46 protein-coding genes and 2 tRNA genes (2 of these 48 running past the window's edge) are annotated in these 57671 nt (G+C 72.0%); 20 read left to right on the plus strand and 28 right to left on the minus strand.

The annotated features are described in order from the left end of the window. The 5 genes from IE177_RS16260 to trxA all read left to right on the plus strand — a co-directional run. Positions 1 to 1436 carry the 3' portion of a protein kinase family protein gene (locus IE177_RS16260; RefSeq protein ID WP_190016047.1) on the plus strand. 271 nt of this gene lie to the left of the window's left edge, so 1436 of the gene's 1707 nt are visible here — the last part of the coding sequence; its start codon lies beyond the left edge, outside the window; the stop codon is at positions 1434 to 1436. A gap of 21 nt (positions 1437 to 1457) precedes the next feature. After that, entirely contained in the window at positions 1458 to 2183 is a 726-nt protein-coding gene (sigM, locus tag IE177_RS16265; protein ID WP_190016048.1) for an RNA polymerase sigma factor SigM, read from the plus strand. Beyond that, entirely contained in the window at positions 2180 to 3115 is a 936-nt protein-coding gene (locus IE177_RS16270) for an anti-sigma factor family protein (RefSeq protein ID WP_190016049.1), read from the plus strand. Before sigM ends, IE177_RS16270 begins: the two co-directional genes overlap by 4 nt. Positions 3116 to 3270: 155 nt before the next feature. Next, positions 3271 to 4242: a thioredoxin-disulfide reductase gene (trxB, locus tag IE177_RS16275; protein ID WP_190016050.1), complete on the plus strand. Its 972-nt coding sequence runs from the start codon at positions 3271 to 3273 to the stop codon at positions 4240 to 4242. Between the two features lie 50 nt (positions 4243 to 4292). Further along, positions 4293 to 4628: a thioredoxin gene (trxA, locus tag IE177_RS16280; RefSeq protein WP_190016051.1), complete on the plus strand. Its 336-nt coding sequence runs from the start codon at positions 4293 to 4295 to the stop codon at positions 4626 to 4628. 113 nt (positions 4629 to 4741) lie between these two features. Here the strand turns inward: trxA and IE177_RS16285 are convergent, their stop codons facing one another. The 9 genes from IE177_RS16285 to rpmH all read right to left on the minus strand — a co-directional run bounded on the left by IE177_RS16285 (position 4742) and on the right by rpmH (position 11572). Next, complete coding sequence (locus tag IE177_RS16285) at positions 4742 to 5359, minus strand: GNAT family N-acetyltransferase (RefSeq protein WP_190016052.1); 618 nt, start codon at positions 5357 to 5359, stop codon at positions 4742 to 4744. A 181-nt stretch (positions 5360 to 5540) separates the two neighbouring features. Then, entirely contained in the window at positions 5541 to 6638 is a 1098-nt protein-coding gene (locus IE177_RS16290; protein ID WP_190016053.1) for a ParB/RepB/Spo0J family partition protein, read from the minus strand. After that, positions 6635 to 7708 (minus strand): ParA family protein, encoded by a 1074-nt coding sequence (locus tag IE177_RS16295; protein WP_190016223.1) that lies wholly within the window; start codon positions 7706 to 7708, stop codon positions 6635 to 6637. The genes IE177_RS16290 and IE177_RS16295 overlap by 4 nt, the downstream gene beginning before the upstream one ends. A 331-nt stretch (positions 7709 to 8039) precedes the next feature. Next, a complete protein-coding gene (gene rsmG / locus IE177_RS16300; protein ID WP_190016054.1) occupies positions 8040 to 8756 on the minus strand; it encodes a 16S rRNA (guanine(527)-N(7))-methyltransferase RsmG in 717 nt (238 codons plus the stop codon). Between the two features lie 117 nt (positions 8757 to 8873). Next, a complete protein-coding gene (locus tag IE177_RS16305) occupies positions 8874 to 9386 on the minus strand; it encodes a Jag family protein (RefSeq protein WP_190016055.1) in 513 nt (170 codons plus the stop codon). Positions 9387 to 9401: 15 nt separating this feature from the next. Beyond that, positions 9402 to 10676 (minus strand): membrane protein insertase YidC, encoded by a 1275-nt coding sequence (gene yidC / locus IE177_RS16310; protein ID WP_190016056.1) that lies wholly within the window; start codon positions 10674 to 10676, stop codon positions 9402 to 9404. Positions 10677 to 10679: 3 nt separating this feature from the next. Then, positions 10680 to 11045: a membrane protein insertion efficiency factor YidD gene (gene yidD / locus IE177_RS16315; protein WP_190016057.1), complete on the minus strand. Its 366-nt coding sequence runs from the start codon at positions 11043 to 11045 to the stop codon at positions 10680 to 10682. After that, complete coding sequence (rnpA, locus tag IE177_RS16320; protein ID WP_190016058.1) at positions 11042 to 11413, minus strand: ribonuclease P protein component; 372 nt, start codon at positions 11411 to 11413, stop codon at positions 11042 to 11044. The genes yidD and rnpA overlap by 4 nt, the downstream gene beginning before the upstream one ends. Before the next feature lie 21 nt (positions 11414 to 11434). Then, positions 11435 to 11572, minus strand: a complete 138-nt coding sequence (gene rpmH, locus IE177_RS16325; RefSeq protein WP_003956500.1) for a 50S ribosomal protein L34 — start codon at positions 11570 to 11572, stop codon at positions 11435 to 11437. A 374-nt stretch (positions 11573 to 11946) separates the two neighbouring features. Between rpmH and dnaA the strand changes: the two genes are divergently transcribed. The 11 genes from dnaA to IE177_RS16380 all read left to right on the plus strand — a co-directional run bounded on the left by dnaA (position 11947) and on the right by IE177_RS16380 (position 26286). Beyond that, entirely contained in the window at positions 11947 to 13914 is a 1968-nt protein-coding gene (dnaA, locus tag IE177_RS16330; RefSeq protein WP_190016059.1) for a chromosomal replication initiator protein DnaA, read from the plus strand. A 1070-nt stretch (positions 13915 to 14984) separates the two neighbouring features. Then, positions 14985 to 16115, plus strand: coding sequence for a DNA polymerase III subunit beta (gene dnaN, locus IE177_RS16335; RefSeq protein ID WP_190016060.1), 1131 nt, complete (start codon positions 14985 to 14987; stop codon positions 16113 to 16115). 204 nt (positions 16116 to 16319) lie between these two features. Continuing rightward, positions 16320 to 17195, plus strand: a complete 876-nt coding sequence (gene gnd, locus IE177_RS16340) for a phosphogluconate dehydrogenase (NAD(+)-dependent, decarboxylating) (protein WP_190016061.1) — start codon at positions 16320 to 16322, stop codon at positions 17193 to 17195. A gap of 64 nt (positions 17196 to 17259) precedes the next feature. Then, positions 17260 to 18381 carry a DNA replication/repair protein RecF gene (recF, locus tag IE177_RS16345; protein ID WP_190016062.1) on the plus strand — a complete coding sequence of 374 codons (1122 nt, stop codon included), beginning with the start codon at positions 17260 to 17262 and terminating at the stop codon, positions 18379 to 18381. Further along, entirely contained in the window at positions 18378 to 18917 is a 540-nt protein-coding gene (locus tag IE177_RS16350) for a DciA family protein (RefSeq protein ID WP_190016063.1), read from the plus strand. Before recF ends, IE177_RS16350 begins: the two co-directional genes overlap by 4 nt. 373 nt (positions 18918 to 19290) lie before the next feature. Next, positions 19291 to 21372: a DNA topoisomerase (ATP-hydrolyzing) subunit B gene (gene gyrB, locus IE177_RS16355; protein WP_190016064.1), complete on the plus strand. Its 2082-nt coding sequence runs from the start codon at positions 19291 to 19293 to the stop codon at positions 21370 to 21372. Positions 21373 to 21414: 42 nt separating this feature from the next. Next, the gene (gene gyrA / locus IE177_RS16360) at positions 21415 to 24024 is read left to right on the plus strand and encodes a DNA gyrase subunit A (protein ID WP_190016065.1); all 2610 of its coding nucleotides are present in this window, start codon (positions 21415 to 21417) and stop codon (positions 24022 to 24024) included. A 19-nt stretch (positions 24025 to 24043) separates the two neighbouring features. Continuing rightward, on the plus strand, positions 24044 to 24760 hold the full coding sequence (locus tag IE177_RS16365; RefSeq protein ID WP_190016066.1) for a DUF3566 domain-containing protein: 717 nt from the start codon (positions 24044 to 24046) through the stop codon (positions 24758 to 24760). A 112-nt stretch (positions 24761 to 24872) separates the two neighbouring features. Continuing rightward, positions 24873 to 24949 (plus strand) — tRNA-Ile (locus tag IE177_RS16370). A gap of 113 nt (positions 24950 to 25062) precedes the next feature. Further along, positions 25063 to 25860 carry a maleylpyruvate isomerase N-terminal domain-containing protein gene (locus tag IE177_RS16375; protein ID WP_190016067.1) on the plus strand — a complete coding sequence of 266 codons (798 nt, stop codon included), beginning with the start codon at positions 25063 to 25065 and terminating at the stop codon, positions 25858 to 25860. 72 nt (positions 25861 to 25932) lie between these two features. Beyond that, complete coding sequence (locus IE177_RS16380; protein ID WP_190016068.1) at positions 25933 to 26286, plus strand: VOC family protein; 354 nt, start codon at positions 25933 to 25935, stop codon at positions 26284 to 26286. Between the two features lie 130 nt (positions 26287 to 26416). Here IE177_RS16380 and IE177_RS16385 read toward each other — a convergent pair whose 3' ends face one another. Continuing rightward, positions 26417 to 30523, minus strand: coding sequence for a WD40 repeat domain-containing protein (locus IE177_RS16385; RefSeq protein WP_190016069.1), 4107 nt, complete (start codon positions 30521 to 30523; stop codon positions 26417 to 26419). A gap of 454 nt (positions 30524 to 30977) precedes the next feature. On the opposite strand from IE177_RS16385, the gene IE177_RS16390 reads away from it, so the two are divergent. Then, positions 30978 to 31175, plus strand: a complete 198-nt coding sequence (locus tag IE177_RS16390) for a ferredoxin (RefSeq protein ID WP_190016070.1) — start codon at positions 30978 to 30980, stop codon at positions 31173 to 31175. Between the two features lie 28 nt (positions 31176 to 31203). On the opposite strand, the gene IE177_RS16395 is transcribed toward IE177_RS16390, so the two are convergent. Both IE177_RS16395 and IE177_RS16400 read right to left on the minus strand, forming a co-directional pair. Continuing rightward, positions 31204 to 31974: a glycosyltransferase family 2 protein gene (locus tag IE177_RS16395; protein ID WP_229816067.1), complete on the minus strand. Its 771-nt coding sequence runs from the start codon at positions 31972 to 31974 to the stop codon at positions 31204 to 31206. A 158-nt stretch (positions 31975 to 32132) separates the two neighbouring features. Further along, complete coding sequence (locus IE177_RS16400; RefSeq protein ID WP_190016071.1) at positions 32133 to 32504, minus strand: DUF6344 domain-containing protein; 372 nt, start codon at positions 32502 to 32504, stop codon at positions 32133 to 32135. 347 nt (positions 32505 to 32851) lie between these two features. Here IE177_RS16400 and IE177_RS34815 point away from each other — a divergent pair, with 347 nt between their 5' ends. Together IE177_RS34815 and IE177_RS16410 are read left to right on the plus strand one after the other, a co-directional pair. Continuing rightward, positions 32852 to 32980: a DLW-39 family protein gene (locus IE177_RS34815; RefSeq protein WP_003999697.1), complete on the plus strand. Its 129-nt coding sequence runs from the start codon at positions 32852 to 32854 to the stop codon at positions 32978 to 32980. 331 nt (positions 32981 to 33311) lie between these two features. Continuing rightward, complete coding sequence (locus IE177_RS16410; RefSeq protein ID WP_190016073.1) at positions 33312 to 34634, plus strand: hypothetical protein; 1323 nt, start codon at positions 33312 to 33314, stop codon at positions 34632 to 34634. On the opposite strand, the gene IE177_RS16415 is transcribed toward IE177_RS16410, so the two are convergent. Both IE177_RS16415 and IE177_RS16420 read right to left on the minus strand, forming a co-directional pair. Continuing rightward, the gene (locus tag IE177_RS16415) at positions 34598 to 36037 is read right to left on the minus strand and encodes a serine/threonine-protein kinase (RefSeq protein WP_190016074.1); all 1440 of its coding nucleotides are present in this window, start codon (positions 36035 to 36037) and stop codon (positions 34598 to 34600) included. The two genes, IE177_RS16410 and IE177_RS16415, sit on opposite strands and share 37 nt — an antisense overlap. A gap of 156 nt (positions 36038 to 36193) precedes the next feature. Beyond that, on the minus strand, positions 36194 to 36742 hold the full coding sequence (locus IE177_RS16420) for a helix-turn-helix domain-containing protein (RefSeq protein ID WP_190016075.1): 549 nt from the start codon (positions 36740 to 36742) through the stop codon (positions 36194 to 36196). 182 nt (positions 36743 to 36924) lie between these two features. Here IE177_RS16420 and IE177_RS16425 point away from each other — a divergent pair. Continuing rightward, positions 36925 to 36997, plus strand: a tRNA-Ala gene (locus IE177_RS16425). A 92-nt stretch (positions 36998 to 37089) separates the two neighbouring features. Here the strand turns inward: IE177_RS16425 and gntA are convergent. From gntA to sbnB, 14 genes are all read right to left on the minus strand, one after another. Continuing rightward, positions 37090 to 38211, minus strand: coding sequence for a guanitoxin biosynthesis heme-dependent pre-guanitoxin N-hydroxylase GntA (gene gntA, locus IE177_RS16430; RefSeq protein WP_190016076.1), 1122 nt, complete (start codon positions 38209 to 38211; stop codon positions 37090 to 37092). Further along, positions 38201 to 38989 (minus strand): enoyl-ACP reductase FabI, encoded by a 789-nt coding sequence (fabI, locus tag IE177_RS16435; protein WP_190016225.1) that lies wholly within the window; start codon positions 38987 to 38989, stop codon positions 38201 to 38203. Before fabI ends, gntA begins: the two co-directional genes overlap by 11 nt. 106 nt (positions 38990 to 39095) lie before the next feature. Then, positions 39096 to 40457, minus strand: a complete 1362-nt coding sequence (locus IE177_RS16440) for a condensation domain-containing protein (protein WP_190016077.1) — start codon at positions 40455 to 40457, stop codon at positions 39096 to 39098. Next, positions 40447 to 41718 (minus strand): beta-ketoacyl-ACP synthase II, encoded by a 1272-nt coding sequence (gene fabF, locus IE177_RS16445; RefSeq protein WP_190016078.1) that lies wholly within the window; start codon positions 41716 to 41718, stop codon positions 40447 to 40449. The genes IE177_RS16440 and fabF overlap by 11 nt, the downstream gene beginning before the upstream one ends. 11 nt (positions 41719 to 41729) lie before the next feature. Further along, complete coding sequence (locus IE177_RS16450; RefSeq protein ID WP_190016079.1) at positions 41730 to 43466, minus strand: thiamine pyrophosphate-binding protein; 1737 nt, start codon at positions 43464 to 43466, stop codon at positions 41730 to 41732. Beyond that, positions 43463 to 46123, minus strand: coding sequence for an aldehyde dehydrogenase family protein (locus IE177_RS16455; RefSeq protein WP_190016080.1), 2661 nt, complete (start codon positions 46121 to 46123; stop codon positions 43463 to 43465). The genes IE177_RS16450 and IE177_RS16455 overlap by 4 nt, the downstream gene beginning before the upstream one ends. A gap of 66 nt (positions 46124 to 46189) precedes the next feature. Then, positions 46190 to 47467, minus strand: coding sequence for an ATP-grasp domain-containing protein (locus IE177_RS16460; RefSeq protein WP_190016081.1), 1278 nt, complete (start codon positions 47465 to 47467; stop codon positions 46190 to 46192). Next, complete coding sequence (locus IE177_RS16465) at positions 47464 to 48678, minus strand: MFS transporter (RefSeq protein WP_190016082.1); 1215 nt, start codon at positions 48676 to 48678, stop codon at positions 47464 to 47466. The genes IE177_RS16460 and IE177_RS16465 overlap by 4 nt, the downstream gene beginning before the upstream one ends. Positions 48679 to 48686: 8 nt before the next feature. Further along, positions 48687 to 49697 (minus strand): AurF N-oxygenase family protein, encoded by a 1011-nt coding sequence (locus IE177_RS16470; protein WP_190016083.1) that lies wholly within the window; start codon positions 49695 to 49697, stop codon positions 48687 to 48689. Further along, positions 49697 to 50956, minus strand: a complete 1260-nt coding sequence (locus IE177_RS16475) for an ATP-grasp domain-containing protein (RefSeq protein WP_190016084.1) — start codon at positions 50954 to 50956, stop codon at positions 49697 to 49699. The genes IE177_RS16470 and IE177_RS16475 overlap by 1 nt, the downstream gene beginning before the upstream one ends. Positions 50957 to 50988: 32 nt before the next feature. Next, the gene (locus IE177_RS16480; protein WP_190016085.1) at positions 50989 to 55911 is read right to left on the minus strand and encodes a non-ribosomal peptide synthetase; all 4923 of its coding nucleotides are present in this window, start codon (positions 55909 to 55911) and stop codon (positions 50989 to 50991) included. 128 nt (positions 55912 to 56039) lie between these two features. Further along, positions 56040 to 56804, minus strand: a complete 765-nt coding sequence (locus IE177_RS16485; RefSeq protein WP_190016086.1) for a thioesterase II family protein — start codon at positions 56802 to 56804, stop codon at positions 56040 to 56042. Continuing rightward, complete coding sequence (locus tag IE177_RS16490) at positions 56801 to 57010, minus strand: MbtH family protein (protein ID WP_190016087.1); 210 nt, start codon at positions 57008 to 57010, stop codon at positions 56801 to 56803. Before IE177_RS16490 ends, IE177_RS16485 begins: the two co-directional genes overlap by 4 nt. Positions 57011 to 57012: 2 nt before the next feature. Beyond that, positions 57013 to 57671, minus strand: partial view of a 2,3-diaminopropionate biosynthesis protein SbnB gene (gene sbnB / locus IE177_RS16495; protein WP_190016226.1) — the 3' portion only. The gene runs 337 nt beyond the window's last position; 659 of the gene's 996 nt are visible here — the last part of the coding sequence; its start codon lies off the right edge, out of view; its stop codon occupies positions 57013 to 57015.

Raw genomic sequence — 57671 nt, forward strand, 5'->3', positions numbered from 1 at the left:
TCGACGAGAAACTCCGGCGTGCCGTCGGCGTTCACATCCTGCCCGCGGACCATGCGCGGGCCCGCTCCGTGCTGGCTGCGGCCCGTTCCTCCGCGCTGCTCGGCGACCCCCGGTTCGTCCAGGTCCTCGACGCCGTCGAGGAGAACGACCTCGTGTACGTCGTGCACGAGTGGCTGCCCGACGCCACCGAGCTGACCACGCTCCTCACGACCGGCCCCCTGGAACCGCACGACGCCTACCAGATGGCCAGTCAGATCGCCTCCGCCATGGCCGCCGCGCACCGCGAGGGCCTGGCCCATCTCCGGCTGAACCCGAACGCCGTCCTGCGCACCTCCACCGGGCAGTGGCGGATCCGTGGCCTCGCCGTGAACGCCGCGCTGCGCGGCATCAGCTCCGACACCCCGCAGCGCACCGACACCGAGGCGATCGGCGCCCTGCTGTACGCGGCGCTGACCCAGCGGTGGCCGTACGAGGACGACGCGTACGGCCTGTCGGGCCTGCCCAAGGACATCGGGCTCATCGCACCGGACCAGGTGCGGGCCGGTGTCCACCGCGGCCTGTCGGAACTGGCCATGCGGGCCCTGGTCAACGACGGAGCCACCGCGTCCCGGCACGAGGCCCCGTGCACCACGCCGGAAGAGCTGGTGAAGGTGATCGGCGAGATGCCGCGCATCCGCCCGCCGGAGCCCGCGTTCACGGCCCCGCCCGAGTACCAGCGCACGACCTACCAGCAGGGCACGTACGGCCGGCCCGCACCGCATCCCGGTGCCACCCAGCCGGTGACGGCCCCACCGCCTCCCCTGCAGAGCCGCACCGGCAAGGCCCTGAAGTGGGCGGTGTCGGCTCTCCTCATCGCCGCCCTGGGCCTGGGCAGCTGGCAGTTGGCGGACGCGTTGATGGACCGGGGCGACAAGTCCAACGACACCAACAGGACACAGACGCAGCAGGGCGGCGACAAGGGCCCGAAGGCGCCGACGGCCGGCAAGCCCGTCGCCATCGAGGGCGCCCGGGACTTCGACCCGTTCAGCACCGACCAGTCCGAGAAGCCCGCCGACATAGACAAGGCGTACGACAAGGACCCGTCCAGCTACTGGCAGACGGACTTCTACCTCGGGCCGAAGTTCGGAAACCTGAAGTCGGGTGTCGGCGTCATCCTCGACCTCGGCAAGGTCCAGCAGGTGGGCAAGGTGAAGATCGTCTTCAAGGGGGAGACCTCGGTCGAACTCCGTGCCGCCGGCCCGGGAACGACGTCGGAGCCGACGTCGTTCGACGCCTTCGGCAAGGTCGCCTCGGGTTCGGGCACGTCTGTGACGCTCCAGCCCGGCAAGCAGCTCAAGACCCAGTACCTGCTGGTGTGGCTGACCCAGCTGCCTCCGGCCCCCGACGAACCGGGCCACTGGCGGGGCAGGGTGGCAGACATCAAGGTGACCAGCTAAGTTCCCCCCGTGGAGGGGCACATGGCAGAGGGCGCCGTATTCGACGGGGTGAGCGACCGCGATCTGCTCGCTCGCCATGTGGCCGGCGACCCCGATGCCTTCGGGGAGATCGTGCGGCGGCACCGGGACCGGCTGTGGGCCGTCGCGCTGCGGACGCTGGGCGACCGCGAGGAGGCCGCTGACGCCGTCCAGGACGCCCTCGTGTCCGCCTTCCGGGCCGCCCACACGTTCCGGGGCCAGTCGGCCGTCACGACGTGGCTGCACCGGATCACGGTGAACGCCTGCCTCGACCGGGCGCGCAAGACGGCCTCGCGCAAGACCTCACCCGTCGACGACACGGAGCGCCTGGAGCAGCTGCTGGAGCCGCACGAGTCGGCATCGGCGCCCGCTGAGCGCAACGACGTGCACCGGCAGCTCCTCGAAGCACTCGGCACCCTTCCGTACGAGCAGCGGGCCGCTCTGGTGCTCGTCGACATGCAGGGCTACCCCGTGGCGGAAGCCGCCCGGATACTCGACGTGCCGACGGGGACGGTGAAGAGCCGCTGCGCCCGGGGCAGGGCGAGGCTGCTGCCCCTGCTCACCCATCTCCGGCCCGACGGTGCCGGAGGCGAAAAAGACTCCGGCTCCGGACGGAACCGCGCGACGGGGACATCCGTCCCACCGGCAACGGGGTCTGCAGAGGAAAGCACCGATGACACCGGACCCAGTGATTCAGCCGTAGTGAAGGGCGGAGGTGGGCGAGCGTGACTTCCACGACAGACACGGCCGGGCACCCGGACGTCGCGGAGATCTCCGACCTCACCGAAGGCCTTCTCCCGCCGGACCGCAGCACGGACATACGGCGCCACCTGGACGCGTGCGAGCTGTGCGCCGACGTCCACGCCTCTCTGGAGGAGATCCGGGAACTGCTGGGATCCGCTCCGCAGGCGCAGCGCATGCCGGACGACGTGGCCGAACGGATCGACGCCGCCCTCACTGCCGAGGCGATACTCGGCACCTTTGCGCCGGACTCAGCGGACGCACCCCTCTCAGGTCCGGACGCCTCGGTCCACGAGAGCGATGACGCTCCTGTTTCACGTGAAACATCGGCCCCGTCTGTCCGTCCGTCCGGCCGGACGGACGCAGCGACCGGTCCGGGACGCAAGGGCCGTGAGCGGGGCAGGCGCCGGAGGCGAGTGGTTCTGGGCGCCGTTCTCACCGCGGCAGTCCTGGGGGCCGGATCCCTGGCCCTGCAGGCACTCAGTGACCACTCCTCCCACCCCACCGCCCAGGGACATCCGACTCCGTCCGCCGCCGCCTTCTCCGGCGACAGCGTCCAGAGCCAGGTGAAGGATCTCCTCGCCGCCAAGAAGGTCACGCGCAACGGCGCCGACAGCCAGCGGCCCTCGGGAGAGGTCGGGACCGAGCGGACCTCCCCGGGAGCGACCGAGAGCGCCAACACCCTCATCCAGACCGAGCCTCCCGTCCCCGACTGTGTCCGGCAGGCGCTTCACCGCGGCGGCACCGTTCTGGGCGCCAGGACGGGGACATACGAGGGGAAGGCCGCTTATCTCGTGGTGGTGCCGGACGCCAAGGACAGTGAGCGGGTCATGGCCTACGTCGTAGACGCGGCCTGTGTCCGTGAGCAGCACGCGGCCGCCGGCAAGGTCCTCCTGAAGCAGTCCCTCGCCCGTCCCTGAGTCCGCTGGGGGCGGTTCCTCAGTCCTTCCACGGGGAAGCGTGTGCCAGGGCACACCGGGAATGCGCGCCCCGTAGGATCCGTTGGGTGGTGTGAGAGTCCCGAAAGGGGCTCCCACCGGTCGACTGACGCAGACCAGAGACGAGGAATCAAGCCGTGAGCGACGTCCGTAACGTGATCATCATCGGCTCCGGGCCCGCAGGCTACACGGCGGCGCTCTACACCGCGCGCGCCTCGCTGAAGCCCCTGGTGTTCGAAGGCGCTGTCACCGCCGGCGGGGCGCTGATGAACACCACCGAGGTCGAGAACTTCCCGGGCTTCCGCGACGGCATCATGGGCCCCGACCTGATGGACAACATGCGCGCCCAGGCCGAGCGGTTCGGCGCCGAGCTGGTTCCGGACGACATCGTCTCCGTCGACCTGACCGGTGAGATCAAGACGGTCACCGACACCACGGGCACGGTCCACCAGGCGAAGGCCGTCATCGTCACCACCGGGTCCCAGCACCGCAAGCTGGGGCTGCCGAACGAGGACGCCCTGTCCGGTCGAGGCGTCTCCTGGTGCGCCACCTGTGACGGCTTCTTCTTCAGGGACCAGGACATCGCCGTGATCGGCGGCGGTGACACCGCGATGGAGGAGGCCACCTTCCTCTCGCGGTTCGCCAAGTCCGTGACGATCGTCCACCGCCGTGACACGCTCCGCGCCTCCAAGGCCATGCAGGAGCGCGCCTTCGCCGACCCGAAGATCAAGTTCGTGTGGGACAGCGAGGTCGCCGAGATCCAGGGCGAGCAGAAGCTCTCCGGTCTGAAGCTGCGCAACATCAAGACCGGCGAGCTGTCCGACCTGCCGGTGACCGGTCTGTTCATCGCGATCGGTCACGACCCCCGCACCGAACTGTTCAAGGGCCAGCTGGACCTGGATGAGGAGGGCTACCTGAAGGTCGCCGCCCCGTCCACCCGCACCAACGTCACCGGTGTCTTCGGCGCCGGTGACGTGGTCGACCACACCTACCGCCAGGCGATCACCGCGGCCGGCACCGGGTGCTCCGCCGCTCTGGACGCCGAGCGCTTCCTCGCCGCCCTCGCGGACGAGGACAAGGCGGAGCCCGAGAAGACCGCCGCCGTCTGACCTTCCCCCCTTCCCTCGCCCCAGCGCACGATCAAGCTAAGGAGCCCGCAGTGGCCGGCACCCTGAAGAATGTGACCGACGACTCCTTCGACCAGGACGTCCTCAAGAGCGACAAGCCCGTCCTGGTGGACTTCTGGGCCGCCTGGTGCGGTCCGTGCCGTCAGATCGCCCCGTCCCTGGAGGCGATCGCCGCCGAGTACGGCGACAAGATCGAGATCGTCAAGCTCAACATCGACGAGAACCCGGGTACGGCCGCCAAGTACGGCGTCATGTCCATCCCCACCCTGAACGTCTACCAGGGTGGTGAGGTCGCCAAGACCATCGTCGGCGCCAAGCCCAAGGCCGCCATCGTCCGCGACCTGGAAGAGTTCATCGTCGGCAAGTAGGACGAAGAGCGGTGCCGTCCGCGGTCGGCGGTACATGTTTCACGTGAAACACGAATGGGCCAGCCCCTCGGGGCTGGCCCATTCGCATGACGCGTCCGGCTGCTGCCCGACCGTTACAGCGGTCTCAGCGCCGGCTCCTTCTGTACCGCCCCCAGTAGCCGGTCGAGCGCCATCTCCACGTCTTCCTTCCAGGAGAGCGTCGACCGTAGCTCCAGCCGCAGCCGGGGATGCGCCGGGTGCTGCCGAACCGTCTTGAAGCCCACGGCCAGAAGATGGTCGGCGGGCAGCAGACAGGCGGGCTCCTTCCAGCGAGCGTCCCCGATGGCCTCGATCGCCTTGAAGCCCCGGCGCAGCAGATCCTTGGCCACCGTCTGCACCAGCACCCTGCCCAGCCCCTGCCCCTGATAGCCAGGCACGACGGTGGCAGTCATCAGCTGTACGGCGTCCGGCGAGACCGGGCTCGTGGAGAAGGCCGCCGAGCGGGGGACATAGGCCGGCGGAGCATAGAGCACGAAGCCCACCGGCACGTCATCGACGTAGGCCACGCGGCCGCACGATCCCCAGTCCAGCAGGACCGCGGAGATCCAGGACTCCTTCTCCACCGCGGTCGTGCCCGCTTTCACGGCCGCTTCGCCCCTGACCGGGTCCAGCTCCCAGAAGACGCACGAGCGACAGGGCTGGGGGAGGTCCTGAAGGTTGTCCAGCGTGAGCGGCACGAGCCGACGCCCCATGAAGGCTGATCCTCGCTTCTTTCGGCCGCCGCATCCCCGGCGACTGCTGTGGCCATACCCATGCGCATCGTATCCACGATGCGATTCACTCGATACCGCAGCAAAGCAAAGAGCGGGCCGTGTTCCGGTACACACCGGACACGGCCCGCTCGTCGGCACAATCGGGCGGCGAAGCCGAGAGTCAGTCGCTCTGCTCGGTCTCGCCGTCCTGGGAGCTCCTCTGGAGGGCCAGCCTCTCTCCGGGGGCGAGCGTGCCGAGGATCCGCTCGAGGTCGTCCGGGGAGGCGAACTCCACGGTGATCTTGCCCTTCTTCTGACCCAGCTCGACCTTCACGCGCGTCTCGAAACGGTCCGAGAGACGGGTGGCCAACTCGCTCAGTGCCGGGGAAGGCACGGAACCGGCGCGAGGCCCCTTGGAGCGTGAGGCCCGCTGAGGCCGTGAGCCCATCAGCGTGACGATCTCTTCCACCGACCGCACCGACAGTCCTTCGGCCACGATGCGATGCGCCAGCCGATCCTGCTCCTCCGAGTCTTCGACGGACAGCAGCGCCCGGGCATGACCGGCCGAGAGCACCCCGGCAGCCACCCGCTTCTGAACTGTCGGAGAGAGCTTGAGCAGCCGCAGGGTGTTGGAGACCTGCGGGCGGGACCGCCCGATCCGGTCGGCCAACTGGTCATGCGTGCAGTTGAAGTCCTTCAACAGCTGGTCGTAGGCCGCGGCCTCTTCGATCGGGTTCAGCTGCGCGCGGTGCAGGTTCTCCAGCAGGGCGTCCAGGAGGAGCTTCTCGTCCTCCGTGGCCCGCACGATGGCCGGGATGGCCTCAAGGCCGGCCTCACGGCAGGCCCGCCAGCGCCGCTCGCCCATGATCAGCTCATAACGGGCGGGTCCCAGCTGCCGCACGACGACGGGCTGCAGGAGACCGACCTCCTTGATGGAGGTCACCAGCTCCTGAAGAGCGTCCTCGTCGAAGACATCACGCGGCTGACGCGGGTTCGGCGTGATGGCGTCGAGCGGGATCTCGGCGAAGTGGGCGCCCAACGGGGGCGCGGGTGTCTCCGCAACCGGGCTCGCCGTGGTCTCCTCGGTTTCATGTGAGACAGACGGCAGGGTGGCCACCTTCGCGGCGGCCACACCACGATCGGCCGACAGTACCGGCGCAGCCGCGGAAGACGCGGATACCGACCCCCCCATCACAGCCGGAGGTGACGTCTTCTCGGTCGGGGCAGCGGGGATCAGCGCGCCGAGTCCACGGCCCAGCCCCCTCCGTCGCTCACTCACTGGATCCCTTCCACCATGCTCGGGTCGTTCTGGGCGCCGATGTGGGCCTGGCTCGCGTCGTAGCTGATGCCAACGCCCTTCAGCGCGATTTCTCGGGCCGCCTCGAGATACGAGAGTGCCCCACTCGAACCAGGATCGTAAGTCAGCACCGTCTGCCCATAGCTCGGTGCCTCGGAGATGCGGACCGAGCGCGGGATGCTCGTCCGCAGCACCTCGTCACCGAAGTGGGTGCGCACCTCCTCCGCGACCTGCGAGGCGAGACGCGTCCGGCCGTCGTACATGGTGAGCAGGATCGTCGACACATGCAGTGTGGGGTTGAGATGTCCACGCACCAGATCGACGTTGCGCAACAGCTGACCCAGGCCCTCGAGCGCGTAGTACTCGCACTGGATCGGGATCAGGACCTCCTGACCCGCGACCAGTGCGTTGACCGTCAAGAGGCCGAGGGAGGGCGGGCAGTCGATGAGGATGTAGTCCAACGGCTGCTCATACGCCTGGATGGCACGCTGAAGCCGGCTCTCCCGCGCCACGAGGGACACCAACTCGATCTCCGCACCGGCCAGATCGATGGTCGCGGGAGCGCAGAAGAGACCCTCGACATCCGGGACCGGCTGGACGACCTCTGCGAGAGGCTTGCTCTCCACGAGCACGTCGTAGATGGATGGCACTTCGGCGTGATGGTCGATCCCAAGCGCCGTGGATGCGTTTCCCTGAGGGTCGAGGTCGATCACCAGGACCCGGCCACCGTGCAGGGCCAGCGAAGCGGCAAGGTTGACGGTGGTCGTCGTCTTGCCGACGCCGCCCTTCTGGTTGGCGACCACGATGACGCGTGTCTGCTCCGGTCGCGGCAGGCCTTCACCGGCCCGGCCCAGAGCTTCCACCGCCAATTGGGCGGCGCGACCGATGGGAGTGTCGTCCATCGGGGGCGGTGTTTCACGTGAAACATCCGCCCCCATCGACTCGGTACGGGGACCGGGGACCGGATCGGTCATCGGTCCCGCGATGTTGGCGTCGGACCGCAAGGATTCACTCTCCTCGACATCAGGCTCGCAATGAACAGAGCCTCCCATGTCTTCGGGGTCGTGAACCAGTGAGGCCTGGCCTTCTGTGGAGAAATCCACCTCTGTGGACAACTCCGTCCCCCCGGGAAGGGGCGGGACACCCGGGGAATCCCCTCCGAGCGAACCGAGAGGTTTCCTGTCACGAGGTTCGGCCGCGGCGCGGCCGCGACTGATGATGCCGTGCAGCAGTGAGCGACGTTTCACGTGAAACACGATGCACAGCGGTCGCGGCCGAACTCGCGCGACACTCCGTTCTGCGCAGGTTTGGCAGCTTGTGTGGAGTACGTCCGACGGTCAGCCACGTACGCCCGACCGTCAGCCACCCCGTCAGCCACCCCCGTCAGCGACGCCTGCGCACCCGGCCCGTTCGCGCCGCCTTCGCTCGCTTCGCCGCGAACCGCACACCACCCGGGCTCTCCCCGACCTCGACCCTGACGACGGTGGACAGCGGGTCCACAACGCCTTCTCCCACGTGCAGGATGGAGGTCTCCACCGCACCGAGCTTGCTGAGCGCGGTCGCCGCGGCCTTCAGCTCCTCCTCGGCCGTGTCGCCCTTGAGCGCGAGCATCTCGCCGTAGGGGCGGAGCAGGGGGATGCCCCAGGTGGCCAGACGGTCGAGCGGAGCCACGGCCCGGGCGGTCACCACATGGACCGGCGGGAGCTTGCCCAGGACTTCCTCGGCACGACCGCGCACCACGGTGACATGGTCCAGGCCGAGCAGCTCGACGACCTCGGTGAGGAAGTTGGTGCGCCGCAGCAGCGGCTCCAGCAGGGTGATGTTCAGGTCGTCCCGGACCAGGGCCAGCGGGATACCCGGGAGACCGGCTCCGGACCCCACGTCGCAGACCGTCACTCCCTCGGGTACCGCCTCGGAGAGCACCGCGCAGTTGAGCAGATGCCGCTCCCACAGGCGGGGGACTTCCCGCGGCCCGATCAGGCCACGCTGCACGCCCGTCTCGGCGAGCAGCTCCGCGTAGCGGACCGCATCGGCGAAGCGCTCGCCGAACACTTCCCGCGCCTGCTCGGGTGCGGGGGGAAGCTCCGCTGCCTCCGTCACGGGGACCGTCCTTCCGTACAGCGCCGGCGCTTCACGCACCGGCCACCAGAACTACCAGGCTGACAAAGTTCGGCCCCGTCTGCTCAACAGACGGGGCCGGTGGAACGTGAATGCCGATCAGGCGGGCAGCACGACGACGAAGCGCTGCGGCTCCTCGCCCTCGGACTCGCTGTTCAGCCCCGCCGCCTTGACGGCGTCGTGCACGACCTTCCGCTCGAACGGCGTCATCGGCTTGAGCTTCACGGGCTCACCCGAGCTCTTCGCCTCGGCGGCGGCCTTGGCGCCCAGCTCGGACAGCTCGGCGCGCTTCTTGGCCCGGTATCCCGCGATGTCCAGCATCAGCCGGCTGCGGTCCCCGGTCTCCCGGTGCACGGCCAGGCGCGTCAGCTCCTGCAGCGCCTCCAGGACCTCACCATCACGGCCGACCAGCTTCTGCAGGTCACGGCTGCCGGTGTCGCTGATGATCGACACGGAGGCGCGGTCGGCCTCGACGTCCATGTCGATGTCGCCGTCGAGGTCGGCGATGTCCAGCAGACCCTCCAGGTAGTCCGCCGCGATCTCACCCTCCTGCTCCAGGCGGGTGAGGGTGTCTGCACCCTCGGCAGCGGCGGAGGTGGTGCCTTCCGTCACGGGATGGGCTCCTTCTTACTTCTTGGACGGGGACTTGGGCCGCTGCGGGCCACCCTTGCGCTGGCCGGACTGGGCCTTGCTGCGGGTGCCGGAGCCGGGCTTCTGGGGCTGCTGGGCAGCGGCGGGCTTGGCGTCCTCCGGCGTGTCGGACTTCTCCAGCGAAGGGGAGTCGCCCGCCTGCTTGGGCCCGCCGGTCTGACGCTGGGCCTTGGACTGACGCTTGGGCTGCTGGCGTCGGGCGGCGGTCGTGGTGGCCGTCGCGCCGGTCGTGCCGTCCTCGGTCTGAGCCGCGGCCTGGGTCACGCTCTTGACCACGGTGCCGTCGCTCTGGGCGGCGAGGCCGGCCTTGTTCAGGGCGTTGATGAACTTCCGCTCGAACTCGTTGCGGTCGCGGCCCTTGGTGACGATCGCCTTGACGATCGTCTTCTCGCTCCGGCGGCGGACCTTGCCGTGGTGCGTGACGTGCTTGGTCAGACGCTCCAGGTAGGCGGCCTGGGCCTTGGAGCCCGGGGTCGGGTTGTTGTGGATGACGTACATCTGCTGGCCCATGGTCCACACGTTGGTGGTGAGCCAGTAGACGAGGACACCGACCGGGAAGTTGATGCCGAAGACGGCGAACATGATGGGGAAGACGTACATCAGCATCTTCTGCTGCTGCATGAACGGCGTCTTCACCGTCGTGTCGACGTTCTTCGTCATCAGCTGGCGCTGCGTGTAGAACTGCGACGCCGACATCAGGACGATCATGACCACGGTCACGACACGGACATCGGTGACCGAGGCGCCCAGCGAGTGGATCGTGTCGGCGCTGTCCTTGAACTTCGCGGCGAGCGGGGCCCCGAAGATGTGCGCCTTACGGGCGCTCTCCAGCAGCGACTCGTTGATGACGCCGATGGTCTCGCCCGACGCGATGCCGTTGAGCACGTGGTACAGGGCGAAGAAGAACGGGGACTGCGCCAGGATGGGAAGGCACGAGGAGAGCGGGTTGGTGCCCGACTCCTTGTACAGCTTCATCATCTCTTCGGACTGACGCTGTTTGTCGTTCTTGTAGCGCTCCTGGATCTTCTTCATCTCGGGCTGGAGCGTCTGCATGGCCCGGGTCGCCTTGATCTGCTTCACGAAGAGCGGGATCAGGCAGATACGGATCAGGATCACGAGGGACACGATGGACAGGCCCCAGGCCCACCCCGTGTCCGGGCCGAAGATGGCGCCGTACACCGTGTGGAACTGGACGATGACCCATGAAACGGGTGTCGTGATGAAGCTGAAGAGGCTGGCAATCGTGTCCACTAATCATGCTCCTTGGGCATGGGACGAGGTCTCTGCGGCCGGGCTCGGAGGAAGCTCGGGGGCGAGCTTCTCTTCGGTGGCCGGTTCGGCGGCGGAGGGCCCGCCCCTGCGTGCACGCCAGGCGTCGCGCAGCATTTCGTGCCACCGCGGGCGCTTGCGCGGCGGAACATGGTCCACGCCACCCAGCGACCACGGATTGCACCGGAGGATGCGCCAGGCGGTGAGTGCCGTTCCCTTGATCGCACCGTGCCGGTCGATGGCCGTGTAGCCGTAGTGGGAGCACGACGGGTAGTACTTGCACACCGGCCCCAGCAGTGGACTGATCGTCCACTGGTACAGCTTGATCAGGGCCAGCAGTGGGTACTTCATCGCGCGCCCCCTCCCAGTAGCCGCTCGACGGCGGCGTCCAGGTCTCGGGCCAGCTGTGCGTGGTCTGCGTCGCCCGCTCCGGGCAGCGCTCGTACGACTACCAGGCTACCGGGGGGAAAACGGTCGACTCGGTCACGCATCAGATGACGCAGTCTGCGCTTCACTTTGTTGCGCACGACCGCGCCACCCACGGCCTTGCTCACGACGAAACCCGCACGCGTCGGGGGAGCGCTCTCCCCAGGCGCGTGCGGGTCCGTGGCACCGCTACGAAGGTGGACGACGAGGGTCGGGCGGCCTGCCCGGCGACCTCGTCGCACCGCGGTCGCGAAGTCCTCGCGCCGCCTCAGCCGGTTCTCGGTGGGCAGCACGACGTCATGACCTGATCGGGATCAGGCGGACAGACGGGCGCGACCCTTGCTACGGCGGGACGCGAGAATCGCGCGGCCGGCACGGGTGCGCATACGCAGCCGGAAGCCGTGGGTCTTCGCGCGACGACGGTTGTTCGGCTGGAAGGTGCGCTTGCTCACTCGGGGGCTCCAGAAGAAATCGGTAGTGGCGGGGTGCCGTCCTGGCTGTCACCGTGCGCCCACGAGTAGCTCGCGTCACGCCCGAGTGCACCGCTTCCCGATCACCTGAAGTGATCTGTGCCCATCGGAGGCAGGCGGCAGCAGCCATCGACAACTCGACCTGGTTACGGTACGCGGGGCTGCGCCATTCGGTCAAACCGGCGGGCGTCGGGGGACACTGTCCACAGGCTGGGGACAACAACTTGAACCGTACCCGCCGCGCTGACTACCGTGGCTGGACTCCGATTCGTTCCCTTATCCCCGCCCGACCTGATTTTCATCCCGACCCGTCCCGTGAACCACACGTTCGGGGGACCTGTGAGAGAGCGTGCCCTGTGGCTGACGTACCTGCCGATCTTGCCGCAGTGTGGCCACGAGTACTGGAGCAGCTCCTCGGGGAGGGTCGCGGACAGGGCGTCGAGGTGAAGGACGAGCACTGGATCCGCCGCTGCCAGCCGCTGGCGCTGGTCGCGGACACCGCGCTGCTGGCCGTGCCGAACGAATTCGCGAAGGGCGTTCTCGAGGGCCGCCTCGCGCCCATCGTCAGCGAGACCCTGAGCCGTGAGTGCGGCCGCCCCATCCGCATCGCGATCACCGTGGACGACTCGGCGGGCGAGCCCCCGGCCCCGGCGGCGCCCCCCGCGCAGCAGGCGCCCAAGTCGCGTTACGAGGAGCCGGAACTGCCCTCCGGACCGTACGAGGGCTACGGCCGCCATCGCGCCGCCGACCAGATCCCGGGCACCGAACCGCAGCAGCGGTCCGACCAGCTGCCCACGGCCCGCCCCGCGTACCCCGCCGAGTACCAGCGCCCCGAACCCGGCGCCTGGCCGCGCCCCGCGCAGGACGAGTACGGCTGGCAGCAGCCGCGGCTCGGCTTCCCGGAACGCGACCCGTACGCCTCGCCGTCGTCGCAGGACTCCTACGGCTCCGGCCCGGACTCGTACGGGTCCCAGGACTACCGCCAGCAGGCCGCGGACCGGCCGCCGTACGAGCAGCAGCGCGGCGACTACGACGGGGCGCGGGCGGACTACGAGCCTTCCCGTCCGGACTACGAGCCCCCCCGCCCGGACTACGACGCCGGACGCTCCGAGTACGGGCAGGCCCGCGGCGACTACGACCAGCGCGACACCCGCCGCCGTGGCCTGCCCGAGCAGCCGGCGGGCGGCGGCCCGGCGCACCGCGGGGGCCACGGGCGCCCGGACGGCTCCACGGGCGGCGGGCCGGGCGCGCCGGCCGCACAGCCGGCCCCGGCGAGCGGTCCCGGCGAGCCGACGGCGCGGCTGAACCCGAAGTACCTCTTCGACACGTTCGTCATCGGCGCCTCCAACCGCTTCGCGCACGCCGCCGCGGTCGCCGTCGCCGAGGCACCCGCGAAGGCGTACAACCCCCTGTTCATCTACGGCGAGTCGGGGCTCGGCAAGACGCACCTGCTGCACGCGATCGGGCACTACGCGCGCAGCCTCTACCCGGGCACGCGCGTGCGGTACGTCAGCTCGGAGGAGTTCACCAACGAGTTCATCAACTCCATCCGCGACGGCAAGGGCGACAGCTTCCGCAAGCGCTACCGCGAGATGGACATCCTGCTGGTCGACGACATCCAGTTCCTCGCGGACAAGGAGTCGACGCAGGAGGAGTTCTTCCACACCTTCAACACCCTGCACAACGCGAACAAGCAGATCGTGCTGTCCTCGGACCGGCCGCCCAAGCAGTTGGTGACGCTGGAGGACCGGCTGCGGAACCGTTTCGAGTGGGGTCTGATCACCGACGTCCAGCCGCCCGAGCTGGAGACGCGCATCGCGATCCTGCGCAAGAAGGCGGTACAGGAGCAGCTCAACGCCCCGCCGGAGGTACTGGAGTTCATCGCCTCCCGCATCTCGCGCAACATCCGCGAGCTGGAGGGCGCGCTGATCCGGGTGACCGCGTTCGCCTCGCTGAACCGGCAGCCGGTGGACCTGGGCCTGACCGAGATCGTCCTGAAGGACCTGATCCCCGGCGGTGAGGACAGCGCGCCGGAGATCACCGCCCCGGCCATCATGGCGGCCACGGCCGACTACTTCGGGCTGACGGTGGAGGACCTGTGCGGCACCTCGCGCGGGCGCGCGCTGGTCACCGCCCGGCAGATCGCGATGTACCTGTGCCGTGAGCTGACCGACCTGTCCCTGCCGAAGATCGGGGCGCAGTTCGGCGGCCGTGACCACACGACCGTCATGCACGCCGACCGCAAGATCCGCGCGCTGATGGCCGAGCGGCGGTCCATCTACAACCAGGTGACGGAACTGACGAACCGCATCAAGAACGGCTGACGCCGGCCGTACGACGCCGTCGAGGGCGCCCCGGGGACCTCTGCCCCGGGGCGCCCTCTTCGCGTCGCCGCGGGGCGCCCTCATCGCGTCGCCCCGGGGCGCCCTCATCGCGTCGCCCCGGGGCGCCCTCATCGCGTCGCCCCGGGGCGTGCCGGGGCACCGGGCCACGGCGGTCCCCGGCCCGTGCGAAGGCGTCCGGCAGCGTCCACACAGCCCTCGTGGAGGGTCCGACACAGCCCGGTGGAGGCTCCCCACAGCCCTGTGGAGGGTCCGGCGCGGCCCGTGGCGTGTTTCCCGATCGGCACCGAGTGTTCGATTACCTGCCGGGTTACGGCCTCTCTCCACAGATTCGGTGACTTTCTTCCCTCCACATCCTGGGGACCGCCCAGTTGTCCCAAGGCGTGTCCACAGGGAGCCCGTGCGCGCGGTGTCCGTCCAGGTCAGCCGCCTGTGGAATCGTGGACGGAGGATCTCCACAGACTGTGGACGAAGAAGAGATCCACAGGCTGTGCACGAAGTTGTCCACCGGCGGCCCACAGGCTGAGGGCGGTTGTCCCCAATGATCGGCGGCTTCTCCACATGGCTGTCCACTGTTCGGCAACCCGAGGCCCCCGATCACCGTGTCGAGTGAAAGGCGTCACACGAAGCTGCCGGATTGGGGTGTGGGAAACGTGGGTAAACCTGGGGACACAGCTGGGGAGAACTGCCCGCGGGCTGTGGGCGAGGTGTGCAGAACTTTCCGTTCTCCACAGAGGACCCGGGTTGTCCACCGCTTCCGCCCACAGGGCCGGTGGATAAAATTCGTGCGCTGAGCTGGGCAAACGTGGTTATCCACGGTATCCACAGGCCCTACTACTACTCCCGACTAGAGAGAGTTCGGCAATCGTTTGGAAGCGGGACCTGTGCACAACTCGTCCGCTCGAGCCCGGCTGCCCCTCCGGGCGACTTGACCCCGACAGGCACCTACTGTCAGTGCCGTGCGTCAGACTGGTCCCCGGTGCTCCGCCCTTCGCAGTGGGCGGTGACATCGAGTCGGAGGACTCAGTAGCAACAGCAGGAGGCGGCTTACGGTGAAGATCCGGGTGGAACGCGACGTACTCGCGGAGGCAGTGGCCTGGGCGGCACGCAGCCTCCCGGCCCGTCCGCCGGCGCCTGTCCTCGCCGGCCTCCTGCTGAAGGCCGAGGACGGCCAGCTGAGCCTGTCTAGCTTCGACTACGAGGTCTCCGCCCGGGTGAGCGTCGACGCGGAGGTCGACGAGGAGGGCACCGTCCTCGTCTCCGGGCGCCTGCTCGCCGACATCTCCCGCGCCCTGCCCAACCGGCCGGTGGAGATTTCCACAGACGGTGTACGGGCGACCGTGGTCTGCGGTTCCTCGCGGTTCACACTCCACACCCTGCCTGTGGAGGAGTACCCGGCACTGCCGCAGATGCCGAACGCGACCGGCACCGTCCCCGGCGAGGTCTTCGCCGCCGCCGTGTCCCAGGTGGCCATCGCCGCCGGCCGTGACGACACCCTCCCGGTGCTCACCGGTGTGCGCATCGAGATCGAGGGCGACACGGTCACCCTGGCCTCCACCGACCGCTACCGCTTCGCCGTCCGCGAGTTCCTGTGGAAGCCGGAGAACCCGGACGCCTCCGCGGTCGCCCTGGTGCCCGCGAAGACGCTGCTCGACACCGCCAAGTCGCTGGGCGCCGGGGACAGCGTGACCCTGGCCCTGGCGGGCTCCGGTGCGGGCGAGGGGCTGATCGGTTTCGAGGGCGCGGGCCGTCGCACGACGACGCGGCTGCTCGAGGGCGATCTGCCGAAGTACCGGACGCTGTTCCCGACGGAGTTCAACTCCGTCGCCGTGATCGAGACGGCTCCGTTCGTGGAGGCCGTCAAGCGTGTGGCGCTGGTCGCCGAGCGGAACACCCCGGTGCGGCTGAGCTTCGAGCAGGGCGTGCTGATCCTGGAGGCCGGTTCCAGCGACGACGCACAGGCTGTGGAGCGGGTGGACGCCCAGCTGGAGGGCGACGACATCTCGATCGCCTTCAACCCGACGTTCCTGCTGGACGGCCTGAGCGCGATCGACTCCCCCGTGGCCCAGCTGTCGTTCACCACGTCCACGAAGCCGGCGCTGCTCAGCGGCAAGCCCGCGGTCGACGCGGAGGCGGACGAGGCGTACAAGTACCTGATCATGCCGGTGCGGCTGAGCGGCTGAGCCGCCGACGTCGTCCACAGCTGTGCACAGTGCCGGGGGCCTTCGCGGCACCCGGCACCGTGACCGCCGCGGGCGCCGGAACCACAGGTCAGAGGGCGCCACGCATGAGCGCGTATGCCCACAACTGTGCGTGACTGGGCGGGTTTAGGCTCGGCTCGGCACCTCGGTGCCTGTCACGCCACAGCGACCTAAGGAACACAACTGATGGAGCTCGGTCTCGTCGGCCTCGGCAAGATGGGCGGCAACATGCGCGAGCGGATCCGCCGCGCCGGCCACACCGTCATCGGGTACGACCGCAACGCGGACCTCGCCGACGTCCACAGCCTGGAAGAGCTTGTGGGCAAGCTCAGCGGGCCGCGCGTGGTCTGGGTGATGGTCCCGGCCGGCGAGCCCACCCAGTCGACCATCGACCGGCTCGCCGAGCTGCTGGAGCCCGGTGACGTGGTCGTGGACGGCGGCAACTCGCGCTGGACCGACGACGAGAAGCACGCCGCGGAGCTGGCCGCCAAGGGCATAGGCTTCGTGGACTGCGGTGTCTCCGGTGGCGTCTGGGGCCTGGAGAACGGGTACGCGCTGATGTACGGCGGCGACGCGGAGAACGTCGCCAAGGTGCAGCCGGTCTTCGACGCGCTCAAGCCGGAGGGCGACTTCGGCTCGGTGCACGCCGGCAAGGCCGGGGCGGGCCACTTCGCGAAGATGGTCCACAACGGCATCGAGTACGCGATGATGCAGGCCTACGCCGAGGGCTGGGAACTGCTGGAGAAGGTCGACTCCGTGGAGAACGTCCGCGAGGTCTTCCGCTCCTGGCAGGAGGGCACCGTCATCCGTTCCTGGCTGCTGGACCTCGCGGTCAACGCCCTCGACGAGGACCAGCACCTCGACGGCCTGCGCGGTTTCGCGCAGGACTCCGGTGAGGGACGCTGGACGGTGGAGGCCGCGATCGACAACGCGGTGCCGCTGCCCGCGATCACCGCGTCGCTGTTCGCGCGGTTCGCCTCCCGCCAGGAGGACTCGCCGCAGATGAAGATGATCGCCGCGCTGCGCAACCAGTTCGGCGGCCACGCCGTGGAGAAGAAGTAGGCCGCCGGGGGGCCTGAGAGCCACCGGCGGTCCTGAGAGAGGCAAGGAGGTCGGCGGGACGACCATGCACGTCACGCATCTTTCGCTGGCCGACTTCCGCTCGTACGCCCGGGCCGAGGTTCCCCTCGACCCGGGCGTCACCGCCTTCGTCGGCCCCAACGGCCAGGGCAAGACCAACCTGGTCGAGGCGGTGGGCTACCTGGCGACCCTCGGCAGCCACCGGGTGGCCTCCGACGCGCCCCTGGTCCGCATGGGCGCTCCGCGGGCGATCGTGCGGGCGCAGGTCCGGCAGGGCGAGCGACAGCAGCTGGTGGAGCTGGAGCTGAACCCCGGCAAGGCCAACCGCGCCCGGATCAACCGGTCCTCGCAGGTCAGGCCGAGGGACGTGCTGGGGATCGTGCGGACCGTACTTTTCGCGCCCGAGGACCTCGCGCTGGTCAAGGGGGACCCCGGTGAGCGGCGGCGGTTCCTGGACGAGCTGATCACCGCGCGGTCGCCCCGCATGGCCGGGGTGCGCGCGGACTACGAGCGGGTGCTCAAGCAGCGCAACACGCTGCTGAAGTCGGCCGCCCTCGCGCGCCGGCACGGCGGACGGTCCATGGACCTGTCGACACTCGACGTCTGGGACCAGCACCTCGCACGCGCGGGCGCCGAACTGCTGGCCCAGCGGCTCGACCTCATAGCCGCGCTCCAGCCGCTCGCCGACAAGGCGTACGAGCGACTGGCGCCCGGCGGAGGACCCGTCGCGCTGGAGTACAAGCCGTCCGCGCCCGGCGAGGCGCACACCCGCGAGGACCTCTGCGCCCAGCTGACGGCGGCGCTCGCCGAGGCGCGCAAGCAGGAGATCGAGCGGGGCGTCACCCTGGTGGGACCGCACCGGGACGATCTCCTCCTCAGGCTCGGGCAGCTGCCCGCCAAGGGCTACGCCTCGCACGGCGAGTCCTGGTCCTACGCCCTCGCGCTGCGCCTGGCCTCGTACGACCTGCTGCGTGCCGAGGGCAACGAGCCGGTGCTGGTCCTGGACGACGTCTTCGCCGAGCTGGACGCCCGCCGCCGTGAGCGGCTGGCCGAGCTGGTGGCGCCCGGCGAACAGGTGCTGGTCACGGCCGCCGTGGACGACGACGTGCCGCACGTGCTGGCCGGTGCCCGGTACGCGGTGGCCGGGGGGACGGTGGAGCGCGTATGAGCGCCGGCGAGCCCACCCCGGACAAGAAGGCGGCGGAGCCCTCCGGTGTCGACCTCGCGCGTGTGGCGTTGCGCGCGGCGAGGGAGCAGGCACGCGCGCGCGGGGACGCGGCGAGGCAGCGGAAGCAGGCGCGGCGCGGCGGCGGTCTGCGCTCCGGCGCGCGTGCCGACGGCCGTGACCCGATGGCGCTGGGTGCCGCGATCAACCGGCTGCTCACCGAGCGCGGCTGGGAGACACCCGCGGCGGTGGGCGGGGTGATGGGGCGCTGGCCGCAGATCGTCGGTGAGGACCTGGCCAAGCACTGCGTGCCCCAGCGGTACGACGAGGACGAGCGGGTGCTGACGGTGCAGTGTGACTCGACGGCCTGGGCGACCCAGCTGCGGGTGCTCGCGCCGGCGCTGGTGGCGCGGCTGAACGAGGATCTCGGGCACGGCACCGTACGGATGATCAAGGTGCTCAATCCCGGCGGTCCGGCCCGCCGTTACGGCCCGTTGCGGGCTCCGGGGAGCACCGGACCCGGCGACACCTACGGGTGACGTACCTCACGTCGTGAGGCCTGCGGGGCGTCCCGCCGTACCTGCGTGCACAGGTGTGAATCACCTCCGGACCGCCACCGGACCGCCATCTGACCCGCCAGTAGCCAAGCGTTGACGGCGCAAAGCGCTGAGTGCCGCTGTGAGCCGCTTAGAGCCCCCATCCGTATATCGGGACCCGGACGAGACCGGTTGAGAGCGGCACATGGGGACTCAGGTACCGGCAAACCCCCATCGATGTCAGCGCTACCGGTAGACTGGAAGACAATCCCGCCCCAACGTGGGGACCGCCCGGGAAAAGCTGAGCAAAGCTGATCAAGGCTTACCAACGCAACATGCCGCAGCCGCTCCGGCAACCTGCCGACGAGCCCGGCTCGTGCTGTGCCAGAAAGGGCGCTTCGTGGCCGATTCCGGCAACCCCAACGAGAACATCCCGTCCAACGACGCCGGCGTGAGCGGCGAGGCCACGGAATCCGCCGCGGTCTCCGCCTCCTACGACGCCAGTGCCATCACCGTGCTCGAAGGGCTGGACGCGGTCCGCAAGCGGCCCGGCATGTACATCGGCTCCACGGGCGAGCGCGGTCTGCACCACCTGGTGTACGAGGTCGTCGACAACTCGGTCGACGAGGCGCTGGCCGGTCACGCCGACACCATCGACGTGACGATCCTCGCCGACGGCGGTGTGCGTGTCGTCGACAACGGCCGTGGCATCCCGGTGGGCATCGTGCCCTCCGAGGGCAAGCCGGCCGTCGAGGTCGTGCTGACCGTGCTGCACGCCGGCGGCAAGTTCGGCGGTGGCGGGTACGCCGTCTCCGGCGGTCTGCACGGTGTCGGTGTGTCCGTCGTGAACGCCCTGTCGATGAAGGTCTCGGTCGAGGTCAGGACGGACGGCCACCGCTGGACGCAGGACTACAAGATGGGTGTGCCGACGGCCCCGCTGGCCAAGCACGAGGCCATCGAGGCGACCGGTACGTCGGTCACGTTCTGGGCCGACCCGGACATCTTCGAGACCACCGAGTACTCCTTCGAGACGCTGTCGCGGCGCTTCCAGGAGATGGCGTTCCTCAACAAGGGCCTGACGATCAGGCTCACCGACGAGCGCGAGTCGGCCAAGGCCGTCACCGGTGCGGACGAGGCCGGTGCGGACGAGAAGGCCGAGGTCAAGACCGTCACGTACCACTACGAGGGCGGCATCGTCGACTTCGTGAAGTACCTCAACTCCCGCAAGGGTGAGGTCGTCCACCCCACGGTGATCGACCTGGAGGCCGAGGACAGGGACAAGAGCCTGTCCCTCGAGGTCGCCATGCAGTGGAACAGCGGATACAGCGAGGGCGTGTACTCCTTCGCGAACATCATCCACACCCACGAGGGCGGCACCCACGAGGAGGGCTTCCGGGCCGCGCTGACCTCGTTGATCAACAAGTACGCGCGCGACAAGAAGCTGCTGCGCGAGAAGGACGACAACCTCACCGGTGACGACATCCGCGAGGGCCTGACGGCGATCATCTCCGTCAAGCTGAGCGAGCCGCAGTTCGAGGGCCAGACGAAGACCAAGCTGGGCAACACGGAGGCCAAGACCTTCGTGCAGAAGGCGGTCTACGAGCACCTCAACGACTGGCTGGACCGCAACCCGGTCGAGGCCGCGGACATCGTCCGCAAGGGCATCCAGGCGGCCACCGCGCGCGTGGCGGCCCGCAAGGCGCGCGACCTGACGCGCCGCAAGGGCCTGCTGGAGTCGGCGTCCCTGCCGGGCAAGCTGTCGGACTGCCAGTCCAACGACCCCACCAAGTGCGAGATCTTCATCGTCGAGGGTGACTCCGCCGGCGGCTCGGCCAAGTCCGGCCGCAACCCGCAGTACCAGGCGATCCTCCCGATCCGCGGCAAGATCCTGAACGTGGAGAAGGCCAGGATCGACAAGATCCTGCAGAACCAGGAGATCCAGGCGCTGATCTCCGCCTTCGGCACGGGTGTGCACGAGGACTTCGACATCGAGAGGCTCCGCTACCACAAGATCATCCTGATGGCGGACGCCGACGTCGACGGCCAGCACATCAGCACCCTGCTGCTGACCTTCCTGTTCCGCTTCATGCGGCCGCTGGTCGAGGCCGGGCACGTGTACCTGTCCCGCCCGCCGCTGTACAAGATCAAGTGGGGTCGGGACGACGTGGAGTACGCGTACTCGGACCGCGAGCGCGACGCGCTGATCGAGATGGGCCGCCAGCGCGGCAAGCGCGTGCGCGAGGACTCGATCCAGCGCTTCAAGGGCCTCGGCGAGATGAACGCCGAGGAGCTGCGCGTGACCACCATGGACCAGGAGCACCGGGTCCTCGGCCAGGTCACCCTGGACGACGCCGCCCAGGCCGACGACCTGTTCTCGGTGCTGATGGGCGAGGACGTCGAGGCCCGCCGCGCGTTCATCCAGCGCAACGCCAAGGACGTCCGCTTCCTCGACATCTGAGTCGGTCTCAGCTGACCGCACCAGAAAGGATCTTCACCAGCAATGGCCGACGACACCCCGAATCTGCCTTCTGGCCCCGTCACCCCGGAAGAGGGCGGCGAACTCGCCATGCGTGTCGAGCCCGTCGGGCTCGAGACGGAGATGCAGCGCTCGTACCTGGACTACGCGATGTCCGTCATCGTGTCCCGTGCGCTGCCCGACGTCCGCGACGGGCTCAAGCCCGTCCACCGCCGTGTGCTGTACGCGATGTACGACGGCGGCTACCGCCCCGAGCGCGGCTTCTACAAGTGCGCCCGTGTCGTCGGCGACGTCATGGGCAACTACCACCCGCACGGCGACTCCTCGATCTACGACGCCCTGGTGCGCCTCGCCCAGCCGTGGTCGATGCGGATGCCGCTGGTGGACTCCAACGGCAACTTCGGTTCCCCGGGCAACGACCCGGCGGCGGCCATGCGCTACACCGAGTGCAAGATGGCGCCGCTGTCGATGGAGATGGTCCGCGACATCGACGAGGAGACCGTCGACTTCGCGGACAACTACGACGGCCGCTCCCAGGAGCCGACCGTCCTGCCGGCCCGCTTCCCGAACCTGCTGATCAACGGCTCGGCCGGTATCGCGGTCGGCATGGCCACCAACATCCCGCCGCACAACCTGCGCGAGGTCGCGGCCGGTGCCCAGTGGTACCTGGAGAACCCCGACGTCTCGCACGAGGAGCTGCTGGACGCGCTCATCGAGCGCATCAAGGGCCCCGACTTCCCGACCGGCGCGCTCGTCGTGGGCCGCAAGGGCATCGAGGAGGCCTACCGCACCGGCCGCGGCTCGATCACGATGCGCGCGGTGGTCGAGGTCGAGGAGATCCAGGGCCGCCAGTGCCTGGTGGTCACCGAGCTGCCGTACCAGGTGAACCCGGACAACCTGGCGCAGAAGATTGCCGACCTGGTGAAGGACGGCAAGATCGGCGGCATCGCCGACGTCCGTGACGAGACCTCGTCGCGTACGGGTCAGCGGCTCGTCATCGTCCTGAAGCGGGACGCGGTCGCCAAGGTCGTCCTGAACAACCTGTACAAGCACACGGACCTGCAGACCAACTTCGGCGCCAACATGCTGGCGCTGGTCGACGGCGTGCCCCGCACGCTGTCCCTGGACGCGTTCATCCGGCACTGGGTGACGCACCAGATCGAGGTCATCGTCCGCCGCACGCGTTTCCGGCTGCGCAAGGCCGAGGAGCGGGCCCACATCCTGCGCGGCCTGCTGAAGGCGCTGGACGCCATCGACGAGGTCATCGCGCTGATCCGGCGCAGTGAGACCGTCGAGGTCGCGCGCGGCGGCCTGATGGACCTCCTGGAGATCGACGAGATCCAGGCCAACGCCATCCTCGAGATGCAGCTGCGCCGGCTGGCCGCCCTGGAGCGCCAGAAGATCGTCCAGGAGCACGACGAGCTGCAGGCGAAGATCAACGAGTACAACGCGATCCTCGCCTCGCCGGTCCGCCAGCGCGGGATCGTCAGCGAGGAGCTGGCCGCGATCGTCGAGAAGTACGGCGACGACCGCAAGACCAAGCTGATCCCGTACGAGGGCGACATGTCCATCGAGGACCTGATCGCCGAGGAGGACATCGTCGTCACCGTCACGCGCGGCGGCTATGTCAAGCGGACGAAGACGGACGACTACCGGGCGCAGAAGCGCGGCGGAAAGGGGGTGCGGGGCACGAAGCTGAAGGAGGACGACATCGTCGACCACTTCTTCGTCTCCACCACCCACCACTGGCTGCTGTTCTTCACCAACAAGGGCCGGGTGTACCGGGCGAAGGCGTACGAGCTGCCCGAGGCCGGCCGGGACGCGCGCGGCCAGCACGTGGCGAACCTGCTCGCCTTCCAGCCGGACGAGGCGATCGCCGAGATCCTCGCGATCCGCGACTACGAGGCGGCGCCCTACCTGGTCCTGGCCACGAAGTCCGGGCTGGTCAAGAAGACGTCGCTGAAGGATTACGATTCGCCCCGCGCAGGCGGTGTCATCGCGATCAATCTGCGTGAGCGCGAGGACGGTTCCGACGACGAACTGATCGGTGCGGAACTCGTCTCGGCCGACGACGATCTGCTGCTGGTCAGCAAGAAGGCGCAGTCGATCAGGTTCACCGCATCGGACGACACCTTGCGACCGATGGGCCGTGCCACCTCGGGCGTCAAGGGCATGAGTTTCCGCGAGGGGGACGAGCTTCTCTCGATGAATGTCGTCCGACCCGGTACGTTCGTGTTCACCGCGACGGACGGCGGGTACGCGAAGCGGACCGCTGTCGACGAGTACCGCGTCCAGGGCCGCGGCGGCCTCGGCATCAAGGCCGCCAAGATCGTGGAGGACCGCGGCACGCTCGTCGGCGCGCTGATTGTCGAGGAGAACGACGAGATCCTCGCGATCACCCTCTCCGGCGGTGTGATTCGTACGCGAGTCAACGAGGTCAGGGAGACGGGCCGTGACACCATGGGCGTCCAACTGATCAACCTGGGCAAGCGCGATGCCGTGGTCGGTATCGCACGTAACGCCGAGGCGGGGCGCGAGGCGGAGGAGGTCGGCGGCGACGAGCCCGTCGACGAGGCCGCCGAGGTCGCCGCGACCACCGGCACGGACGAGGGTGAGGCGCCCTCGGCCGAGTAGGCACGAGGAGTGAGTCATCGTGAGCGGAGCCACGGGCGCCGGATCGGCCGGTACCCCTACGGGTACGGACAGGGACGGCGGCGGCCGTGGCTCCGCCGCGCGTGCGGGGAGTGCGAACGACCCGCACACGACCAACCTGAAGCCGGTGAAGGCTTCCGTGGCGGACTCGTCCGGCACGCAGGGATCCCAGGGGGCGACTGTGACGGACCGAGGCGCGGCCGGTGAGGCGCAGTCGTCGTCTCCGCTCCCCGGGGAGCGGCGCTCGGAGCAGCCCACCGGGCCGTACCACCCGCCGCAGGCCTATCCGGCGCAGGCGCCCGCCGACGCCGTACGCCGGCCGCGTACGGGCGCGCGCACCGCGCCGCGCACCCGCAAGGCCCGGCTGCGGGTCGCCAAGGCCGACCCGTGGTCGGTGATGAAGGTGAGCTTCCTGCTCTCCATCGCGCTCGGCATCTGCACGATCGTCGCCTCCGCGGTGCTGTGGATGGTCATGGACGCGATGGGCGTCTTCTCGACGGTCGGCGGCACGATCTCGGAGGCGACCGGCTCCAACGAGGGGAACGGCTTCGATCTGCAGGCGTTCCTGTCGCTCCCCCACGTGCTCACGTTCACGACGATCATCGCGGTCATCGACGTGGTCCTCGCCACGGCGCTCGCGACGCTCGGCGCGTTCATCTACAACCTCTCGGCGGGCTTCGTCGGCGGCATCGAGCTGACCCTGGCGGAGGACGAGTGACCGCCTGCGGACCTCGGGCGTGACGGGCCCCCGACAACCGATTTTGGGACTCACGTGGTCGTGCGCTAATCTTCAGGAGTCAGCGCGCGGGACACACACCGCAGAGCGCGGCGGGGCTATAGCTCAGTTGGTTAGAGCGCATCCCTGATAAGGATGAGGCCACAGGTTCAAATCCTGTTAGCCCCACCATTCACAAAACCCCCGGACCATCGGTCCGGGGGTTTTTTGACACGCCGTGCGCTCGCCGCCTCGGCTGTGAAAAACACTGTCCGCTCGTCGGAACACGGTGATAGAGAGATCACGTGACGACGTCACTTGCGTTCCCCGCTCTGCTGCGGCTGATCGAGGAACGGTCGAGCGCCTTCCGCGCCGCGGTCGCCTCCGCGCCCAGCCTCGACGCACAGGTGCCGAGCTGCCCCGAGTGGACGCTGTTCGATCTGGCGCAGTACATCGGCGAGGGGCGCCGAGACTGGGCCGCCACCGTCGCCGCGGGGCCTGCTCCGGCCAAGTCCGCGGCGGAGGACGCCCCGGCTGCGCCTCGGGAGCGCGAGGCCCTGTCGGCCTGGTTGGCACAGTCCACGGAGCACCTGCTGGACGCACTGCGGGAGGCCGGCCCGGATCGCGGTTGCTGGACGTGGTGGGCCGCGTCCCAGTCGCCGCAGACCTGTGGCGCCGTCGCCCGGCACCAGCTCCAGCAGATGGCGGTGCACACCTACGACGCCCAGGTCACCGTGGGTGCCCCGGAGCCGCTGCCGGACGATGTGGCACTCGACGGTGTCGAGGAGTTCCTGTTCACCTGCGTCGCCACGACGGGTGCCTGGCCGCACAAGCCCACCGCCTTCGACTTCCACGCCACCGAGGGCCACTCCTGGCGCCTCACGGTCGACGGCGACGGCGCACGCTCCACCCGTATCCCCGCGCCCGGCACGACGCCCGGCACCGCCGCCGGAGAGGGCCCGGACGCGGCCGGCGTCTCCGTCCACGGCGCGGCCAGTGAGCTGGTCCTCTTCGTGTACGACCGTATCCCGGCGGACCGCCTGCGGCTCGAGGGAGACGCAGCCCTGTTCGACCTGCTCCGCGAGTGGGAACCGGAGGAGTAGGCCCCCCGGCCCAGGTCCGGGGGGGCTTTTATTGGCTGTTTCGTGAAGTCCCGGCGGACCTATGCTCTGCGGATGACCTTGGAATGGGAACAGGTGATCGTTCACTCGGTGGATCCGGCGGCTCTGGGGCGGTGGTGGGCCGAGGCTCTCGGCTGGGTCGTGGTCCACTCCTCCGACGACGAGTTCGAGATCCGTCCGGAACCGGACCGTCTGCCGGGCCTGGACTTCGTCCGGATCGACGAGGGCAGGCAGGGCAAGAGCCGGCTGCACCTCGACTTCCGGCCCGATGACCAGGACGCCGAGGTGGCCCGCCTGGAAGCGCACGGCGCGAAGCGTGTCGACATCGGTCAGGGTGACCAGTCGTGGGTCGTCATGGCGGACCCCGAGGGCAACGAGTTCTGTGTCCTCGGCCGGCGCCGTCCGTAGGAACCCCTGACACGAGAAAAGGACCCGACCGCTGGCGACGGGGGATGCACCAGCGATCGGGCCGCTTCCAGGGTAACAAGGTCGGACGGTCCGCGGGGCAAGTCCCGCGATAACCAGTCAGGTTGGCCGATCATCGCTCGCACGGTGGGTCGTAGGAGAGCCTGGGCAGGTACTCGTGCCACTTCCGCGGGGTCAGCACGCCCCGGGTGACCGAGCAGATGTGCCTGATGGCCGTGTCGGCGTCCAGGCTCCACAGGCGGACGGTGTCGGCGCCGCTGGAGACGCCGAGGACGTGACTGCCCGGGCTGAACGACAGGAACGCGCCCGTCTTGGCGTTGGGGCTCATCGACTGGCCGATGGGGGTCGTCGAGGCCGGGTCGGCGACGTTCCACAGCCGGACCGTGTTGTCGTTGCCGCCGCTGGCCAGGGTGCGGCCGTCCGCGCTGAACGTCAGGGAGGTCACCGCCTCGGTGTGGCCGGTGAGCGGGGTGCCCAGCGCGCTCGCCGACGCCGGGTCGGCGAGGTCCCACAGGCGGACAGTGTCGTCGTCGCTGCCGGTGGCCAGGGTCCGCCCGTCCGGGCTGAAGGCGAGCGCGTTGACGGGCCCGGAGTGCCTGTCGAGCGGCCTGCCCAGCCGGACCGGGTGGCGCGGGTCGGTCACGTTCCACAGCCGGACGGTGCTGTCCGCGCTGCCGCTGACGAGGGTGCGGCCGTCCGGGCCGAAGACGAGGGCGTTGACGTAGCCCCGGTGCCCGGTCAGCGGCCTGCCGAGCGGGACGGGGCGGGAGGGCCGGCTGACGTCCCAGAGCCGGATGGTGCGGTCGTCGTAGGCCGTGGCGAGGGTGCGCCCGTCGGGGCTGTAGGCGAGGGCGTCGGGGCCCATGAAGCGGGTCCGCAGGGTGAGGGGCGGTCCGGTGCGCACCGGGTGGGCGGGGTCGGAGACGTTCCACAGGTACACGCTCTTCGCCCCGGTGAGGACGGCGAGCCTGCTGCCGTCCGGCGAGAACAGCAGTGCGCGCTGGTCGCCGTCCGCGCGCATGAACGGACGGCCCAGCGGCACGGGCCGGCCGGGACGCGCCACGTCCCACAGCCGCAGCTTGCCGTCCCGCGCGGCCGTGGCCAGCACCCGGCCGTCCGGCCGGAACGCCCCGGTCCGGCCGATCATGTCCGAGGCCGGCAGCGACCACAGGCGCACCTTGCTGTCGCCGCTCCCGGTGGCGAGGGTCCGCCCGTCCGGGCTGAACCCCAGCGCGTACATCTCCCCGCTGCTCCCCTCGAACGGCTCCCCGACCTGCGACGGGGACGCGGGATCGGCCACGTTCCACAGGCTCGCCGTGCTGTCCGCGCTCGCGGCGGCCAGCCTGCCGCCGTCGGGGCTGAACGCCACGGACCAGACCGGTCCGGTGTGGCCGGTCAGCGGCGGGCCGAGCTGGGCCGGGCGGGCGGGGTCGGCGACGTTCCACAGCCGGATGGTGTCGTCCGCGCTGCCGCTGGCGAGGGTGCGCCCGTCGGGGCTGAAGGCCACGGAGTGGACGATGTCCGTGTGGCCCCTGAGCACCGTGCCGACCGGCCGGGGACGACGCGGGTCGGCCGTGCGCCACAGCCGGATCGTGGCGTCGTCGGCGCCGGCCGCGAGGGTGCGCCCGTCCGGGCTGAACGCCACGGAGCGCACCGCCGCCGTGTGGCCGCGCAGTGCGCCCAGGGCCTTCGGCCGGCGCGGGTCGGCCACGTTCCACAGCCGCACGGTGCGGTCCTCGCCGGCCGACGCCAGGGTGCGCCCGTCGGGGCTGAAGGCGACCAGGTAGATCGTGCCCGTGTGGCCGTTCAGGGGCCCGCCGAGCGGGACCGGGCGGGCGGGGTCGGACACGTCCCACAGCCGGACCGTGCCGTCGTCGCCGGCGCTGGCGAGGGTGCGCCCGTCCGGGCTGAAGACCGCGCTGCTGACCCAGCTGGTGTGGCCGGTGAGGGGCTTCCCGAGCGGTTCGGGGCGGCCCGGGTCGGCCACGTTCCACAGCCGGACCGTGCGGTCGTAGCTGGCCGTGGCCAGGGTCTTGCCGTCGGGGCTGAAGGAGGTCAGGTACACGGCGCCCCGGTGGCCGGACAGCGGCGTGGCCAGCGGCGCGTTGACGATCGAGATCAGGCGGCTGTAGGCGCCCTCGTCGTGCGGCCGCAGCTCGTGGGCGACCAGGTCGAGCTGCGCGGCCAGGGACGGGTCCGTGCGCTGGACCCGGTCCGCCTCGGCGAGGACCTGGGCGAACACGGCGTCGTCCCGCTGCCGCCAGGCGATCACCGCCGAACCGGCGGCGAGCACGGCCAGTACGACCAGGGTCGCGACCGCCGCCCGGCTGATCCACACCAGGCGCTTGCGCAGCCGGACCGACGCGGCCAGGAACTCCACCGCGCTCCGGGTCAGATAGGTGTCCCCCGCCGACCTCGCCCAGCCGCGGGCCTGCTCCAGCCGGGACCCGCGGTACAGCAGCGAGGTGTCGCGGCCCGAGTCCTCCCAGGACCGGCCGTCCTCCTCCAGCCGCTGGCGCAGCAGGTGGTCGTTGCGGTCGTCGTCGATCCAGTGCCGCAGCCGCGGCCAGGCGTGCAGGAGCGCCTCGTGGGTGATCTCCACGGTGTCCGCGTCGAGCGTCACCAGCCGGGCCCGGACCAGTGCCTCCAGGGACTCCTCCGTCTTGCCCGGGTCCGCCGACTCGTCCGCCAGCTGCCGCCGGGTGCCGCGCCGCCGCGTGGCCTGGGTGTCCTCGCCCAGCCGGACCAGCCGCAGCAGGAGCAGCCGGGCGGCCGTGCGGGCGGCGGGGTCGAGGCCGGACCAGGCGCGTTCGGCGGTCGCGGCGACCGCCCCCTGGATGCCGCCCGCGGCGCGGTAGCCGGCCAGCGTCAGCCGGCCGGCCTTCCGCCGCTGCCAGGTGGCCAGCAGGGCGTGGGACAGCAGCGGCAGCACGCCCGCGTCGTGCGCGCCGCGCGGGCCGTCGGCGCTCACCTCGCGCACGATCAGTTCGGCGAGGCCCGGCTCCAGCTCCAGCCCCACCGCCTTGGCCGGACCCGTCACGGCGTCCCGCAGCTCGCCGCTGGTGAGCGGGCCGAGCACCATGTGCCGGTGCTGCAGCGCGTCGGCCAGTTCGCGGTAGCCGAGGCACTGTTCGTAGAAGTCGGCGCGGACGCCGAGGACGACCAGCGCCGGGGCGGATCCGCCCGGTCCGGCGGGCGGGGTGCAGGCGGCGGCGAGCAGCTGGATGAAGGTACGCCGGTCCGCCTCGTCGGCGCAGAGGGTGAACGCCTCCTCGAACTGGTCCACGATGACGACCGGCCGGGTGCCCCCGGGCGTCTCGCGGGCCGCCCATGCCGCGACGGCATCGCGCGCCGCGCGGGCGAGTCGCGGGGCATCGGATCCGGGCGCCGCCGGATCCCGGGTCGCCTCCCGCTCGGCCGCGCGCGCGTCGGCGGCGACCGGGGCGAGGCCGGGGATGCGGCGGACCAGCTCGCCCAGGGGGTCGGCGCCGGGGACGAGTTGCAGGACCGGGCCGGCGGGGCCGGTGCCGCCGGGAGGAGACGGGACCGCCGGGGTCCCGGGTGGGCCGCCCGTCGACGCCGCCGTCACGTCGGACCGTGGATCCGTGAGGGCGCCGTCGCGCAGCGCGGGGACCAGGCCGGCGTTCAGGAGGGAGGACTTGCCGGCACCCGAGGCGCCCACCAGCATCACCAGGCCGCCCGTGTGCGCCGTGGCGCGCAACTGCTCGACCAGCGCGTTCGTGCTGCGCTCCCGCCCGAAGAACCACCGTGCGTCCTCCTGCCGGTACGGGGCCAGCCCTCGGTAGGGGCACACCCCGCCGGCGACGGACGGGGCCCGGGCCGCGGACGGGTGCTGCTCCTGTGCGGGCGGCGCGGGCCGCTCGCCCACCGGGCCGGCCAGCGCGCGCTCCCACAGGCGCTGCCAGTGGACGAGGTCGTACAGGCCGCCGGAGACCGGTGCGGGCCGCAGCCGGCGTGCCTCCGGGATCAGGATGTGCAGGACGGCCGCGAGCGCGGCGAACTGGGCGGGCACGTTACGGGCCCGGCGCCAGTCGCTGATCCGCTGGGCGGACACCCGTACGGGCCGGCCGCGCTCGTCGATCCGCTGGAGCCGTACGACCGCCTCGGCGACGCTCTTGAGGGGAGGGTTTCCGGCCTCCTTGTACAGCAGCGCGAGGCGCTCGGCGAAAGCTGTGCGTGCCCCTGAGTCGGAACTCAAGGTCCCACCCCTTCACTTCCCGCCGCGCCTGGACGTCCGGACCGGAAAACTCACCTTATACGGCTGACCTGCGGGGAATGCCCGCACCGGGGTTCCCAACCTCCTTCTCGCGGGCGGCAGATGGCAGGATCCTGACCTGGTAGCGAACCCGTCACGCACCGTCCGGACAGGCCACCGGCCCGGTGCCCGGAGCGACCGCCCGCGACGGCGAAGGTTCTCGGCCAACTCTCTTCGGTCCGCGCCGACACGCCGACATGGCGTGGACCGACGTCCCCGCACCGTCCGGCACCGGTCCCCACGAGGGGAGGGACCGGTGCCGGACGGGCAGGGCCGGCCGGCACTCCGGCGCGCACCGCCGGTTCGGCGGGCACCCCGCCGGGCAGTGACGGTCGTGGAAGTCACGAGCCGGCCCGGCCGGGGAGCACCGGCCGGGGTCGCCGACGCTGGAGGACGTATGAGGATCACCGTCGACCGCGGCCTGTGCTACGGCTCCGCCGAGTGCGCGTACCGGGCGCCGGCGGTGTTCGCGTTCGAGGACGGGTACGGCGTGGTGCGGGCCGGCGGCGAGGAGTGCGCCGACGACCCACTGGTCCGCGAGGCCGTCGAGAAATGCCCCTCGCAGGCGATCCGGATCACGGAACGGCCGGGCTGAGCCGGCGAGTTCCAGGTACCGCGCCCGCTCAGGGTCCGGCCGGGTAGGTCCACCCGAACTCCGCCAGCGCGCGCGCCCTGGCCTCCGCGACGGCCATGCGGGCCGTGCGTTCCGCGGGGTCGACGTGGGCCGCCTGGCCGGTGGCCTGGCCCTCCCACTTGCGGTACAGCAGGCCGGTCTCCGCCGAGAACCAGCCGCGGCTCACCGCGCTCAGGGCCAGCAGCAGGCCCGTGTCCTCGGAGGCCGGCAGGGCCATCCAGCCGCCCAGGGCGGTCAGCAGGTCCCGCCGCACGCACAGGGTCGCCGGATGGACCGGTGCGCGGAAGCCGTCGCGCTTCCACCGGTCGAGTACGGTGCCGCGTTCGAGCGGACCCTCGTCCGGGTCGCCGGGGAAGCCGGCCGTGGAGCCGTCGGGCAGCAGGTCGAGGACCCGGGACGTCGTCCAGCCGAGGGTTCGGTCCGCCTCCAGTACGGCCAGGTCACGGGCCAGCGCGCCCGCGGTGAGCCGGTCGTCGGCGTCGAGGACCTTCACGTACGTGCCTCTCGCGTGCGCCAGCGCGATCGTCCTGGCCACTCCGGGGCCGCCCGGCCGGCCCTGACGGAAGGTCACGCGCTCGTCGTCGGGGACGTACGGGCGCACGGTGTCCGTGCCGCCGTCCTCCTGGATGAGCCACTCCCACTCCCAGCCGTCGGGCAGCCGCTGTCCTCGCAGGGAGGCGTGGGCGTCCGGCAGGAACCGGGCGGACGGGCCGTGGACAGCGGTGACAACGGTGACGCGCCGGCTCACGGCAGCACTCACCACCTTTCCCTCGGGCGTGGGGTTGCCGTACGAGCATGGCGCACCCGGGGAAAACGCGAGACCCCCGGCCAGCCCGGCCGGGGGTCTTGACGTGTCGACTGGTGCGTACGCAAGTCGCCTGGTGTCGAGACGTCTGCGGTTCTGCGGGAGCGGGAGGATCAGCAGTCGAGCTTCGCCGGGTCCCGGTCGGACTGCGTGGTCTCCGTCTGCGTCGCCTGGATCTCGGTCTGGTCCTCGGTGAGGGGCCGGTGCCGGCACCTCGGGGACTTTCCGTGGGCCTCGGCCCGGATCCGCTGCTTCATCGTGGGGGGCAGGGCCCTGCCGTGTGACCAGGACCAGGGGCGTGGTGCCGGGATCGTCGGGGTCGTCGGGATCGTGCGGTGCTCGGTGCCGGTGCGGGGGCCCTCGGGCTGGCCGGCGGCCGGCGCGGCGGTCGCGGTGCCGGCGGAGGCGAGTCCGAGCGCCGTGCACAGCGCGAGGAAGGCGGTGACGATGGCGGTCCACAGCTTCATGACCTTGTTCTGGGCCATGACCCCTCACTTTCGGGTTGGGCGATTTGCGTACTTTCCTCATGATGTGTATGTGGATCGCGAAGTGGTGGACCGACGCCCGTGGCGCGTCGATGTTCCGATGAACACCACCCGGATGGGCGCAGAGGGGCCGAAAGGCTCCCAGAATCCGCCGAGCACGGGTGAAGGGGAGCAAAGTAACGGTCCGTGGAGGGGCGGTCACCCTCCGGTCCCGACGGTGCCGGGCCCGGCTACTTCGCTGACCGGGGCCGGAGTTGAGGCCCGGCTCAGGTCACCGATCGATATCGGTCGGTGTGTATAGTCGGGCGCCAGAGGTCCCCTACGTCAAGGAAAGACGAGGTCGCGCGGTGAAGAAGCTGCTCCTGGTCGCACTGGCCGCCATCGGCGGGCTCCTCGTGTACCGCCAGATCCAGGCGGATCGCGCCGAGCAGGACCTGTGGACGGAGGCGACTGACTCCGTGCCCACGGGTTCGTGAGTCCCGACACCAGAATCTGAACGGACCCCGGCCGCCCTCGCGGCGCCGGGGTCTTGTCTTGCGCGCTCCCGTCCTCCCGGGCTCCCGTCCTCCCGTCCTCCCGTACTCCCGGGCTCCCGTGTTCTCCCGAGCTCGTGTTGCGGGGGTGCCGCGGGTGAGGTAAGCGTTCCGGCGTGCGGTGCGGTGGCCGTCGGACGGCCCCGGGCGATGCCGGGCGATTCGGACGGCCGTGTGCGTTGCCCGGATGGCGCACCGGCGCGCGGGGCAGGATGGGCCACGGTCCGGTGCGTTGCGGAGCGACAGGGGGTGGCACGTGCGGCGGCGAAGGCCTGTGGCGTGGTGGCGGGGCGGGTGGTCCGCGCGACTGCGCGTCGTCGCCGTCCTGCTCGGGCTGTGTGCCCCGGTCGCGGCGCCGGGCGGACCCGCCTTCGCGGCCGGCGCGCGCCCGGGCGGATACGGCTTCGCACCCGGCGCCCGCACCGTCGCGGGCTCGGCCGGCACCCCGGGCGCCGAACGGCTGGAACCCGGGCGCACCTACCGCAGCTCACTGCCCGCCGGCGGCAGGCTCTACTACCGCCTCCGCCTCGCCGCCACGGACACGGCGTACGTCCCCGTCACCGCCGTACCGCCCGCGGACGCCGCCGTCACCGCCACCGACGGCATCCGCGTGTCCGTCCGCGACGCCCACGGCACACCGTGCACCTACGACTCCGCCCGCTTCGGCGCCGGGCTCAGCCCGCGCCCCGTCACGGCCCTGGGGCAGCGCGAGGCCGGCAAGGCGCTGTGCCAGGGCGCGGGCACGTACTACCTGCTCGTCGAACGCCTCGACGCCGACGGCCCCGGTACGGCGGCCCCGGCCCGGCCCTGGGCCCTGGAGATCGCGCCCGCCACGGAACCGGGCCCCGCTCGTGCCGGTTCCACCGCCGCGCCGCGGACCTGGAACTCCGCCGCGCCCGAGCCGCTCACCGGTGCGGCGCGCGACCGCTCCGGCGGTGACGGCTTCGCCTCGGCCCAGCCGGTGGCGCAGGGGGTGTGGCGGACCGCCCTCGTGCCCGGCGAGACCCAGTTCTACAAGGTGCCGCTGGACTGGGGCCGCCAACTGCACGCCTCCGCCGAGCTGGACCCCCACGCCGGCCACGGCTACGTGGGGGGCGCCCTGGGCCTCTCCCTGCACAACCCCGTCCGCGGCACCGTCGACGACGCCTTCCTCGGCTACACCGGCATCCGCAGGTCCGTCGCCCTCGGCCCGCTCCCGCCGGTCGAGTACGCCAACCGCCACGCCGTACCGGCCGCGGTGACGTCCGTGCGCTTCGCCGGCGACTACTACCTGGTCCTGCACCTCAGCGAGCGGATGACCGGCACGTACGGGCGCGGGCCGTTCGGCGTGACGCTGCGGGTACGGGTGGACGGGCGGGCGCACGCCGGGCCGGGTTACGCCGGAGATCCCCGGCCGGGAGACGTCTTCACGGTCACCGGACACGACCGGGAGGCGGCGGTGACCGGCGTCACCGGGGGCGGCGACGACCGGGCGATGAGGCTGGTCGCGGCCGGCGGCATCGGCCTGGGCACCGTGCTGCTGCTGGTCCTCGCCGGCTGGACGGTCGCCGCCCGGCGGGCTCAGACGCGGGCCAGCGCCCAGAAGCCCACCGCGTAGCAGGCCAGCGCGAGCAGCAGCACCGGGATCGCGACCCTGGCCGGGGGCCCGGGCCGGCGGCGGTCCGCCCGGCGTGCCCGGCGTCCGTGCGCGCGCGGCGCCGGCGGAGCGTGCGGGGGGACCCTCGGGTCCCGCGCGGTGTAGGAGGCGGTGGAGGCGTCGGCACGCTCCTGCGGTGCCGCGGATGGGGGCGGGGTGGCGTTCCACGCCGCGTGCTGCTGGGACGGGTACGGCCCGGACGACGCGGCGAGGGGGTGGGTGGACGGCGTCGGATCGTGGGCGGGGGGCCCGGGGACCAGGGGTGTGGGCACCGGCCGCGGGTGCGGCCCGGAGCCCGGCGCGTCCTGGGGCGGCGGCAGCCGGAAGCTGCCGGTGTCCGACATCGAGCCGGTGTGCACGTGGGCCCCGGCGCCCGGACCGGAGGGGACGTCCGCGGCCGAGGGGGCGTGCGTGCCGGGGCCGCCGTCGTCCACGCCCGCGGTGACCGGGCCGACGGCCCTCGCCTCCACACCCGTGGCCTGCCTGAGTGGCCCGTCGGGGCCGAATCCGGGCGGCAGGGGGCCGAGTTGGTCGAATATCTCGATCAGCTCGTCGTCGGGGCCGGGCTCCGGCAGGAGTTCCGCGGCGGAGGCGAGCGCCTTGCGCGCGCCCGTGGCCGTGCGGAAACGTGCCTCGGGATCGGGCTGGAGCAGCGTGGCCACGACCTGCCACAGAGGCTCGGGGATGCCCTTGGGGGCACTAGGGGTGCCCTGCTCCATGAAGTACCGCACGAGCGCCTTCGCGTCGGGCTTGGCCCCTTCGAGGAGGTACAGGGCGACCAGGCCCACGGCGAACAGGTCGGCCGGGAAGTCGGGTTCGCTGCCGAGCATCTGCTCGGGCGCGAGGTATCCGGGCGTGCCCACGACCAGGTTGGTCTCGGTCAGCCGGGGTTCGCCGAGCCGCATGGCGATGCCGAAGTCCGACAGCCGCAACCGAGGCCGGCCCGTGCCGGTGGCTTCGAGGAGCACGTTGGCGGGTTTCACGTCACGGTGGACGACGCCCTCCGTGTGGACGGCGGCGAGACCGGACAGCAGCTGGTCGATCAGGGTGCACACGAAGGCCGGGGGCAGGGGACCGTAGTCGCCGACGAGGTGCACCAGGGAGCCGCCCGCCACCAGGTCCATGGTGAACAGGACCTTGTCGTCGTCGGCCGCCCAGCTGGCCGGAGCGAGGACGTGCGGATGGTCGATCCGCAACGCCTGCTCCCGTACGAAGCGCAGCAGGGAGTGGGCGTCGCGCTGCTGGAGCACCTTGGCGGCCACGTAGCGCCGGCGGCGGTGGTCCCAGGCGCGCCACACGGCGCCCACACCACCGCGTCCGATCGGGTCGGCCAGCTCGTACCGGCCGGCGAAGACCTCACCCATGTCAGTCCGCCGCTCCTCCCCCTCGTCGTGGACGGTCACTTCCCCCGGAGTGAACGGTCACTTCCCCCCGGAGTGATACGTCCCGCCACCGGACCACGCCCCCCGGACCACGCCCTCGGCCCGGCCCCGGCCCCCTCCGGATGCCGGGCCGTGGTGTCAGTTCTGGTGGGACTGGTAGTGCGCGACCGCGTCGGAGGTGCGGCCGGCGCCGTAGACCCGGAGGAACTCCGCCAGCTCGGGGTGGGTCGTGGTGAGCGCGTCCGCGGCGTCGATGATGTCGCCGGCGGCGGCCACCGAGCGCAGCAGCGACTGGATCTCACGGACCACCCGCTTGACCGTGGGCGCCCCGGAACCACTCGTGGTCTGAGCGGTGTTGCTGAGCACCGAGCCCCCCTGCGACTTCTTGATCTCCTCCATGCGCTCGGTCGCCTCGGCGGCGCTGACGCTGCCGTCCGCGGCCTGGGCCGCCAGCTCCTGCAGCAGCTGCACCCGCTGGACCACGGCGGGATTGCCGATCTTCGCGCGCTGGCCGCTCATCAGCTGCGAGAGCATCGGAGCGGACAGTCCCAGGACCGCCGCGAGACGGGCCTGGTTCAGCCCGAGATCGTCTATGAGCTTACGGAAGAGCGCCCCCAACGGCTCCCCGTACCAGTTCCGCTGCAGCTCCCGCGCTCTCGCGGTGGCTTCCTGCTGTGCGGCGTCCATTGCGTCTCCCCATCGCTTCCCCTGAAAACCGCGGTTCGCTGTAGCGAACCACGACGAGCATCTTACGGAGAGTGGTCATCCGCGGGGACCCCCAATCTTTTTGCGGGATACGGGGGGTGACCCGGTACTCTGGTCTGCGGCACCCGCCGGAACATGATTCCTCCGGCCGGGCGTTCCCTCCCGGGGCCTTAGCTCAGTTGGTAGAGCGCCGTCTTTGCATGGCGGATGTCAGGGGTTCGACTCCCCTAGGCTCCACTCAGGAAGACCCCTCTGACCTGTACGAACGTGGTCAGGGGGGTCTTTTCGCGCTGAAGTGCCGGGGACCTCGGCGGTGTTCGTGCCCGGTGTCAGCCGGGCGGGCCCGCCGTGAAGGGACAGGTCCAGTCCGGGGCCGTCATACGGCCGCTGTAGTGGCGGGCCTCGTCGCGGTAGGTCAGCAGGCTGGGATTGGCCGAGCCGTGCAGGTCGTGGTCGCGTTGCCTGATCCTCTTGCGCATCCTGAAGAAATTGCGGCCCAGGGCGTTGAACTGCAGATGCGAGTTGAACACCAGGGCGGGCAGGGCGAAACGCCGGCTGGGCCGGGAGGCGCCGGGGTGCAGGCCCACCACGAAGAAGGGGTGGCCGAAGAGGGAGAAGGCGAAACGGGGGGAGGCGGGGTCGCGGTCGTAGAGCCCGGTCCAGGCGTGGTGCCGGCTGTCCTCGTCGTGCAGGGCCTGCAGGTGGCGCCAGACGGTTCGCTCGAAGGTCTCCTCCGAGGTGTCCGGCAGCCGGTCGAAGGTCGCGACGAACGAGGAGAAGCTCTGGGCGCCGGGCTCGAAGGAGTCCAGGAAGGCGCGCAGCCCGCCCAGGTTCGCGCGGACGGCCTCTTCGGACGCCGGCTCGCCGCAGTGGTGGTGGGTGATCCGGTCCCGGCGCAGGGCCGCCTTGGCGCCCAGGCAGACGAAGTCGTCCCGGCCGATGAACTCCTCCAGTGCGGCGCGTGCCGCCTCGCCGGCCACGGGCCGCCCGGACAGGATCCGCGCGGTGGACACCGTGACGGGGGAGCCGCCGCCGTCGGTGACCGTGACCTCGACGGTGACCAGGGCGCCGCCGAGCGCCTCGCGGGCGTCGACCAGGCGGCCGCGGGCCGTGAGGACGTCCCCGGCGCGGATAGGGCGGACGTGGCGGTAGTCCTGGGAGAGGTGGGTGGCCGACGTGTAGTCGTAGCCCAGCGGGTACCGGGCGAGGACCGGCAGTTCGGCCCGTGCGGCCAGCCGGACGGCGAAGGTGGGCGGTGCGATGACGTCGGGGTGGCCGAGCGCACGGGCCGCCGCCGGGTCGCGGTAGGCCGGGTCGGTGTCCCCCGTGGCGTCGGCGAACTCGGCGATCAGCTCGGCGGTGACCGTCACCGGCCCGACCGGGGGAGCGTCCGGCGGGACGGCGGGGGCCGGGGGCCGCACCGCCGGGGGGCGCAGCGTGTCAGCGGGCACGGAATCCCCCGTCCCCGACCGCGTGGGCGCCGCCGTCGACGTGCAGGATGTCGCCGGTGGTGGCCGGGAACCAGTCCGACAGCAGGGCCACGCAGGCCCTGCCCACCGGCTCGAAGTCGGCGGCGTGCCAGCCCAGCGGAGCCCTGCGGTCCCACTCCTTCTCCGCCTGGCCGGGGTCGTCGTCCTCGCCGTAGGTGGCGTGGCCGGCCGGGGTGCGCAGGGGGCCGGCGGCCACGAGGTTGACGCGGATGCCGCGGTCGCCGAGGTAGGCGGCGAGGTAGCGGGAGCAGGCCTCCAGGCCGGCCTTGGCGACGCCCATCCAGTCGTAGCCGGCCCACACCTGACGGGCGTCGAAGTCGAGGCCGACCACCGACGAGCCCCGCCCCAGCAGCGGCAGCAGCGCGGTCGTGAGGGCCTGCAGGGAGACGGTGGAGACCTCGAAGGCGGTCGTGGCCTCCCGCCGGGAGGTGCGCAGGAAGCCACCGCCCAGGGCTCCGGGCGGCGCGAAGGCCACGGCGTGCAGGACGCCGTCGAGCCGGCCGGTGTGCGCGCCGACCCGGTCCGCGAGGGTGGCCAGGTGGTCGTCGTCGGTGACGTCCAGCTCGACGACGGGGGCCGGGCGGGGCAGCCGCCGGGCGATCCGTTCGACCAGGGAGAGGCGGCCGTACCCGGTCAGGACGACCTCGGCGCCCTGCTCCTGGGCCACGCGGGCCACGTGGAAGGCGATGGAGCGGTCGGTGAGCACCCCGGTGACCAGGACGGTTTTCCCCGCCAGCAGGCCCGCCGGGCCCGCCGTGGGCCCGGCGGGCCCGGCGGCAGGAAGGGGCGGGAGTGGGGTCGAGGGGTCCACCTCGGTCGTCCTTTCGTGCGGTGGGCGGGGAGTGTCAGGAGGCCCGGACGCGGGTGCGCAGGGCCGCCGTCGTGAGGTCCGGCTTGTGGGCGGCGGCCTCGACCACCGCCGTGACCGCGTCCAGCAGCGGCCACGGGTCGGGCACGGCCCGGGTGTCGTAGGCGAGCGTGGCCTCGACGCTGTCCGGCCGGTCCATGAAGTAGTTGAGCCAGATCGCCGCCGTCGCCGGGCCGACGGTCCGCTCCCCCCGCCACAGCGGGGCGAGGAAGTCCCGGGTCGCGGTCGTCGCCCTGGTCTTCGGGCCGAGGACGAGGGGGCGGGCCGGCGGGAGGATGTTCACCCCGACGGTGCGGGGGGCCAGCGGGGCGACCTCGCGGATGGAGCGGCCGTACGTCGGCGGCAGGGCCTCGTTGACGCGGGCGTGTGCGGTGATCCAGTCGCCGACCGTGGCCGGTTCCGGGTTCGGGGGCAGCAGCACGCAGGGCTCCACCAGGGGGCCGATGACGAGCACGTCCTCCGGCCGGGCGTGGCCGTGGCGCAGGCTGAGCAGAGGCTGGGGGCCGTCGGACCACAGACCCGCCGCCAGGGAGGTGGCGGCGAGCAGCACGGCGGCGCGGCTCAGGCCGGTCCGGGCGGCCGCCTCGGTGAGGCCGGTGGCCAGCCTCCCGGGCAGCGGGCCGTCGTAGTGGCCGTCGTCCTGGAAGGTCTCGGTCGGGGTGCTGCCGGGCAGGTCGAGCGGCGGGCCGGGCAGCGGGTACGGGGCGAGCAGGTCCTGCCAGCGGGCGAGGCTCCGCGCCCGGACCGCCTCCTCGGGCAGGTCCGCGAGGAAGCCGGTGAAGCCCCGGCCGCGGGGGGTGTGGCCGCCGGCGCGGTACGCGCCGGCCACGGCCCGGGTGATCAGGCCGAGCGCCCAGCCGTCCAGTACCGAGTGGTCGAAGGAGAAGGCCAGCAGCGGATCCTGCTTCTTTTCCTCCTGCGTGGCGCGCAGCAGGACGGCCCGCCCGGCCGGCTCGTGGAGCAGGTCGGGCTTGTCGAACACGACCGGGGCGAGGACGGCGGCCGCCTCCGCGGAGAGCCGGCCGTCCGTCACCGTGCGCGGGACGTCGACGGTCTCCAGCTTCAGCGGGGCGGGCTCGCGCCGCTCCAGGCGGGGACCGTCCTCGGTGGCCCGCAGCCGCAGGTGCAGGACGTCGGTGGCGAGGGTGACCTGCTCCACGGCCGCGGCCAGCCGTTCCACGTCGAGCGGACCGGAGACCCGGAACAGGTTCCAGGGCAGTTCGGAGGGGTTGCGGCGCAGGTGTCCGGCGTCGTCCACCTCACCGTTGGCGAGCGCCCGCACGGGCATGCCGTAGGCGGGCAGCGAGGTGCCGTCGCGGTTCGGGGCGTCACTGCTCACGGTCGGCCTCCCAGGCACGCAGGACGAGTACGGCGTTGTGGCCGCCGAAGCCGAACGAGTTGCTCATCGCCACGTCGACCCGGTGCCGCTGCGCCTGGTGCGGGACGAAGTTCAGGGCGTCGTCGATCGGGCGGTGGCAGTTGATCGTCGGCGGCACCACGGAGGTGCGGATGGCCAGGCCCGCGGCGATGGCCTCGACGGCACCGGCGGCGCCGATCAGATGACCGGTCATGGACTTGGTGGAGCTGATCGGGACGTGTTCGGCGTGGCTGCCGAAGACCGCCCGGATCGCCTCCACCTCGGTGCGGTCGTTGGCCTGGGTGGAGGTGCCGTGCGCGTTGATGTAGCCGACGTCCCCGGGGGTGAGGCCGGCGTCGGCGAGGGCGCCGGCCATCGCGGCGCGGGCGCCGCGCCCCTCGGGGTGCGGGGCGGTCCAGTGGTGCGCGTCCGAGGTGGACGCGTATCCGGCGACCTCGGCGAGGATCGTGGCGCCGCGGGCGAGGGCGTGCTCGGCGGACTCCAGGACCAGGACCCCGGCGCCGGCGCTCATCACGAAGCCGTCCCGGTCGGTGTCGAAGGGACGCGATGCCTCGGCCGGGGCGTCGTTGCGGGTGGACAGCGCCCGGGCGTTGCCGCTGGAGGCCAGGTCGAGGCGGTTCAGGATGTGCTCGGCGCCGCCCGCGAGGGCCACGTCGACCGTGCCGTGCCGGATCCAGTGCGCGGCCTCGCCGATGGCGTCGGCGCCGGAGGCGCAGGCCGTGCTCAGGGCCCGGGTCGGGCCCGTCACCCCGAACCGGAAGCCGATCTCGCAGGCCGCGCTGTCGATGGCCCCGGTGATCTGGGCGAAGGGGCTGACCCTGCGCGGGCCGCTCTCCTCCAGGGTGGCGAAGTGCCTGCCGTGGGCGGCCATGGGGCCGTAGCCGCTGCCGATCACGACGCCGGCGCGCGGTCCGCTGTCGTCGTCGAGCACGAGTCCGGCGTGGTGCACGGCCTCGCCGGCGGCCGCGTAGGCGTACTGGGCGTAGGCGTCCATGCGCCGGATCTGCTGGGGCTTGAGGTGGTGGGCGGGATCGAAGCCCTTCACCTCGCCGCCGAACGTGGTGCCGAGTCCGGTGGTGTCGACGCCGGTCAGCGGTGCGATGCCGCTGCGGCCGGCGACCAGCGCGGACCAGGTCTCGTCGACGCCGAGGCCGAGCGGGGTGACGGCTCCCCAGCCGGTGATCACCACCCGGCGGCCGCCCGCCGTGCGTGTCGTGGGCATGTGCGCTCCCCTCACTTCCCGGCCGGTGCCGCGAGCACGGGGAAGTCGCCGCCGGCGACGTCCGCGCCGAACATCGCGTCGGTCAGCCGCACCGGCACGTTGAGCACGACGACCTCGCCGGCCGCGGCCTTCTCCCAGGCCAGTGCCACGTCGCCGGCCAGGGACGCCTTGTCCCGCACGGTCACCTGGTGCAGCCCGGGAAGGTGCGGGGCCGGGGCGGTGACGGCCTCCGGGTCGACGAAGGCGTGGTCGCCCACCGGCTCCTGCCGCTGGTCGAGCTGGACCTGCAGCCAGCCGTAGCCGCCGTTGCGCAGCACGACGTAGAGCAGGCCGCCGCCGTGCGCGACCGCGGTGGGCAGGTCGGCCGCGGCCATGGCGAAGGCGCCGTCGCCGACGAAGGCCACCACCGGCCGCCCGGGTGCGGCGAGCTTCACGCCGAGTGCCGCGGCGGCGCCGAAGCCGAGGCTGGTCTGCTCGGACGGGACGACGCTGCCGGCGCCCGCGTGGCAGGAGTAGAGGGGGTACTTGTACGACCACATGTCCTGCAGGCCGTTCTCCTGCACCAGGATCCGGTCGGCGGGCAGTTCGGCGTCGAGCGCGCGCAGGACCTCGGCGATGTGCAGGTCCGGGGAACCGGCCAGCCCGTCCAGCAGGGCGCGGCTGTCGGAGTGGATCGCGGTGTGCACGGCGCGCACCCGCGCCGCCCAGCCTCCGCCGGCGTCCTCCGCGGGCAGCGCCGTCAGCCAGGACCGCACGGCCGCGCCCGCGTCGGCCAGTACCTTCGGTCCCCGCAGCAGGGTCTGGAAGTCGGCGGCCACCAGGTTGACCTGGAGCACGGGGACCTCGCGGCCGAGGCCGGCCGGCCACTGGAAGGTGGCCGTCTCCTCCAGCCGGCTGCCGAGGGCGACGACGCAGTCGGTGTCCTCCCACAGCGGGGCCGCCTGCTCGGGCGTGTAGAGGCCGGCCAGGCCGCAGAAGTGCGGGTGGGCCTCGTCGACCGTGCCCCGGCCGGAGGCCGTGCAGAAGATCGCCGCGCCCGTCCGTTCGGCCAGGCGTTCCACCTCGCGTCCGCCGTTCGCGTGCCGCATGCCGCCGCCGACCAGCAGGATCGGCCGGCGGGCCGTGCGCAGGGCGTCCAGGGCGGCGGAACCGGCGGGTGCGAGGACCTCCTGCGGCGTCTCGGCCGCCGCCGGCGCGGCCGGCTCGCCGGCCGGGGTGACGGCCTCGGCGAGCAGGTGCTCGGGCAGTTCGACGTAGACCGGGCCGCGTTCGTGACGGGCGACCAGCAGGGCGCGGTGCAGGGTGGGCACCAGGCGGTCGGGGTGGTCGACCCGTGCCGCGTACTTCACCAGCGGCGCCACTACGGCGAGCTGGTCCAGTTCCTGGAAGGCGCCGCTGCCCCGGTGCTGGGCCCCGGTGCCGCCGCTGAGCAGCAGCAGGGGCGCGGCGGACGCGGAGGCCTCCAGCAGGCCGGTGAGGGTGTTGGTGACCGCGGGGCCCTTGCCGACCACGGCGACGCCGACCCCGCCGGACTGGATGGCCCAGCCGGTGGCCATGAACAGGGCGTTGCGCTGGTCACGGCAGAGGACGAAGCGCAGGCCCGCCCGGTGCGCGGCCTCCAGGGCGTACATGTCGTCACCGGGCAGGCCGAAGACGGTCCGAGTCCCGGACGCGGCGAGGACGGCGGCGGCGGTGGCCCAGGCGGCGGCCGCCGACGTCTCGGCGTTGGTGTCGGGTGTGTTGCTCATGACCTTCCCGGCAGGTAGTCGGCGACGGCCTTCGACAGCAGCAGCGGCTCGGTGTGCCGCTTGCGGCCGACGGCGATGTAGTTGGCGCGGATGCCCCGGCCACCGAAGGGCTTGTTGCCGTCCTCGATGTCGATGAGCGTCTGGTCGACGCTCACCATGTGCCGCTCGCGCAGGGCCTCGACGGTCTTCGGCAGGGAGCCGAACACGGTGGCGGCCATGGCGCGTTCCGCGTAGTAGGGGTGGCGCAGCACCTCGTCCAGCCACTCCTCGGACGAGAACGGCACCACGTTGAAGACCGGCGCGAACATCTCCGGGGGCAGGAACGGGGTGTCCGTCGGGTGGATCAGCACGGTCGGCCGTACATGGCGGTCGACGAAGTCGATCCGGCCGCCCGCGGCCACGAACTCCCGCTTGCCGCGCAGGTAGTCCAGGGTAGCCTCGAACGCCTCGTCGTAGAACATGGCGCTGTAGTCGGCGGTGGCGTCGTCGGGGGTGCCCAGGCGCAGGGCCTCGACCCGGCGGGACAGCAGGTTGCAGAACTGGGCGCTGACGGAGGTGTGCACGAACACCACGTCCGGGCCGAAGCAGTCCTGCCCGGAGTTGAGCATGCGCACCCGGACCAGACCGTCGACCGCGCGGTTCAGGTCGGCGTCCGCGCCGACGACGTACGGGTTGATGCCCTGCCCGAAGAAGCAGAACACCGTCTGCTCGGGCAGCTGTTCACGGATCATCTCGGCGTTCTCGTACGAGCCGGTGAAGACCAGGACGTCCGACTTCTTGCCGACGTTGTCGAGGAACTCGCGCTGGCCGCTGCCGTCGAGCACCAGCGGCAGGTCGTGCACGGTGCTGATGAGCTTGTGCAGCGCCCGGGTCTGGGCGTCGATCATCCGGGACGGCCGGAAGACGATCTCCTGGCTGTACAGGCTGGGGATGACGACGTAGAGGATGTAGCCGTACAGCGGGATGTTCGACGGCATCAGCACGCCGATGCGGCGCGCGGCGGGCGGGCTGTAGCGGGAGACCTCGGCGACCGCGCCCTCCAGCGCCTCGATGGAGGCGTCGATCTCGTCTGCCGCGGTGCGGTGGTTGGAGACCTCGGTGAGGATGCGCAGGACCTCCGGGCGGCGCTCGGAGAGCAGCCGGGCGACGTCCTGCAGCACCGTGATCCGGTCGGCGAACGGAATCGCCGGACCCGCGGGCCGGGCGGCGCTCGCGGCCTGCTTCTCCTCCTCGGCGCGGCCGCTGCGCAGCGCCGCCTGCGCCATGTAGCGCAGCGCGGTCAGGTTGGCCTTGCCGTTGGTGTGCTCGGGGAACTCGGGGACCACGAGCACCTTGTTGGGCTGCTCGTACTCGGCGACCAGCTCGGCGAAGGCGCGCCGCCAGTGCGCGGCCGGCCGTTCCTCGGGGTCGGCGACCACGAAGACCAGGTCGGTGCCGAAGCGGCCGTCCTCCACCGGGACGACCCGCACCGGGCGGCCGCACTCGCTGGCCTTGGCGGTGATGGCGTCGGGGTAGAGGGTGTTGCCGAAGCGGTGGACGGCGGCCTTGCGGCCGAGGACGCGCAGGTTGCCGTGCTCGTCGAGGAAGCCCAGGTCCTGGGTGCGGTGGACGGTGCGCTGGTGTTCCCGGACCCGGCCGCCCGGCTCCAGCATGCCCACCATCAGGTCGGGCGTGTGCACGATGACCTCGCCGACCTGGCCGGCCGGTACGGGGCGGTCCTCCTCGTCGACGACGGTCACCGTGATGCCGCCGAGCGGACGCCCGCAGTGGTGCGGGTTGTCGGGTGCCGCCAGGGCGATGTTGCCGGCCTCGGAGCTGCCGTAGCCGTCCAGCAGGGGTCTGCCGAGCCGCTCGGTGAAGCGGCGCTGCAGGTCGTCCTGGAGCGGCTCGCCGCCCACGCACCACATGCGCACCGATTCCAGCAGGGCGGTGGAGACGCGGCCGCGGTCGAGCAGCCGCAGCATGCCCTCGTAGACGGCCGGGACGGAGTCGACGACCGTGACGCCGAGGTCGACGATCGCCTCCAGGGCGAGGTCGGTGCGCCGGCTGGGCAACAGCACCAGGCTCGCCTTGGCCTGCCACCACAGCAGCAGGATGGACAGGCCGTACTGGTGGGTGAACGGCAGCAGGGGCAGCAGCACGTCGGTCTCGGTGTAGCGCATCCGGTCCTGGGTGCGGGAGACGTTGGCCAGCACCGAACTGCCGGAGCGGACGACGCCCTTGGGGCGGCCGAGGCTGCCGGAGGTCCACACGATGAGGGCGTCGGAACGGCGGGCCCAGCGGTCGAAGGACAGCTCGGCCTGCGTGTCGTCCGCGGCGGGCGCGGTGTCGAGCGCGTGCAGCGGGATCCAGCGGGCGTCGAGCCTGGCGAAGGCGGGGGCCTCCTCCTCGTGGTCGGAGACGAAGAAGTCGGCGTCGGCCTCCTCCACCAGCCGGGCGAACTGGTTCGGGGTCACCCCGCGGTCGACGAGGCCGACCGAGACGCCCATCTCCATCAGGGCCAGGGTGGTCAGCACCGAGGCCGTGGAGTTCGCGGCCGAGAGCAGGACGCGGTGGCTGCCGTCGACCCCGCGGGACTCGAGCTCGCGGATCACGCTCGCGCAGGAGGCCCTGACCTCGCGCCAGGAGCGACTGCTTTCATTGCGGCTGATCAGCACCAGAAAAACACATCCAATCTTCGAACCGGGTCGCCTCGACGCTAGGAGGGGCCGCTCAAGCGGGAATCAAGCGGAAATCGGCTCGGTCCCCGCCGCGGCCGCGGCCGGGGGACCGGCGGTCTCGACGTAGCAGCCGGTGGCCTCCAGGGCCCGGATCGCCGCGAGGTCGCGGTCGAGCTCGGTCTCGCTGCCGGCGACGAGGGAGACGAAGCCCGGGGAGGTCGCCATGTCGACGGTCCGGCGCACGGGCAGGCCGGCGCGGACGCCCGTGACCAGCCGCTCGAAGGAGGGCAGGGCCGTGAAGCGGTCGTGCCAGCCGGCGCTGGTGCCGGTCCGGCCGTTGATCAGCCAGACGTTGCGCACGGTCCTCGTCCAGCGCACGTCGGTGTCCCGGAAGGCGTGGAAGCCCGCCGGGTCGGTCAGGGCCAGGGCGAACAGTTCCACGTGGGAGGTGCCGGAGTGCTTCTCCAGGACGTCGGGCAGCATGGCGCCCATGAGGCGGGCCCCGGTCTCGATGAGCACCGGCCCCTCGGCGGTGAGCATCACCTCGCTGTGCGCGGCGCCGTCGGTGATGCCGAGGGCCGTCACCGCGGCGGTCACGTACTCGATCAGCCCGGCGACATGCGGCGCGGTCAGCGGCAGCGGCTGCTGGTAGTCGTACAGCGGAGCGCCCTCGGGGCCGGCCGTCTTGGCGGACAGCCACACGTCGGAGACCTTCTGCACGCCGTCCACCGCGACCGTGTTGACGATGTACTCGGTCCCGACCAGGTACTTCTGCACCACGGCCGAGGGGTTGGGGTTGCCGAAGTAGTCCCGGCCCGCCATGACGGCCGCGGCGGCGGAGCGCACCTCGGCGGCGGAGGCGCAGATGTGGACGTTGTCCGTGCCGGCGCTCGCGGCCGGCTTGACCACGACCGGGCCGCCGGCCTCGGCGAACCAGGCGACGGCGGTCTCCGGGTCGGTCGTGCTGAAGCCGACGGGTGCGGCCAGGCCCGCGGCGGCGAGCCGCCGCGCCATCGCGTACTTGTTCCGGCGGGCCTCGACGCCGTCGAACGCGTTGCCCGGCAGGCCCAGTTCGTGGGCGAGGGTGTCGGCGAGGACCACCCCGCACTCGGTGCCGGCCACCACCCGGTCGACGCCCGCCTCCTTCAGGGCGCGGACGGCGTCGGCGAGATCGGGGAAGTATCCGAAGTCGTGGCTGTACAGGTCGGGACGGAAGGAGGGCAGCAGCCGGCTCGGCGCCGTCTCCTGGCTGCGCAGGTGGACCACGTCCACACCCCGCAGGCCCAGCTTGTGGGCCAGGACGCTGCCGGTCGAGTAGCCGTCGACGATCGCGATCTTCACTGGGTCGCTCCCGAATTCTCCAGCTCCTGGGCCGCCGGGGCCATGGTCTTGTCGCGGGCGCGCAGCCGGGTGTCGCAGAGGAAGGCGAGCCCCGCGACGGCGGCGGCGGTGGCGCCGAACACGGCGAACGCGGTGCCGGGACCGCCGTGGTCCAGGCCGGTGCCGGCGATCGGCGAGCCGATCACGTTGCCGACGAGGATGGCGCTGGCGTAGGTGCCCATCGCGACGCCCTTGCTGTCGTCCGGCGCGAGGCCGCTGACCGCGCCCGCGCTCGCCGACAGGGCCGGGGCGACGAACAGGTTGGCGGGGACGGACAGCAGGCACAGCCAGTACCACTGGGTCGCCAGGCCGATCGGCATGCACAGCAGGCCCAGCGCCGCCGTGACCGCGAACACCGACGGCGGGCGCTTCATCCCGCCGTACAGGAAGCCGCCGGCCACGGACGCGACGCCGGCCAGGACCAGCAGCAGCCAGCTCCAGGCGAGCTGGCCGTGCCGCTGAAGCGTGCCGATGGCGGCGACCTCGAAGCCGACCACCGCGATGGAGGTGGCCACGGTGACGCCGAGGGCGCACATCATGCGGGCGGACAGCCAGTGCCGCAGCCCGGGCTTCGGGGCGCCCGCGGCGGGAAGGGCCCGCTGCAGCGGCGGGTCGAGCACCAGGTAGGCCCCGCCGACCAGCAGCTGCAGACCGCCCATCACCAGGAACGCCACCGTCGGGGAGGCGGTCGAGGCGAGCAGGATGCCGACGGTCGGGCCCACCATGTAGGCGATGTCGGTGGTCATGGCGTCGACCGCGTAGGCGGTGTGCCGGTTGTCCTCGGTCACCATGCCGGCCAGCGCCAGCCGGATCACCGTGAAGGCGGGCAGCGTGGTCAGGCCGCCGAAGAAGGCGGCGACCAGCAGGGCGGGGTAGGGCAGCAGGTGGCCCAGGCTCCAGAACACGGCCTGGGCGGTCACCAGCAGGCCGAAGACCCGGCGCAGTCCGTAGTGGTCCAGTCCGCGGCCCTGCAGGGGGGCGCCGAGGCCGGCGCCCGCCGTCCAGCAGGCGGCGGCGACGCTGCCCGCCGCGAAGCCCCGGTGCAGGTTGCCCACGATGTGCAGGATGAGCACCGAGGCGATGCCGAGCCCGGGCATCTTCGCCAGCAGCCCGATCACGGTCAGGGACCGGATGCCGGGTTCGGCGAACAGTTTTCGGTAGGTCGAGAACACGTCGTCTCCTAGGCCTTCTCGGCCGCTTCGTCCCAGGGCCAGTCGATCCGGCCGAGCAGGTCCATCTCGGACAGCAGACCGTGCAGTCCGCTGAAGTCGCGCACCAGGTTCTTGCGGCCCGCGTCCTGCTGCACCTCGGCGATCATCCGGTCGGCGCCGGTGACGCCGTGCAGGGCGAGGATGTGCTGCCAGGTGCGGTAGTCGTTGGCGACGAACGCCTCCAGGCCGGTGAGCATGGTGTCCACGAAGAACCGGCGCTGCTCCTTGGAGAGGAAGTCGTAGACGGTCTTGGCGAGTTCGCCGGTGATGGAGGAGTGGCAGATCTCGTCGCGGTTGTGCAGCTTCACCGTGGTGGAGTTGATCTGCTGGATGTCCGGGTCGTCGGACAGCAGGTGCAGATAGGCGCTGATCGACGTCTCGGAGACGGTGGCGAAGGCCAGTGTGGTGAGCTTGCGCTGCCACTCCTCGGTGCACTCGGCCCGCATCTCCTCGTGCCGTCGCACGATGTGCGGGGCGGGCAGCACCGTGTCCGGCAGGGTGATGCCCCGCTGCTGCCGGGTGACGGTGCTGGCGTTGAGGTGCATCAGCGTGTGGTACTGCTCGTCGACCATGGCCTGGGCCAGCGAGGTCTCCAGCGCGGGCCCGCCCAGGGACGGGAACTCGCCCTCGATCACGTAGGCGAACGCCGGGTTGGCGATGCGCTGTTCGGCCATGATGGTGTGGCGGTTGTAGGCGAGCCAGGACCAGCTCAGCATCGAGCCGCGCACCTCGGGAGGCAGGCCCTCCCAGACGGGGTGGCCGGTGAACGGCACGATCCGCTCGGGGTAGTCCGGGCGCGCGGTGTCGAAGAGGTCCGCGAGTTCGGGCTCCGCGCGCTTGACCGCGGCCCGCCGGTGCCAGTTGCCGGCCAGCCGGGTGATGACCGCGTTCTCGACGGGGTCGGTGGGGTCGTACGGCGGGAAGCCGGGGATCTCGATCAGGCCGGTCGCGGCGGGGGTGACGTCAGTGGTGGTGTTCATCAGGACTCTTCGGCTCGCTCGATGTCGTAGAACCCGGGACCGTCCAGGTAGGTGAGGGTGTTGAAGTCGCGTTCCACCACTTCGGCGGACGGGTGGACGAGGCCCACCGCGAGGGTCTTGGTGGAGTCGTCGACGGTGCGCACGACGGTGCCGCCGGGCCGGACGAACATCTCGACGTTGTTGAAGCTCTCCAGGCCCTCGACGACGTCGAGCAGCGGGTAGGAGCGCAGCGTGCCCGCGGCCGGGGCCGTCGGCCAGCACACCGAGACGTGCCGTTCGAGCCGGTAGGGCCGCCGGTGGGCGGCGAGGAACCGCTCCGGGTGGAGGTAGGCCTCCACGGTCCAGCCGATCTGCGACTCCCCGGCGCCGAGCTCGGCGTAGTAGGGGGTGTTCGCGCCGGCCATGCGGGCGCCGACCTCGACCAGGCAGGGCCCGTCGGCGGTGAGGATGATCTCCAGGTGGGCGGGGCCGTGCCGGATGCCGAGGGCGTCGAGGACCTGGCGGGCATAGGCGGTCAGCCGCTCGCGGACCGGGGCGTCGTGGGCGATCAGGTGGCCGCCGGTGATGCGGTCGCGGACTCCCGGCACCGACATCTTGCTGTACTTCCAGACGTCGGTGACACGGTGGTGCCCGTCCCGGCTGACGGTGTCCACCACGTACTCGCCGCCGGCCAGGTACTCCTGGGCCACGGCCGCGGTGTTCGTCTCGGAGAAGACGGTGGTGCCCTCGAGGATGGCCTTCAGCGCGGCCGCCGAGTCCTCCGGGGTGTCGCAGACGCTCACGCCGTCGTTGGCGGCGCTGCGCAGCGGCTTGACCACGATCCGGCCGCCGGTCTCGCGGTGGAACTCCATCAGCTCTTGCGCGGTGCTGACCAGCCGCTGCCGGGCGGCGCGCAGTCCCGCCGCCCTGATGGTCTCGGTCATGAGGTACTTGTTCCGGCGGGCGGGCGAGAGCCGGGTGCCGTTGGTGGGCACGCCGAGCGCCTCGCTGAGCTGGTCGGCCAGCTCGACGCCGTACTCCCCGGCGGCGACCACGGCGACGGCCGCGTGCCGGGCGACGGCCGCGACGGTGTCGGCCAGGACGCCCCGGTGGACGATGTCGTCGCTGAAGGCGCTGGTGTCGAAGGCGCCCCGGTAGCACTGGGGCACCTCCTCGGTGCTCTGCACGCGTACGACCTCGCAGCCGCTGTCCATGAAGGCCTGCGCGAGTGCGTAGCTGGACGGGTACGCGTCGACCAGGACGACGCTGGGGTTGGACATGTTCGCCTCTCTGTGTGTGCTCGCGCCGGCGTTCACGCCGCCGCCTCGATCGCCCCGGCGAGGCCCGCGAGGGTCGGGTTGCGGAAGACCAGGACCGGGGAGACGCGGCGGCCGAGCCGTTCGCTCAGCCGGGCCGCGACCGCGGTGACGGCCAGCGAGTTGCCGCCGACGTCGAAGAAGTTGTCGTCGGGTCCGAACCCGCCCTCGTAGCCCAGGCACTGCTCCCACACCTCGGCGACCAGCGTCTGCTCCTTGGTGGCGTGCTCCCGGGCCGCGGGGGCCGGGCCGGCCGGCCGGGGGTCGGGCAGCGCGTCCCGGTCGACCTTGCCGTTCGGGGTGAGCGGGATCTCCCCGATCGCGGTGAAGCTCTGCGGCAGCATGTACGGCGGCAGCCGGTGGGCGAGGTGCGTCCGCAGCCCGGCCGCGTCGGGCTCCCGGCCCGGTGCGCCGGGGATCAGGTAGGCCGCGAGCTGTTCCACGCCGGTGGCGGTCCGGCGCACCGCGACCGCGCAGTCCGCGATGTCCGGGTGGGCGCGCAGCGCCGTCTCGATCTCGCCGAGTTCGATGCGGTAGCCGCGCACCTTGACCTGGTGGTCGTTGCGGCCGAGGAAGACCAGGTTGCCGTCGGGCAGCAGGCGCACCACGTCGCCGGTGGCGTACATCCGGGCGCCGGGCTCCTCCGCGAACGGGTCGGGCAGGTAGGCCTGCGCCGTGCGGGCCGGCTTGCCCAGGTAGCCGCGGCCGACCGCGTCGCCGCCGACGTACAGCTCGCCCCGGCAGCCCGGGACCACCGGACGCAGCCGGGCGTCCAGGACGTAGAGGCGGGCGTTGTCGGTGGCCTGGCCGAAGGGGACGCTCGGCCGGTGCGCGTGCCGGTCGAGGAGGTCCTCGGTGATCGGGCAGAACGCGGAGGTCACGGTGGCCTCGGTGGGCCCGTACTCGTTGAAGATCCGGCAGCCGTCGGGGGTGACCTCCATGATGCGCCGGGCCACGTCGTGCGGGACGGCCTCGGCGCCGGTGAACACCAGCCGCACGGAGGCGAGCCGGGCCGCGCAGTCCGCGCCGGACTCCAGCAGGATGCGCAGCTGCGACGGGGTGGCGTTCAGCGTGGTGATGCCGCGCTCGGCCACCTCCCGCAGGAACGCCTCCGGGTCGTAGGCCGCGGTGGGGCCCGCCAGGTGCAGCTGGGCGCCGGAGACCAGGCACTGGAAGATCTCCCACACCGAGTTGTCGAAGGCCACCGAGTGGTTCAGCAGCGCCCGGTCGTCGCCGGTCAGTCCGCACAGCCGCTGGTTCCAGGCCAGGAAGCCGGTGATGTTGGCGTGGGTGATGGCCACGCCCTTCGGCTTGCCGGTCGAACCCGAGGTGTAGATGACGTAGGCGAGATGGTGCGGTTGTGCCTCCTCGACGGGGTGCGGCCCGGCCGGCTCCTCGGTACCCCCGGCCTCCCGCGCGACCGGCACGACCCGCGCCGCGCCGTCGAACAGCGCCGCCGACGGGTGTGCGGGGTCGGCCACCACCAGGCGGACGCCGGAGTCCTCGAGCAGGTACCGCAGGCGGTCGGCCGGGTAACCGGGGTCGAGCGGCACGTAGGCGCCGCCCGCCTTCAGCACGCCCAGCAGGGCGACGACCAGCTCCACCGAGCGCTCCAGGCAGACCCCGACCAGCTGTTCGGGGCCGACCCCCGCGGCGCGCAGCGTGCGGGCCAGCGCGGCGGCCCGGCGGTCGGTCTCGGCGTAGGTCAGGGTGGCGCCGTCGCCCACCACGCACACCTGGTCCGGGGTCTCACGCACCTGCCGCTCCCACAGCCGCACCAGGGTGCTCGGCTCGGGCAGCGGTTCGGCGAGGTCTCCGGCGGACAGGGCGCGCAGCTCGGCCGCCGACAGGACCTGCAGCTCCGACAGGCGGGCGTCCGCGTCGGCGACCATCTGCTCGATCACCCGGACGAAGTGCCGGCCGAGTCCCTCGGCGAAGTCCTCGTCGAACAGGTCGGTGGCGTACTCGACGGAGATGCTGAGGCCGCCGTCGCCCACCGCGTGGTCGGTGACGTCGAACGCCAGGTCGAATCGGGCGGTGCCGAGGCGGCCCTCCAGCTCCTTGCGGTCGTACACCTCGGTGAGCACGCCCGCCGGGGGCTCCTCGTGCAGGGCGAACAGCACCTGGAACAGGGGGTTGCGGCTCAGGTCGCGCTCCGGGCACAGCTCGGCCACCAGCTTCTCGAACGGCAGCTCCTGGTGGGCGTAGGCGTCCCGGGCCACTTCCCGGACACGGCCGAGGAGGTCGGTCCAGGTCGGGTCGCCGGACAGGTCGGTGCGCAGCACGGCGGTGTTGACGAAGTAGCCGCACACGCCGGCCGTCTCCGGCCGCGGCCGCCCGCCGAGCAGGGTGCCGACGGCCACGTCGGTCTCGTCGGCGTACCGGCCGAGCAGCACCTGCAGCGGTGCCATCAGCCCCATGAACAGGGTGACGCCCTCGGCCCGGCACAGGGCCCTGAGCCGTCCGGCGAGGCCGGCCGGGACCCGCAGGAACGTGCGCCGCCCCCGGTGGCCGGCGACGGCCGGGCGGGGCCGGCTGGTGGGCAGTTCCAGCGCGGGCACCCCGGCCAGCCGCTTCCGCCAGTGGGCGAGCAGCCGCTCCAGTTCCGCGCCGCCGATCCGCTCCCGCTCCCACTGGGCGAAGTCGGCGTACGAGACGTCGGGCGCCGCCGCGAGCGGCCTGCCCGTGTACAGGTCGCCGAGTTCCCGCACCAGCAGGTCCACCGACGTCCCGTCGCAGGCGATGTGATGGATGGTCAGCAGGAGGACGTCGCGCCGGGGGGTGCGCAGCACGTCCGCGCGCAGCAGGGGCGCCCGGTCCAGGGCGAAGGGTGCGCGGATCCGCTCGGTGATCAGGTCGTCCAGCGCCTCCTCGCTCACCTCGGTGCACCGCACCGGGACGGGCACGTCGGCGTGCGGCTCCGGCCGGACGCGGCCGTCGGCGGCGACCAGCGCGGTGCGCAGCGCCTGGTGGCGGTCGACCAGCGCGGTCAGCGCCCGCTGCAGCCGGGAGGTCTCGACCCGGCCGCCGGGGAAGGACAGCGCGACCGGCAGGTGGTAGGCGGGGACGCCCTCGTTGACCTGCTCGAAGAACCAGATGCGCTCCTGGCCGAAGGACAGCTCGGCCCGGGTCGCAGGGCCGATCGGCTCCTCCTCGGCGCCCTCGAAGCCGTCCAGCGCGGCCGCGAGCGAGGCGGGCGCCGGGTGGGCGAAGACCTCCTGGACACCGAGCGGCAGCCCGAGTTCCTCGCGCAGCCGCGTCACCGCGCGCACCGCGGCGAGCGACTGGCCGCCGAGCGCGAAGAAGTCGTCGTACGGCGACACCTCCGCGAGCCCGAGGACCTCCGCCCAGACCGCACGCACCGTGTCGGTGTGCGGGGGCAGCGGGCCATCGGCGTGCCCGGCGGCGGTGTCGCGGATCCGCCGGTAGCCGAGCGCGAGGACCGCGCCCCGGTCGGCCTTGCCCGCCGGGGTGCGCGGGAGCGCGTCGAGGACCGCCCAGCCCTGGGCGACCATGTGGGCGGGCAGCCGCCCGGCGAGGTGGTCGCGGACCCGGCGCGGCAGGTCCTCGGTGCCACGTGTGCCGGGGGCCGCCACCAGGAACGCCACGAGCTGGTCGCCGCCGGTCGCCTCGCGGTCGACGACCACCACGGCGTCGGCGACCTCCGGGTGGCTGCGCACGCAGGCCTCGATCTCGCCGAGTTCGATGCGGTGGCCGCGGACCTTGACCTGGTGGTCGTTGCGGCCCAGCAGCTCCAGGTCCCCGGTGGGCGTCCACCGGGCCAGGTCGCCGGTGCGGTAGAGCCGGCCGGAGCCGTCGCCGAAGGCGTCCGGCACGAAGCGGTCGGCGGTCAGCGCGGGCCGGTTCAGATAGCCGCGGGCCACGCCGCGGCCGCCGATCCACAGCTCGCCGGTGACACCGGGACCCACCTCGCGGCCGTGCTCGTCGACCACGTGCAGCCGGGTGTTGGACAGGGCGGTGCCGACCGTGACGCGCTCGTCCGCCTCGTCGACGCGGGCCGCCGTGGCCCACACGGTGGCCTCGGTGGGGCCGTACAGGTTCCACAGGGTGCCGCCGGTGGCCAGCAGGTCGCGGGCGAGCCGCGCGTCCAGGGGCTCACCGCCGGACAGCAGCGTCCGGCCGCGGCCGGCCCGCCAGCCGGAGGCCACCAGCATCCGCCAGGTGGTCGGCGTCGCCTGGACGACCGTGACCCGGCCCTCCTCGACGGCGGCGGCCAGCACCTCGGGGTCGGTGTTGGCGGCCTGCGGCGCCATCACGACGGTCGCGCCGAGCGTCAGCGGCAGGAACAGCTCCAGGGTGGAGATGTCGAACGACAGCGGGGTCAGCGCCAGCACCCTGTCGTCCGGGGCGAGGCCGGGGCGTTCCGCGACGCTGTGCAGGAAGGAGGTGATCGCCGCGTGGTCGACGGCCACGCCCTTGGGCAGTCCGGTGGAACCGGAGGTGTAGATCACGTACGCCAGGTGGTGCGGGCGCGCGGGCGAGGCGAAGGGCGCGTCCGGCGCGTCCGGTACGTCCTCCACGGGCAGCAGGCCGGCCGCCTCGGGCACCGCGGACGAGATCCGCTCCCGGTGCCGGGCGTCGCACACGATGAGGCCCGCACCGGAGTCGGTGGTCATGTGCCGCAGCCGGTCGGCGGGGTAGCTCGGGTCCAGCGGGAGGTACCCGGCGCCCGACTTCAGGATGCCCAGGAGGGCCACGACCATGTCGATCGAGCGCTCCAGGCACACGCCGACCAGGGACTCCGGGCCGATGCCGCGTGCGGCGAGGTCGGCGGCGAGCGCCGTGGCGCGCCGGTCCACTTCGGCGTAGGTGGCCTGTCGCGTTCCCGCGACGACGGCGACCGAGTCGGGAGCCGAGGCGACCCGCTGCTCCCACAGGGCGACCAGGGTGGTCGACATGAACTGATCCTTTCTCAGCCCCACACGGGGACGTCTGCTTCTCGCTCACGCGGGGACGGTGCCGCCCGGCCCCCGTGGGGATGTCTGCCTGCCGGCCCCGTGCGGGGGCGGTGCCGCCCGGCCGGGGCTCAGGCCCAGGCGGGGGCGGTGCGCGTGATGGTTCGAGCCAGTTGCTGTTGCGCGTCGCGCACGTAGAGGTGCCCGCCCGGGAACCGGTGCGTGTCGCACCCGGCCGCGGTGTGCTCGCGCCAGCCGGCCAGGTCCGCCTCGCCGACGGTGTCGTCCTCGGTGCCGTGCAGCACGGTGAAGGGACACGGCAGGGGCGCCGCGGCCCGGTGCGCGTACGTCTCGCACAGGGTCAGGTCGGCGCGCATCAGGGGCAGCAGCAGCTCCTGCAGCTCGGGGTCGAGGCCCGCGAGTTCGTCGGCCGCGAGGCGGGCGAGCAGGGCGTCGTCCGGCAGGTGGTGCAGCGGCTCCCGGTCGGGCACGCCCGGGGCGCGCATCGCGGACAGGAACAGCCGGCCGGGCAGCGCGGCGCCCCGGTCCCGCAGCCCGCGGGCCACCTCGAACGCCACCAGGGCGCCCATGCTGTGCCCGAAGAACGCGTACGGCAGCTCGGTGCGGCCGGCGATCAGCGGGGCCAGCGCGGTCACGACCGCGTCCGTGGAGGTCAGCGCGTCCTCGCCGAACCGGTCCTCCCGTCCCGGCAGCTGCACCGTGCACACCTCGACGGTGTCCGGGACGTGCTCGGCCAGCCGGTAGGCGCCGGCACCGGCGCCGGCGTGCGGGAAGACGAACAGCCGCCGGTGCGCGGTGTCCCTCCGGCTGCCGAGGCCGCGCAGCCACAGCCGGGCGAGGCCGGCATCGGGTGCGGGGGTGGCCGGGACGGTCATCGCGCCGACGCCCTCTCCCGGCGGACGGACAGCGGGGTCAGGTCGGTCCAGACCCGCTCGATGTGGTCCAGGCACTCCTGGCGGGTGCCCTCGGCGCCGGCGGGCCGCCAGCCGGCGGGCAGCTCGCGGTCGGCGAACCAGATCGAGTACTGCTCCTCGTGGTTGACGACCACGCGGTAGGTCTCCTGTGTGTCGCTGGCGCTCACGCTCACACCCCCACACCGTCGAAGAAGCCGGACCGCCGGTGGCCGCGGCCCGCCGCGACGACCCGGTCGTGCACCCACTTGCCGACGGCGAGGTCCAGCACGCCGAGGCCGAAGGGGGAGAAGACGGCGGGGCGGCCGGGGTGCCGGCGCAGCCTGTTGCGCAGCAGGTCACCGAGGGTGCCGTCGACGAAGTCCCGGTTTCCGGTGCGCTGTTCGGTCAGGTGCAGCGAGGTGCGCTCGCGCACGGCGTGGTCGACGTCGTCGGTGAAGTTCTGCGCGGCGAGGATCAGCTCGGGGGCGAGGTCGCGCAGGGACAGGTGCAGCACCACCGGGTTGTGGGCGAGCAGCCGGGTGTCGTGCAGGTGGGGTTCGCCGGCCACCGTGGTGACGACGACCAGGTCGCAGTCGGTGAACGCGTCCTCGACCCGGTCGGCGACGACGACCTCGGCCTCGGTGTGCTCCTCCAGGACGGCACCGAACCGCTTCGCGGCGTCCTGGTCGAGGTCGAACAGGCGGAAACCGCCGATCTCCCATTCGAGGTCGCGCAGGAAGGCCCAGACGTGCTGGGCGATCAGACCGGTGCCGACGATGCCGACCCGGCGGGCGCGGCGCTCGCCGACGAGGGCCTCGGCGCCCAGCACCGCCGAGGCGGCGGTGCGGG

Source organism: Streptomyces lucensis JCM 4490 (genome assembly GCF_014650035.1).
Lineage (GTDB): Bacteria > Actinomycetota > Actinomycetes > Streptomycetales > Streptomycetaceae > Streptomyces > Streptomyces lucensis.

Coding starts and splice junctions, on each gene's coding strand:
- IE177_RS16475 (WP_190016084.1), bottom strand. CDS start 50,956: ATGTCCAACCCCAGCGTCGTCCTGGTCGACGCGTACCCGTCCAGCTAC.
- sigM (WP_190016048.1), top strand. CDS start 1,458: ATGGCAGAGGGCGCCGTATTCGACGGGGTGAGCGACCGCGATCTGCTC.
- IE177_RS16295 (WP_190016223.1), bottom strand. CDS start 7,708: ATGGGAGGCTCTGTTCATTGCGAGCCTGATGTCGAGGAGAGTGAATCC.
- IE177_RS16470 (WP_190016083.1), bottom strand. CDS start 49,697: ATGAACACCACCACTGACGTCACCCCCGCCGCGACCGGCCTGATCGAG.
- IE177_RS16450 (WP_190016079.1), bottom strand. CDS start 43,466: ATGAGCAACACACCCGACACCAACGCCGAGACGTCGGCGGCCGCCGCC.
- recF (WP_190016062.1), top strand. CDS start 17,260: ATGCACGTCACGCATCTTTCGCTGGCCGACTTCCGCTCGTACGCCCGG.
- IE177_RS16285 (WP_190016052.1), bottom strand. CDS start 5,359: ATGGGGCGTCGGCTCGTGCCGCTCACGCTGGACAACCTTCAGGACCTC.
- IE177_RS16485 (WP_190016086.1), bottom strand. CDS start 56,804: ATGACCGTCCCGGCCACCCCCGCACCCGATGCCGGCCTCGCCCGGCTG.
- fabF (WP_190016078.1), bottom strand. CDS start 41,718: ATGCCCACGACACGCACGGCGGGCGGCCGCCGGGTGGTGATCACCGGC.
- yidD (WP_190016057.1), bottom strand. CDS start 11,045: ATGAAGTACCCACTGCTGGCCCTGATCAAGCTGTACCAGTGGACGATC.
- gnd (WP_190016061.1), top strand. CDS start 16,320: ATGGAGCTCGGTCTCGTCGGCCTCGGCAAGATGGGCGGCAACATGCGC.
- gyrA (WP_190016065.1), top strand. CDS start 21,415: ATGGCCGACGACACCCCGAATCTGCCTTCTGGCCCCGTCACCCCGGAA.
- IE177_RS16390 (WP_190016070.1), top strand. CDS start 30,978: ATGAGGATCACCGTCGACCGCGGCCTGTGCTACGGCTCCGCCGAGTGC.
- IE177_RS16400 (WP_190016071.1), bottom strand. CDS start 32,504: ATGGCCCAGAACAAGGTCATGAAGCTGTGGACCGCCATCGTCACCGCC.
- IE177_RS16480 (WP_190016085.1), bottom strand. CDS start 55,911: ATGTCGACCACCCTGGTCGCCCTGTGGGAGCAGCGGGTCGCCTCGGCT.
- IE177_RS16380 (WP_190016068.1), top strand. CDS start 25,933: ATGACCTTGGAATGGGAACAGGTGATCGTTCACTCGGTGGATCCGGCG.
- IE177_RS16420 (WP_190016075.1), bottom strand. CDS start 36,742: ATGGACGCCGCACAGCAGGAAGCCACCGCGAGAGCGCGGGAGCTGCAG.
- IE177_RS16350 (WP_190016063.1), top strand. CDS start 18,378: ATGAGCGCCGGCGAGCCCACCCCGGACAAGAAGGCGGCGGAGCCCTCC.
- IE177_RS16415 (WP_190016074.1), bottom strand. CDS start 36,037: ATGGGTGAGGTCTTCGCCGGCCGGTACGAGCTGGCCGACCCGATCGGA.